The following is a 56,651-nucleotide window of genomic DNA, read 5'->3' on the forward strand; positions in this document are numbered from 1 at the left end:
TTGGGGGTTCGGGGGGGGCGGGGGGGGGCCCGCGGGGGGGGGGGGGGGGGCCCCCCCCCCCGCCCCCCCACCACCTGACCTCTTGCCGACCACCTGACCTCTTGCCGACCAGCTGACGTGCTACCGGCCAGCCACCACGTCCGCGGCGTGCGAGAACCAGGTCTCCCGGGCGCCGCCGTCGTACCCGACGGAGTTGAAGTACTCCCAGCCGAAGACGCCGCCGAAGTCCGCGTGCTGTGCCACGAGCGAGCCGACCGTCGCGTCGAAGGTGGGCCAGTCCACGTACCCGCTGCAGTTGCCCGGGTTGGTGACGGTGCCGGCGACCACGCGGTCCGGCGTGAAGCCGTTGGCGAGGATCTGGTCGTAGACCGTCGTGGTGCGCAGGTCGCCCCAGCCGCAGTAGAACTGCGTGTTGTACCAGTCGATCCGGTCGCCCGCCTGGCGCTCCAGCTCGGCGTAGGAGAAGCCGCCGGAGAAGCTCGTCCGTCCGGCCATGTCGGTCGCCACGGGCGTCAGGGTCACGATGAAGTCCGGGCCGAAGTCGGCGCGCAGCGCGTCGATCAGGTGCACCGTGTCCGCCAGGGAGAACGTCTCCTCGATGTCGAGGTCCACGCCGTCCAGGCCGTACGTGCGCAGGAAGTCGCGCAGCACCGGGTAGAACCGGTCGAAGTCCTCGCGCAGGTAACGGTAGGTGCCCGGCGCGGCCCCGCCGAGGAACGCGCTGACCGTGACGCCCTGGTCCTGCATCGTGGCCAGGTCGTCCCACATGACATCGAGCTCGGCGTGGTCGGCGGGGATGTCGTTGACCGTGAGCGACGCGTCGGAGTTGAGGTGGATCGCGCCGACGTTCACGTCGGTGACCGAGCCGAGCAGCGGCGTGGGGTCGACGTACCGGCGCACGCCGTCCGACCCGGTCTCGTAGATCGTCTGGTAGAACGCGAGCACCCGGTGGGAGGCGGCGGCCGGGGCCTGCTCCAGCTCCTCGGCGGGCGCCGGTGCGGGGCCGGGCGCCGGTGCGGAGGCGGCGGGGCCGGCCGCGGTGGTCAGGGCCAGCAGGCCGGCCGCGAGGGCGGCGCCGATTCGGGCGAGCGAGCGGTGCATCGTGGGCTCCCTTGATCTGCGTGCGGTGGGCATCTCGGACGGCGGCGAAGCGCTGTGGAGCACCTCGGGACGCTATCCGGGGCCGGCCCCCGGGACAAGCACCGGCCGTCACCCCGGTGGAAATCCCTCATACCGCGCGCTGAGCCGCATTCAGCAGGCCGCAGACGGCCGTAACGTGCCACGTTCTCGCGTCCGGCCTGCTGAACGCCGCTCAATGCCGCTCAATGCCGCTGCCGCCGGAGAACGGCCGAGGCCGGGCCTCCCCTCGCGGGGAGCCCGGCCTCGGTGTCGTGCGACCGCGACTGCGTCAGGCGGCGACGGCGGCGCGCAGCTTGGCGCCCAGCTCGGCGTCGACGTTCGTCCAGTACTGGAAGAAGCGCTCGCGGATCTCGTCGACCGTGATCGACTGGCCCTGGCCGGTCAGGGTCTCCAGCAGACGGGCCTTGGCGCCGTCGTCGTAGACCTCGCGGTAGAGCATGCCCGGCTGGACGAAGTCGCCGTCCTCGCTGTGCAGCGTGGCGGCGGTCCGGACCAGCTCGCCGTCCGACTCCCAGGCGCCGTCGTGCCCGCGGGCCGGGTCGGCGACGGGGCCGCCGAACGAGTTCGGCGCGTAGTTGGGCGTGCCCACCTCGTTGAAGTGGTGGCGCTGCGAGCCGTCCTGCGAGTAGTTGTACACAGGGGAGGCGTGCGGCTGGTTCACCGGCACCGACTGGTAGTTGGTGCCCACGCGGTAGCGCTGCGCGTCCGGGTAGGAGAACACACGGGCCATCAGCATCTTGTCGGGCGAGATGTCCGTGCCCGGGACCTGGTTGGCCGGGGACAGGGCGATCTGCTCGATCTCCGCGAAGTGGTTCTTCGGGTTCCGGTTGAGCGTGAAGTGGCCGAAGTGGATCAGCGGGTAGTCGGCGTGCGGCCAGACCTTGGTCAGGTCGAACGGGTTGAACCGGTACGTCTTCGCGTCCTCGTACGGCATGACCTGGACCTTGATGTCCCAGACCGGGTTGTCGCCGCGCTCGATGGCCTCGTACAGGTCGCGGCGGTAGTAGTCCGCGTCCGCGCCGGCGATCTTCTCCGCCTCCTCGTTGCTGAGGAACTTCACGCCCTGACGGGAGATGAAGTGGTACTTGACCCAGAACTTCTCGCCCGCGGCGTTGGTCCACAGGTAGGTGTGCGAGCCGTAGCCGTTCAGCTCGCGCCACGAGGCCGGCAGGCCACGGTCGCCCATGAGGTAGGTGACCTGGTGCGCCGACTCCGGCGACAGGGTCCAGAAGTCCCACTGCATGTCGGCGTCGCGCAGACCCGACCACGGCAGGCGCTTCTGCGAGTGGATGAAGTCCGGGAACTTGATCGCGTCGCGGATGAAGAACACCGGCGTGTTGTTGCCGACGATGTCGAGGTTGCCCTCGGTCGTGTAGAAGCGCAGGGCGAAACCGCGCACGTCGCGCCAGGTGTCGGGGGAGCCCATCTCGCCGGCCACGGACGAGAAGCGCAGCGCCACCTCGCCCTTCGCGCCGGGCTGGAAGGCGGCGGCGCGCGTGTACTGCGACACGTCACCCGTGATCTCCCACTCACCGAAGGCGCCGCCGCCCTTGGCGTGCACGATGCGCTCCGGGATGCGCTCGCGGTTGAACTGGGCGAGCTTCTCGACCAGGTAGCGGTCGTGCAGGACCGTCGCGCCGTCGGCGCCGACCGTCAGCGAGTGCGCGTCGCTGGCGACCGGGGTGCCGGTCTGCGTGGTGGTGTAGGGAGTAGTCATTCAGACGTGCCTTCCTGTGCTGCTTGCGGGGGTTCTTGCGGGGTCCGGCGGGTCATGACGTCTCAGCGGCAGTCGGGGCACAGGCCCCAGTAGGTGACCTCGGCGGTCTCGACCACGAACCCGTGGTCGTTGCTCGGGGCCAGGCACGGGGCGTGGCCGACCGAGCAGTCCACGTCGCCGATGGCGCCGCACGAGCGGCACACGACGTGGTGGTGGTTGTCCCCGGTGCGACGCTCGTAGCGCGCCGGGTGCCCGGCGGGCTCGATCCGGCGCAGGAGACCGGCGTCGGTCAGTGCGTGCAGCACGTCGTAGACCGCCTGGACGGACACGGTGCCGAGCTCGGAGCGGACGGAGCCGAGGACGTCGTCGGCCGTGGCGTGCTGCCGGTCGCCCACCGCGTGCAGCGCCGCCACGCGGGCAGCGGTGACGCGCAGGCCGGCACCGCGGAGGAGGTCCTCGGGCGTCGCTGCGGCGGGGGTGGTCGACGTCATGACCACGACCCTAGACCCTAAACTGGAATGATTCCAGTTGAGCCGTGGCGCCGGTTTCGCCCGGTGAAAACCGGAGCGGCCGACCTCACACCGGTCCGTCTGGCGATCGGTCTCGTGCTGCTGGTACCGTGTACCCACGACCGACCCGGTGCGAGCCGGGTGCGCAAAGTGGATCCCATCCCACCCGAGTCACGACAGAGCGCCGCAAGGTGCCGACAGAGGCCGGGTCCTTGGTCGGGTGCCGAGGCTTGGACGACAGGCCGACGCATCCTTTCCTCGTGATGGCCTCCACCTGTGTTCAGGGCGGGGGCCATTTCCCGTTCCTGGTGGTCAATCAACGACTTCTGAGGAGCATCACCATCACCGAGCCTCGCATCAACGACCGGATCCGTGTCCCCGAGGTCCGTCTCATCGGCCCTGGCGGGGAGCAGGTCGGCGTGGTTGCCACGGCGGTCGCCCTGAAGCTCGCCCAGGACGCTGACCTCGACCTCGTCGAGGTCGCGCCGGACGCCCGCCCGCCCGTCGCCAAGCTCATGGACTTCGGTAAGTTCAAGTACGAGTCCGACATGAAGGCGCGAGAGGCGCGGCGCAACCAGGCGAACACGGTTCTCAAGGAGATCCGGTTCCGCCTCAAGATCGACCCGCACGACTACGGCACCAAGAAGGGCCACGTCGAGCGCTTCCTCTCGGCCGGGGACAAGGTCAAGGTCATGATCATGTTCCGTGGTCGTGAGCAGTCACGCCCGGAGATGGGCCGTCGTCTGCTCGAGCGCCTCGCGGAGGACGTGTCGGAGCTCGGCTTCGTCGAGTCGATGCCGAAGCAGGACGGCCGCAACATGACCATGGTCCTCGGGCCGGTCAAGAAGAAGGCGGACGCCAAGGTCGAGCAGCGCAAGCGCGCTACGGAGATCAACGCGGGCCGCATGACCAAGTCCGAGGCCAAGGCCCAGGCCCGTGCGTCGGAGTCGTCCGAGGCCGAAGAGCTCGCCGAGGACCAGGTCGCGGAGACGGTCGAGGCCCCCGCCGAGGAGCCGGTCGCGGTCGCCGCACCGGAGCCCGTCGAGGAGCCCGCTGCGCCTGTCGCGCCGGAGCCCGTCGAGGAGCCGGCCGCGGACGAGGCGCCCGTCGCCGAGGAGGCCGCTCCGGTGGCACCCAAGCCGGCCGCCAAGGCAGCGCCCAAGCCGGCCGCGAAGCCTGCGGCCAAGGCGGCGCCCAAGCCTGCTCCGACCCCCAAGCCGGTGCCGAAGCCCGCGGCCCCCAAGCCGCGCGCCCCGCGCAAGGCCGGCTGAGGTCGCCCAGACCACAACGACACCGGGCCGGCTTACCGGCCTCGGTACACGTCGCCGCTCCAGCAGCGGTCGACCGACATGAGGAGAGACGGCAGTCATGCCGAAGAACAAGACGCACTCCGGCTCCAAGAAGCGGTTCCGGGTCACGGGTAGCGGCAAGGTCATGCGCGAGCAGACCAACGCCCGCCACTACCTCGAGCACAAGTCCAGCCGTCGTACGCGTCGTCTGGCCATGGACCAGGTCGTCGCCCCGGCCGACGTCAAGAAGATCAAGAAGCTGCTCGGTAAGTGACCTCGGCGCGCGCCTGACCGGCGCCGCCCGGAACCCTTCCAGCCCCGAAGTACAAGGAGTCTCACGTGGCACGCGTGAAGCGGGCAGTCAATGCCCAGAAGAAGCGCCGTACAACCCTTGAGCGCGCCGCCGGTTACCGCGGCCAGCGTTCGCGCCTCTACCGGAAGGCGAAGGAGCAGGTCACCCACTCGCTCGTCTACGCCTACCGGGACCGGAAGGCGCGCAAGGGCGACTTCCGCAAGCTGTGGATCCAGCGCATCAACGCTGCGTCCCGCGCGCAGGGTCTGACCTACAACCGCCTCATCCAGGGCCTCAAGGCCGCTGGTGTCGAGGTCGACCGTCGCATGCTCGCCGAGCTCGCGGTCAACGACGTGGCGGCGTTCAACGCCCTCGTCCAGGTCGCCAAGGACGCGCTGCCGGCGGATGTCAACGCGCCGGCCGCTGCCTGAGGTTGAGCAACATCCCGGACGCCCGGGCGGTGCCGGTGCCTGACGTGACGCTCGCGAACCCGCGAGCAGACCGGGTCAGGCAGGTGCGAGCACTGTCCGGGCGTTCGGCGCGCTCCCGGCACGGGCAGTTCCTCGTCGAGGGCCCCCAGGGGGTTCGCGAGGCGGTGCGCCACGTGCCCGGCTCGGTCCGTGACGTGTACCTGACGCCGGCGGCCGCGTCGCGGTACGCCGAGATCGTGGCCGACGTGCGCGCGGCGGGCCTGTTCCTGCACATCGGCACAGCCGAGGTGCTGGACGCGATGAGCCCCGACGCCCAGGGCGTCCTCGCCGTCGTGCGGCCGGCCGGCCTGACCGTGGACGAGGCGCTGGCCGCGCGGGATCCCGCGCGTGCCGGACGGCCGCTGCTCGTGGCCGTCCTGGCCGCGGTCCGTGACCCCGGGAACGCGGGCACCGTGATCCGCGCCGCCGACGCCGCGGGCGCGGACCTCGTGGTGCTCGCCGGCGAGAGCGTCGACGTGCACAACCCCAAGGTGGTCCGGTCCACGGCCGGGTCACTGTTCCACCTCCCCGTCGTCACCGGCGTCCCGCTGGAGGACGCGCTCGCCACGTTGCGCGCCGCGGGGTGCCACGTCCTGGCCGCGGACGGCGCCGGACCGCTCGACCTCGACGAGCTGCTCGACGACGCCGGGAGCGGCGCCGCGCCGGACCTTGCCGGGCCCACCGCCTGGGTGTTCGGCAACGAAGCCTGGGGCCTGCCCGAGGCGGACCGGGCGCTGGCGGACGCCGTCGTCCGGGTGCCCATCCGGGGCCGGGCCGAGTCGCTCAACCTGGCGACTGCCGCGACGGTCTGCCTGTACGCGAGCAGCCGCGCCCAGCGCTGACGTCCGGACGCCCACGCACCGGGTGAGGTTTGCGCGGCCCGTGTCGCGCCGGGCGGCCCTCGCCTACCGTGGTCGGATGAGGTACATCCCTGATCTGAGCCGCATCAGCGAGGCCGTGGCCGAGTCGTTCGGCGTACGCCAGGTGTACGGCGAGCCGGTCGAGCGGGACGGCGTGCTCGTCGTCCCGGCCGCTCGGGTGTCCTCCGGCGGTGGCGCCGGAGGAGGCGGCGGGAGCGAGCCCGGGGGCGACCCGGAGCGCCGCGAGGAGGGGGCCGAGGATCGAGCCGAGACCGAGACCGGTGCGACCGGGGACAGCGCCGCCGCGGCCGAGGGCGGCGGTGGCGGCCTCGGCTTCGGCCGGCACGCCGAGCCTGCGGGCGCCTTCGTCGTCGACGACCAGGGGGTGCGCTGGGTCCCGGCCGTGGACGTGAACCGGATCGTGCTCGGGGGTCAGGTGGCCCTCGTCCTCGTGGCCGCCGCGGTCGCCTGGGCGGTGTCCCGCCGCCGGAGGAGGTAGGGCCCGCGCGATATCCGGTACCGGGGGATCAGGACGGGCGCCTAGGATCGTCGTGTGCGGTTGTTCACGGCGGTGGTCCCGCCCCAGAGCGTCCTTGACCACCTCGGGCTCGCGCTCGACGGCGTGCCGGCCTCCCCGCGGTGGGTGCCCCGCGAGAACCTGCACATCACGCTCGCGTTCTACGCGGACCTGCCCGAGGGGACGGTGCCCGAGCTGCGCGAGGACCTGGCCGTCGTGGCCCGCAAGCACGCACCGATCGACCTCCGGCTCCGCGGCGCCGGCTCCTTCGGGGCACGGGTCCTGTGGATCGGCGTCGACGGCGCGACGGACTCACTGAAGGAGCTGGCCACCGACTGCCTGGCCGCCTCACCCCGCGAGGTGCCCGACGACGTCAAGCCGCACCGCGCGCACGTCACGGTCGCGCGGGCGCGTGCCGGTCAGGTCAGGCCGCCGCGAGGCCGGGACCGCTGGGGCAAGCGGGCCGGCGGCGAGCCGCGGTCGGTGCTGGAGCCCGCCGCCCAGGCCCTGTCGGTCTACGCGGGACCGGGGTGGACGGCGGACTCCTTCGCACTCGTCGAGTCGCACCCGGGAGAAGGCCCCCAGGGTGGTCCACGCTACGACGTCGTGGAGACCTGGTCGCTCGAGGGTTGAGCGCCGGTCCCCGGACGGCGCCGGGTCACCGGCCGGTCACTGTCCGTCGGCCGCCCCCGTGACCAGCACGATCTTTCCCCTGACGCCGCCGCGTTCCAGCCGCGACTGGGCGGCTGCCGCCTGCTCGAGAGGGAACGTCTCGTCGACGTACGGCCGGATGGCGCCCGACTCGGCGTACCGGGTCAGCTCCTCGATCTGTGCGCGGGTCGGGTCGTTGCTGAACGCCAGGACCTGACCCGGGTTCCGCTCCTGCGCGGCCAGCACCGCGGCGGCCGACGCCGCGGGATCGGTGCGCCCGAGCGCGAGCGGCAGGAACCGGCCACCGGGGCCGACCAGCGCGCCGTAGGTCTCGAGGTCCGTGCCCACCAGGTCCAGCACGACGTCGAACCGGCCCAGGTCGGCGGGGCGCGTGGCGCGGTAGTCGTGGGTCTCGTCGGCGCCCAGCCCGCCCACCCAGGCGAGGCTGGACGCCCCGGCGAGCGCGGTGACGTGTGCGCCGAGCGCTGCACCCAGCTGCACCGCCACGCTCCCTGCCCCGCCGCTGGCGCCCCGGACGAGCAGCCGCTCGCCGGGCCGCAGCGCGGCCTGGTCGACCAGCGCGGTGAGCACCGTGGTGCCGGACGACGGGAGCGCGGCCGCCTCGATCAGGCTCATCCCGGCGGGCGCCGGCGCGAGCCGGTCCTCGGGGACGGCCACGTAGTCGGCGGCGCTGCCGAACGTGAAGTGCGGCATCACGCCCCATACCGCCTGCCCCACCTGCGTCCGGGACACAGCGGTGCCGACGGCGGCCACCCGGCCCGTGAACTCGCCGCCGATACCCTGCGGGAGGGTGGTCGGGAGCAGGTCACCCATCGTGCCGGCCCGGATGGGCAGCTCCCCGCCGCCGAGGCCGGCCGCGTGGACGCGGACGAGCACCTCGCCGTCGCCGGGGACGGGCACGGGCACCCGGTCGAGCCGGAGCACGTCGGGGGAGCCGTACTCGTGGAACCGGACGGCACGCATCGAAGTCATCTGTCTCTTCCTCCTGTCGGTCGTGACGCCGCCGGGATGGGATCGAGCACCGTCGGGGTTGGTCCGGTCAGGTGGCTCGGGGCGGCGTCAGCTCCCGCGGCAACGTCGAGGTCCGGGGACGCGAGTCCGTGGCGGACCGGAAACGAGAGGCATTGACATGAGCTCCTATCGGATCGGCCCGGCGCCAGGCGTGGCGCCGGTGGCCGGAGCGGTCGGCGGCCCGGCCGGCGGACCGGCCGGTGGGCGCGGCGGCCGGCCGCGGCGCGACGCCGAGCGCAACCGCCGTCGCATCGTCGACGTGGCGCACTCGTCGTTCCGGGCGGGCGGGCTCGACGTGCCGATGGCTGTCGTCGCGCGCCGGTCGGGTGTGGGTACGGCCACGCTCTACCGGCACTTCCCGACCAAGCACGACCTGATCAAGACGCTCACGTCCGAGACGGCCGCCGAGTACGAGCGGGTCCTGGATGCGGCGCTCGGCGATCCGGACCCGTGGCACGGTCTGTCCGGCGGGCTGCGGCGGCTGGCCGCGCTCCGGGTGGCGAGCCGGAGCTGCGCCGCCCCCTTCGCGGAGGCGTACCCGGACGAGGTGGCGCGGCACGTCGCGACCACCGAGGCACGGCTCGGTGCGCTGTTGGACCGTGCACGGAGCGGCCCGCTCAGGGACGACGTGGGCATCGACGACGTGCGGATCCTGCTGGACGCGGTGGACGGCGTGGCGGCCACCCGCACGGACCCGTGGGTTCCCGCTCAGCGTGTGGTGGGACATTTTCTCCGCTCCTTCGCACGGGGGTAGCTCGGCGTGCCGTCGCCACGACCGGGACCAGGGCCGCCCCGGCCGTGGCGACATCGCAGACGCTACGCCGAGCCGCTGACACTCGAAAAAGTGTGCCAAGCGCTGCGCAACGGCACCACGGGAACCACGTTGCCGGCCGCCGAGGGGGCATGGAATGATGACGGCATGCAGCCGTTGACCCGCCGATTTACGCAGCCCGCCACGGGCTGCGCGGCCACCGCTGCGCGCGGGCACTGAGCTGCCCTGTGGACAACGCGTCCTGAGCCCTGGCGGGCACCTAGACTTCAGATGCCGGTACGGGTCCCCGGGCAGGGGGCGGCGCCGGCTCCCGAATCCGCCAGGAAGGCAAGCATGTCCACGCCCGAAGAGAAGGCACCCATCGATCCGCTGGACGAGGCGGCGCTCGACGCCGCGGTCAAGGCGGCCCTCGACGACATCGCCCAGGCGGGCGACCTCGACGCCCTGAAGTCCGTCCGCACCCAGCACACCGGGGACCGCAGCGCCCTGGCCCTCGCCAACCGGGCCATCGGCGCGCTGCCCGGCCCTGACAAGGCGAAGGCCGGCAAGCTGGTCGGCCCGCGGCGCGGCAGGATCAACCAGGCGATCGCGTCGCGGCAGGCGGAGCTCGAGGCCGAGCGTGACGCCCGCGTGCTCGTGGAGGAGACGGTCGACGTCACCCTCCCGGTCCGGCGTACGACGGCGGGCGCGCGGCACCCGATCGAGCTGGTCCAGGAGCGCATCGCGGACTTCTTCGTGGGCCTCGGCTGGGAGATCGCCGACGGGCCCGAGGTCGAGGCCGAGTGGTTCAACTTCGACGCGCTGAACTTCGGACCCGACCACCCGGCACGGCAGATGCAGGACACGTTCTACGTCGCCGGCCAGGACGGTGCCGAGTCGAACCTCGTGCTGCGCACCCACACGTCCCCTGTCCAGGCGCGTTCGCTCCTGGAGCGTGGCGTGCCCCTGTACGTCGCCTGCCCCGGGCGTACGTTCCGCACGGACGCGCTGGACCAGACCCACACCCCGGTGTTCCACCAGGTCGAGGGCCTCGCGGTGGACAAGGGGCTGACCATGGCGAACCTCGTGGGCACCCTGGACGCGTTCGCGCGGGCGATGTTCGGCCCGGAGGCCAGGACGCGCCTGCGCCCGGCGTTCTTCCCGTTCACCGAGCCGTCCGCCGAGATGGACCTGTGGTTCCCCCAGAAGAAGGGTGGCGCCGGCTGGATCGAGTGGGGTGGCTGCGGCATGGTCAACCCGAACGTGCTGCGAGCCGCGGGCGTGGACCCGGAGGAGTACACGGGGTTCGCGTTCGGCATGGGCATCGAGCGCACGCTCATGCTGCGCCACTCGATCGCGGACATGCACGACATCGTGGAGGGCGACGTGCGCTTCTCCACCCAGTTCGGGACGGAGATCTGAAGTGCCCCTCATCGTGAAGGACTGGCTCGCGGACCACGTCGAGCTGCCCGCTGACCTGACCGCCGAGCAGCTCGCCGCGGACCTCGTGAAGGTGGGTCTGGAGGAGGAGGCGATCCACGGGGCGGCCGTGACCGGCCCCCTCGTGGTGGGCCGAGTGCTCGAGATGACCCCCGAGCCGCAGAAGAACGGCAAGACGATCAACTGGTGCCGGGTCGACGTCGGGCCGGAGCACAACGACGAGCAGGGTGCGCGGGGCATCGTCTGCGGCGCGCACAACTTCGCCGTGGGCGACCACGTCGTGGTCGCACTGCCCGGGACGGTGCTGCCCGGCCCGTTCCCGATCGCCGCGCGCAAGACCTACGGGCACGTGTCCGACGGCATGATCTGCTCGGTGCGCGAGCTCGGCATCGGGGAGGACCACGACGGCATCCTCGTCCTGACCCGCAACGGCTTCGACGCCGCGGACCTCACCCCGGGGCAGGACGCGATCGCGCTCCTCGGCCTCGGCGACGAGGTCCTCGAGATCAACGTGACCCCCGACCGCGGCTACGCGTTCAGCTACCGCGGCGTGGCACGCGAGTACGCCCACTCCACGGGCGCGAAGTTCACCGACCGCGGTCTGCCCACGGGCACCGAGCCCGCCGCGACCCCGGACGGGTTCGAGGTGCGGGTGCAGGACGACGCGCCGATCAACGGCGTCGTGGGCTGCGACCGGTTCGTGACGCGCGTCGTGCGTGGCATCGACCCCGCCGCGCCCACGCCCGCGTGGATGAAGCACCGCCTCGAGGGCTCCGGCATGCGCTCCATCTCGCTGGCGGTCGACGTCACGAACTACGTGATGCTCGACCTCGGGCAGCCGCTGCACGCCTACGACCTGGCCAAGGTCGCGGCACCGATCCTGGTCCGCCGGGCCGCGCCGGGCGAGCACCTCACCACGCTGGACGACGTCGACCGCGCCCTGGACGCCGAGGACCTGCTGATCACCGACTCGCCCGACAGCGCGGGCAGCCGGGTGCTGGGCCTCGCCGGCGTGATGGGCGGGGCCTCCTCGGAGGTCAGCGACACCACGACGGACGTGCTCGTCGAGGCGGCCCACTTCGACCAGATCACGGTCGCCCGCACCTCACGCCGGCACAAGCTGTCCAGCGAGGCCGCCAAGCGGTTCGAGCGCGGCGTCGACCCGCTCCTGCCGCCGGTCGCGGCGCAGCGCGTGGTCGACCTCCTGGTCGAGCTGGGCGGGGGAACCGCCGACCCGGCCGTGAGCGACCTCGACGAGACCGCAGCGTCCCGGCCGCAGCCCATCGAGCTCAAGGTCTCCGAGCCCACGCGGCTCTCGGGCGTGTCGTACACGCCCGAGCAGGTACGCAGCACGCTCGAGGAGATCGGCGCGACGGTCGAGCCCGCCGGCGAGAGCGTGCTCACGGTCACCCCGCCCACGTGGCGGCCCGACCTGGCCGGCCCGGCCGACCTGGTCGAGGAGGTCGTGCGCATCCAGGGCTACGACCAGGTGCCGTCGGTGCTGCCGTCCGCACCGGGCGGCCGCGGGCTCACCGCCGAGCAGCGCATCCGCCGCTCGGTCGCCCGCTCGCTCGCCGAGGCGGGCTTCGTCGAGACGCTCAGCTACCCGTTCGTCGGCACGCCCGAGTACGACGCCCTGGGGCTGGCGGCCGACGACGAGCGGCGTGCCTCGCTCCGGCTCGTCAACCCGATGGCCGACGACAAGCCGCTCATGCGGACGAACCTGCTGGTCACGCTGCTCGACACGGTGCGCCGCAACGTGTCGCGCGGTCTGACCGACCTCGCCGTGTACGAGATCGGCCTGGTCACGCGTCCGACGCCCGGCGCCCCCGCGGCGCCGGCGCTGCCCGGGGGCGTCCGGCCCACCGACGAGCAGCTTGCGGCCCTCGCGGCCGCTGTCCCGGACCAGCCGCGGCAGGTCGCGGGCGTCCTGACCGGCCGGCGCGAGCTCGCGGGCTGGTGGGGCGCGGGTCGCGCCGCGGGCTGGGAGGACGCCCTCGCGGCCGCTCGCCTGGTGGCCGAGCGGGCCGGGGCCGAGGTCGTCGTGGTCCCGGACACGGACCGGATGCCGTGGCACCCGGGACGCTGCGCGCGGCTGGAGCTGACGGACGGCACGGTGGTCGGTCACGCCGGTGAGCTGCACCCCAAGGTCGTCGAGGTGCTCGGGCTGCCGGCGCGCGCGGCGGCGTTCGAGGTGGACCTGACCGTCCTGGTCGGCGCGGCGTCGGGGGAGCCCGTCGCGGCGACACCTGTCTCGGCGTTCCCGGCCGCCAAGGAGGACTTCGCGTTCGTGGTCGACGGTGACGTCCCGGCCGAGGCCGTGCGGGCGGCCATCGTGGCCGGTGCCGGCGACCTGCTGGAAGAGGTGGCGTTGTTCGACGTCTTCACGGGCGAGCAGGTGGGCGCGGGGCAGAAGTCCCTCGCCTACTCGCTCCGGCTGCGGGCCGCGGACCGGACCCTGTCCGCCCCGGAGGTCCGTGCGGTGCGCGACGCCGTCGTGGCGTCGGCCGCGGAGCGGGTCGGAGCGGTGCTGCGTGGCTGAGCCGAACCGCACTGCCGACACCCCGGTGCCGCCGGCGCGGACGGCGCTCGTCACCGGCGCCTCGCGCGGGATCGGCCGGGAGATCGCACTGGGTCTCGCGCGGGCAGGGCTGGACGTCGCCCTGCTCGCGCGGGACGCGGACCGGCTGCGGTCCGTCGCGGCCGAGGTGCGTGCGCTCGGCGTGACGGCGGTCGAGGCGACCGCCGACGTCGCTGACGCCGCGGCGGTGCGCGCCGCGGTCGACCGGGTGGAGGGCGCGCTCGGGTCGATCGACCTGCTGGTCAACAACGCGGGCGCGCTCGAGTCGGAGCACCCGCTGTGGGAGGCGGACCCGGACGAGTGGTGGTCGGTGTTCGAGACCAACGTCCGCGGGCCGTTCCTCTTCGACCGCTGCGTGGTGCCCGGCATGATCGCCCGCGGCGGCGGGCGCGTCGTCGACCTGGCCTCGGGTGCGAGCTCCCACGAGATGCGCGGCGGCAGCTCGGCGTACAACGCGAGCAAGACGGCCCTGCTCCGCCTGGGGGCGAACCTCCACGACGACGGGTTCCGGCACGGCCTGCGGGTCTTCGAGCTCGCTCCCGGCGTGGTGCGGACCGACATGTCGACGGGCATGACCCTGCACCAGGGGCGCACCGACTGGACCCCGGTCGAGCGCGTGACGGACGTCGTGAACGCCATCGCGGCCGGTGAGCTCGACGCGTGCTCCGGGTGGTTCCTGCGGGTGTCGGACGACACCCCGGCCTCGCTCAGGGAACGGGCCGCGCAGGTGGCGGCCGAGGGGACGGCGGCGACGGCGCGACGGCTCCGGGTGCTGCCGGCGGGCAGCGACGACCCGATGAGGCAGGCCCTCACGGGACGCTGACCGGCCGCACCGGACGTCGGTAGGTGGGGGCCGTCGCCCTTCCCAGCACGGGAAGGGTGACGGCCCCTCGGCCGTCAGCGGCCGGCGAGCACCGCGCGCCAGAGGCGACCGAGCGGCACCGACCGGGCGATCGCGGTCTGCCCGGCGATGTTCGCGTGGACCCCGTCGCCCGTGTCGTACGGCGGGTAGATGGAGTTCGGGTTCTGCGGGTCCCGCAGCACGGCGTCGAAGTCGAAGACCCCGTCGCACGTGCCCGAGCAGTTGCCGCCGGCCCGGACGAACTCGTTCACGACGGCGCGCCGCGCGTTCTGCTCGGCCGTGTAGCCGGGCCGCGGCGTGATCGGCGTGACGAACACCTTGATCCCGGCCGCGCGCAGACGGGCGAACGTGTCCCGGTAGGCCGCGAGGATCGTCTCGGCGCTGCAGTTGTTCGCGATGTCGTTGGTCCCGTAGTAGTAGATGACCGCCCGCACGTCGTGCAGCGCCAGCACGTCGCGGTCCAGGCGCGAGACACCGTCCAGCCCGCCGCTGCCGCACGCCGGGGCCGCCGTCGTCCCGGAGATGCCCTCGTTGACGACGGCCACCTGACGGTCGGGCGGGAGCTCGTCCACCACCCGCTGCGCGAGCGTGTCGGTCCAGCGTTGGAAGACGGGCGGCGGCGGGCAGCCGACGCCGCAGTTGTCCGCACCCACGCCGTCCACCACCGAGCTGCCGTAGGCGACCACCGTGCCGGCCACGTCGGGGCCGAGCACGTCCACGGCACTGACCAGGTAGGTCCAGCCGTGCGACTCGGGAAAGGCGCCGCCCGACGTGTCGGTGGTCGTGTTCCCGCCGCCCGGCGCCGAGAAGTAGTTGGTGCGCCCGGCCAGGTCGTGGAGCATCATCCGGGTCGGGTTCGCCAGGTAGAAGCTCACGGCCAGGTCGTCCATGGCCGACGTCGCCAGCTGCACCGGATCGCTCCAGACCTCACCGCCGGCCGGGATCGACACCGAGGCCGAACCGCCGAAGGTGACCGTCCGCATGCTCTCGGGCCGGACGGCGGCACCCCCGGCGCTCAGCCCTGCGGTCGTGGCGTCCACGACCAGGGGCTCGGTGCCGAACTGGTTCTGCAGCCGCACGCGCAGGGCCGTGCCGCCCTGCGTCAGCCGGGTCACGACCCGGACCGAACGGTTCTGGAACGTCTCCGGGCTCAGCCCCGAGGCGCGCTGCTGCGACTGCGTCCACGCAGTCGACCACTCGTCGGCGGCGCGCGCGGACGCACCCGCCGTGATGCTGCCGCCGACGGCGACCCCGGCCGCCGTCAGGAGCGTGATCAAGGTTCGTGCAAGGTCTCGGAACACCATCGGTCCACCCGCTTCGCTGCTCGAGTCGTCATTGATCGAGAACACGGCGTGGTAGCTGTACGCGCCCCCCGCCAGACGGAACCTAGGACCCGGGCAACCGACTGTCAACGCTGTCATCACCTCCCGGGTGACTTTTTGCTGGCCCACGGACATGTCCGCTTCATACGGTGTGCGGGCAACCGTCCCTTCGTGCAAGGAGACCAGCATGCGCCGTCACCGTCGATCCGCACTCATCGCCGCGAGCCTCGGGCTGGCCGTCGTGCTCGCCACCGCGGGCCAGGCCACCGCACGTCAGTCCGCCCCGCAGGCCGAGACCGCAACCGCGACCGCAGCCGAGGCTGCCGTCGCGGCCGCCGCGACACCGCTCACCGCGGGCAACTTCCGCTACACGCTGTCGCAGACGTCGTCGGCCCTGGTCGGCGCGCTCGACGCGGCGCTGCCCAACGTGACCATGGGTGCGGTGGCCGCCGACGCCAACCGCACGCCGAGCTGTGACAGCGCCCCGTCGGTGACGAACCGCACCGCCTACTACTGCTGGAACGCGGGCGACCAGGACACCAGCGACTGGTACCCGCAGGGCATCACCACCAGCTCCGACGCCTACGGCGAGGGCACGTACGACGGCAAGCGCCTCAACCTCGTGAGCTGGTACGACCACGCCGAGGACGGGATCGACAAGGGCGTCCGCATCAGCGTGTCGGACCTGTCGGCGAGCACGTCGGCGCCGCCCTACCGGCACGTCCTGCTGGTCGAGCCGAGCGGTACCACGAGCGCGCCGTCGTACAAGCCGGTGAACGTCCATGCGGGCGGCATCATGTGGTACGGCAACCTGCTCTACGTCGCGGACACGAGCGGTGGCTTCCGCGTGTTCGACCTCGACCACCTCTGGCAGGTCTCCACGGGGCGGTCGTCCGCGGTGGGCCGGCAGTCCGACGGCACCTACCATGCGTTCGACTACAAGTACGTGCTGCCGCAGACCGCGAAGTTCACCGACTCGACGGTGGGCGGGTACGCGCAGCTGCAGCACTCGTCCGTCTCGCTCGACCGGACCAGCTCGCCCGACTCGGTGGTCGTCAGCGAGTACCGCAGCGCGGACGACATCGCCGCAGGGGCCCGGGTGCGCACCATCCGGGTGCCGATCGACTACACGAACCGGTACCTCAAGCCCGCCTCGGACGGCATCATCAAGGCCACCGAGGCCTACCGGACGGACCTGGAGAGCGTGCAGGGCTCCACCGCGATCAACGGTGAGTTCTTCTTCTCGCAGAGCGACGGCTCGAACCACTCGGACCCGAACTCCGACGGTGACCTGCACACCTTCGTGGCGCCCTCGGGCGCGATCGTCCGGCACGGGAACGCCCTGACCGTGGGCGCCGAGGACCTGTCGTACGACCCGACGCGCGACTACCTCTGGTCGCTCGGCGAGTATCCCGGCTACCGGTGGGTGTACGCGATGGACGCCTCGTCGTTCTGACCCGCACCGGCCCGGCGTCCCGTGGTGGGGGCGCCGGGCCGAACCTAACCTGGTACCGATGACGCTCCGAATCGAAGATTACGGAATTGTCGGCGATCTCCAGACCGCGGCGCTGGTCGGCAGGGACGGGTCCATCGACTGGATGTGCCTGCCCCGGTTCGACTCGCCGGCGTGCTTCGCCGCGCTGCTCGGCGACGAGACCCACGGTTCGTGGCGGCTCGGCCCGGAGCAGGGCGGCGAGTGCACGCGCCGTGGTTACCGGGACGGCACCCTGGTGCTGGAGACCGAGTGGGACCTGCCGGAGGGCCGGGTCCGGGTGATCGACCTGATGCCGCCACGCGGCGAGCAGGCCGACCTCGTGCGCATCGTCGAGGGCGTCCACGGGACGGTCACGGTGACCACGGAGCTGCGCCTCCGCTTCGACTACGGGCACGTGGTGCCCTGGGTCACCGAGGAGGGCGCCGCGCTGCGCGCCGTGGCCGGACCGGACTCTGTCCGCCTCGACACCCCGGTCCGCATGGTGCACGACGGCGTCGCCGACGGCTCCGTCCTGCGGGCGCGGTTCACGGTGGGGCCGGGGGAGCGGGTGCCGTTCGTGCTGACGCACCACGCGTCGCACCTGCCCACCAAGGAACCGGTGGACGCCGACGAGGCGCTGACCGAGACGGAGGACTTCTGGCGGTCGTGGGTCGCCGGGTCCACGTACTCCGGACCGTGGGCCGAGGCCGTGCACCGGTCGCTGATCACCCTGAAGGCGCTCACCTACGCCCCGACGGGCGCCATCACGGCCGCGGTGACGACGTCGCTGCCCGAGGACATCGGCGGCAGCCGCAACTGGGACTACCGGTACTGCTGGCTGCGTGACGCCGCGTTCACCCTGCAGGCGCTGGTCGGGACCGGGTTCCTCGACGAGGCACGCGCGTGGCGCGCGTGGCTGCTGCGCGCGGTCGCGGGGGACCCCGCCGACCTGCAGATCATGTACGGGCTCGACGGCCGGCGGCGTCTGCCCGAGTACACGATCGGCTGGCTGCCCGGGTACGAGGGCTCGGCACCGGTCCGGATCGGCAACGACGCCGTGGGGCAGCTCCAGCTCGACGTGTGGGGCGAGACGCTGGAGGCTCTCCACCTCGCCCGCGAGGCCGGGTTGGAGACCGACCCGGAGGCCTGGCAGCTGCAGCGCGCGCTGCTCGACCACCTGGAGGAGCACTGGGGCGACCTGGACAACGGCCTCTGGGAGGTGCGCGGACCGCAGCGCGCGTTCGTGCACTCGCGGGTCCTGGCGTGGGTCGGGTTCGACCGCGCGGTACGCGCCGTCGAGGAGGGTGGTCTGACGGGCGAACCGGTCGAGCGGTGGCGGGCGGCGCGGGACCGGATCCATGCGGAGGTGTGCACCCACGGGTTCGACCCGGTGCGCAACACCTTCACGCAGTTCTACGGTTCCGACGGGCTCGACGCGGCGCTGCTGCTCATCGGGCAGGTCGGGTTCCTGCCGTGGGACGACCCGCGCGTGATCGGCACCGTCGAGGCGGTGCAGCGCGAGCTGGGTCAGGACGGGCTCCTGCGCCGGTACGACACGGACGCCGACGACCGGGTGGACGGGCTGCCCGGCGACGAGTCGACGTTTCTCGTGTGCAACTTCTGGCTGGTCGACGCGCTGCACGGGGTCGGACGACGTGACGAGGCCGTGGCGCTGTTCGAGCGCCTGCTCACGCTGCGCAACGACCTGGGCCTCCTCAGCGAGGAGTACGACGTGACCGCCGGACGTCAGCTCGGCAACGTACCGCAGGCGTTCAGCCATCTTGGCCTGGTCAACAGCGCCCTGCGGCTCAGCCAGGGCGTCACGGTGCGGGACGAGGAAGCGGGCGTGGCCGCCGGCGCGCCGCTGACCGGCGGTGCGGTGGCGGAGGCCGCGGCTCAGCCGCGGGTCGCGACGGCGAACACCCGGCGGAACGCGAGCGGCGTGCCGTAGGGTTGCTCGGGGTAGGCCGCGCGCAGCGCCGCTCCGAACTCCTCCTCGAACCGGGCGCGCAGCGCCGGGTCCGCGGCCTCCAGGGCATGGAGGGCGGGCTGCGCGCCCGTCGCCGAGATCCAGCGGAGCACCGGGTCCGGTCCCTGCAGCACGTGCGTGTACGTGGTCTCCCACGTGTCCACGGTCCAGCCCGGCCGGGCCAGGATCTCCAGGTACCCGGCCGGGTCGGCGGTGGCCCGCCGCTCGACCGGCCCGACGACGTCGGCGTACGGCGCACGGGCGGCGACCTCCCGCAGCAGCACGTGGCTCGGCGCGTCGTGGTTGCCCGGCACCTGGAAGGCGAACGTCTGCGCGGCCCGGTCGGCGAGCGCCGGCAGCAGCTCGCGGTGGCCGGGTACCCACTGGAGCGCGGCGTTGCTGATGACGAGGTCGGCGGTGTGCGTGTCCGTGCTCAGGTCGGCGAGCACGTACTCGGTGGCCGGGTCGGCGGCGCGTGCCCGCTCGATCATGGCCGGGGAGGCGTCCACGCCCGTCACCCGGGCTTGTGGCCAGCGTGCGCGCAGTACGGCGGTGAGGTGCCCGGGACCGCAGCCCAGGTCGACGACGGTGGCGGGGGAGCCGGGCACCCGGGCGACCAGTTCCGTGAACGGCCGGGACCGCTCGTCCGTGTACTGCAGGTAGGCGCCGGGGTTCCAGTCGGGCATCACAACTCCTCGTCGTCGAGTATCTTGACATCAAGATACCTCACGCCCGGCGCGGACGGCACGGGCCCCGGGGGCGTCCCCGGGGCCCGTGTCACGGTGTCATGTCAGGCGGGGCTAGGCCGCCTCGATGTAGTCGAGCTCCGTGAAGGCGGTGCCCTTGCCCAGGCGGATCGTGTTCCAGCCCGCCTGGAGCGTGATGTCCTTCGAGGCCTGGCGCCAGGTGTCCCAGCCGGTCACCGGGTAGCTGATCGACCCGGCCGCGGCGCCGTTCACGGTGACCGTGTGCGACGCCGTCACGGCCGACCCGTTCGCGTACCCGACGTGCAGCGTGTAGCTGCCGCTGGTGGGCACGTAGATCGCGCCGACGTCGACCCAGCTGTCGGCGTGGTCGATGTACGCCACGACCTTGCCGTCCGAGGCGCCCGCCGCGTTCTCGCGCACCGAGCAGTTGTTCAGGGTGCCGCGCTCGGCCTCGTAGCGCACCCGGCTGCCCCGCACCACCGGGTACTCGCCTGCCCATCCGAGGTCCGCGACGTACATGCCGCGTCCGCCCGCGTCCCGGTGCCCGTGGAAGATCAGCTTGTCGCCGCCGGCGTCGCGCAGCACGTCGGCCCCGCCGGGCCCGCTGACCGCGCCGTCGAGCGACTCGGTGGTCATGAGGAACCGGAACGCCTTGGTGTACGGGCCGGTGATCGAGCTCGCGACGGCGTAGTTCGTGCCGTAGCTGTTCGTCGAGTAGGGCCCGGCGGAGTAGAACAGCACGTACTTGCCGTTGACCTTCGTGATGACAGGCGCCTCGATGATGCCTGCCTCGTCCGCCCGGTCGTTGCGCAGCACCTGGGTGGCGCCGCCCTGGAAGGTGATGCCGTCCGCCGCGACGCGCTGCACATGGATCCAGGTGGTGGCGCCGATGGCGTTGCCGTCGTTCTTCCAGACCAGGTACCGGGTGCCGTCCGTGTCGGTGAAGCTGGACGCGTCGATGGCGCCGCCCGCGTCCAGCGGGCAGATCAGCGGCTCGGTGCCGACGGGTGCGAACGGACCGCCGGGGGAGTCGGCCAGCGCGGCGCCGATGCACTGCCGGCCGGACGCCGCGTGCCAGGCCGTGTAGTACAGCAGGTAGCGGCCGTCGGCGCGGCGGGAGACGTCCGGCGCCCAGGTGCGGCCCGTCTGGGCCCAGGCGCCGAGCGTCGGCAGGGCGTCCGTGGACTGGAAGGTCCACGGGCCGTCCGGGTCGGACGCCGTGGCCCAGGGCAGGTTCTTGCCCTGGTTGGTCGCGTAGGCGTAGTACGTGTCCCCGAACTTCGACACGTCGGGGTCGGGGAAGTCCCGGTCGAGCACGAGGCTCGGGCTCACGGTCGCCTGCGCGGAGACGTCGTCGGCCGGCGACGCGCCCGCCGGTGTGCTCGCCGGTCCGGCCGCGGGTGCTGCGGTGAGTTCTGTGGTGAGCGCTGTGGGAGGTACGGCGCCAGGTGTGACGGTGGGTGCTGCGGCGGCCGAGCCGGTCGTGAGGCCGGTGAGCGCCAGCGCGGCGACGGCGGCCCCGGCCGCGAGGGCACGGGAGAAGCGGGGAAGTACCACGTTGAACCTCCGGGCTGGAACAGATGGACGGGTGAATTGTCGCCATCGCGCGGATCTCTGTAAAGCCCTGCGTGTGTGTCAGGGGTCCTGAGGTCCAACGTTGGATCGGTTCGAGGCCTCTTTCGGCAGACCGGTGCCGGTCGCTTCCCGACGCCGTCCGGCGTCCGTCCGGCGTCCGTCCGGCGGCTGGGTGGCGGCTGGGTGGCGACCGCCCGGCGGCGGTCCGGCGGCGGCCCGGCGACTGCGCCGCGACCGTCCGGCAACCAGGTGGCGACCGGGTGGCGTGGCGACCGGGTGGCGTGGCGACCGGGTGGCGTGGCGACCGGGTGGCGTGGCGACCGGGTGGCGTGGCGACCGGGTGGCGTGGCGACTGGGTGGCGTGGCGACTGGGTGGCGATCTTGCCCCGCGGTCGGCAGTTTGCAGCGCGGAGTCGGCAGTTTGCCTCGAGGTCGGCACAGGCCTGTACCGACCTCGAGGCAAACTGCCGCCCTCGAGGCAAGCTGCCGACCTCGACGCGAGTCGCCGTCCTCGACCCGGCCGCCGGCCCGGCAGTGCTGCCGACGCCGATCACGCCGACGCAATCTGCCGACCTTGACCCGGCTGCCGCTCCGGCAATGCTGCCGACCTTGACCCGGCTGCCGCTCCGGCAATGCTGCCGTCCTCGACCCGGCTGCCGCTCCGGCAGTGCTGCCGACCTCGACGCGAGTCGCCGACCTCGACCCGGCCGCCGGCCCCGCACTGCCGCCGACGCCGACCACGCCGACGCAAGCTGCCGACCTCAACGCAAGCCATCGACCCCCGCACTACCGCCGACACCGACCCCCAACCCCCACCCCGCACCGCAGCCCGCATGCCCGCCCGCACGGTCCGGGCGCGCCCAGGCTCAGGGCACCAGCAGCACCTTGCCCGTCGTCGCCCGTCCCTCCAGTGCCGCGTGTGCCTCGGCCGCGTCGGACAGCGCGTAGGTCGCCCCCACGCGCACGTCCAGGTCACCCGACGCCGCCGCTCCCAGCACCTCGGACGTGCGCCACTCGAGCTCGGCGCGCGTGAGGGCGTAGTGCGCGATCGTCGGTCGCGTGAGGTAGAGGGAGCCGCCCTTGTTGAGGCGCTGCGGGTCGAACGGCGGCACCTGGCCGGACGAGCCGCCGAACAGCACGAGCATCCCGCGCGGGCGCAGGGACGCCAGGGACGCCTCGAAGGTGGAGGCGCCCACGCCGTCGTACACGACGTGCACGCCCTGGCCGTCGGTGAGCTCGCGCACCACTGTGGGCAGCTCTGCGGTGATGTCGGACATCGCGGCGTAGTCGATGGTGTGCGCGGCGCCGGCGGCCGACGACAGCGCCGCCTTCTCCGGGGTGGAGACCGTGGTCAGCACCCGCCCGCCGCGCCCGGCGGCGAGCTGGGTGGCCAGCAGGCCCACGCCGCCCGCGCCCGCGTGCAGCAGCACGTCGTGCCCGGGCTGCACCTCGAACGTGGACCGCACCAGGTAGTGCGCCGTGATGCCCTGCAGGGGCAGTGCGGCGGCGAGGGTCAGGTCGAGGCCCTCGGGCACGTGCACCACGCCCGCGGCGTCGACGGCGACGAGCTCCGCGTACGAGCCGGGGCCTTCGTGCCAGGCCACGCGGTCGCCGACGGCGAAGCCCGTGACGCCGTCGCCCAGCGCCTCCACGGTGCCCGCGCCCTCGGCCCCCACCACGTGCGGGTACTGCATCGGGTACACGCCGGCGCGGCGGTAGGTGTCGATGAAGTTCACCCCTGCGGCGGCGACGCGGACCAGGAGCTGTCCGGGGCCCGGCGTCGGGTCGGGGAGCTCGGTGTACGACAGGACCTCGGGGCCGCCCGCCTCACGGGCTACGACTGCGTGCATGCACCGAGCCTAACCAGCGCCCCGCCCGCGGGTAGGTTGTGCCGGGTGAGCCGAGACATCCGCCCCTTCGCCGAGTCCGACTGGCCTGCCGTGTGGCCGATCATCGAGGCCGTGTGCCGCGCGGGCGAGACCTACACCTACCCCGTCGACATCGACGAGCAGACCGCCCGTTCCTACTGGATCGAGCGCCCGCCCGGTGCCACCGTGGTGCTCGAGGAGGATGGCGAGGTGCTCGGCACGGCCAAGATGGGTCCCAACCGGCCGGGCAACGGCGCCCACATGGGCACGGCGTCGTTCATGGTGGCCGACGCCGCGCGCGGGCGCGGGGTGGGCCGCGCACTGGGCGAGCACGTGATCGCCTGGCATCGGCAGCAGGGTTTTCGCGGCATCCAGTTCAACGCCGTGGTCGAGTCGAACACGGCGGCGGTGCACCTGTGGCAGGACCTCGGGTTCGGCATCGTGGGCACGGTGCCCGGGGCGTTCCGCTCACCGGCGCACGGGTACACGGGGCTGCACGTGATGTACCTGCCCCTCGCGGAGGCATGACCTGGGGCATGAGAGCCAGGTTTCGCCCGGCTGCATAACTATGTATAGTTCCGAATATGTCCAGCAGCCAGCTCATCCGAGTCGCCGTCGCGGGCGCATCCGGCTACGCGGGCGGGGAGGCCTTGCGCCTCCTGGCGGCCCACCCCTTCGTCGAGGTCGGCACGCTCACGGCGCACGCGAGCGCCGGGTCGAGCCTCGGTGAGGTCCAGCCGCACCTGCGTGGCCTCGCGCACCGCATCCTGGAGCCCACCACGCCGGAGACGCTCGCCGGGCACGACGTGGTGGTGCTCGCGCTGCCGCACGGCGCGTCCGGCCAGGTGGCGGCGCAGCTGCCGGACGACGTCCTGGTCATCGACCTGGGCGCCGACCACCGGCTGGAGTCCGCGAGCGAGTGGGAGCAGTTCTACGGCTCCACGCACGCGGGGACCTGGCCGTACGGCATGCCGGAGCTGATCCGCGCCGAGGCCCCCGGTGCCGACCTGGCCACCGTGGCGCGGCAGCGGGACAAGCTGGCCGGTGCGCGCCGGATCGCCGTGCCGGGCTGCAACGTCACCGCGGTGACCCTGGGCCTGCAGCCGGGCGTCGCGGCGGGCGTGGTCGAGCCCACCGACATCGTCGCGGTGCTGGCCAACGGCTACTCGGGTGCGGGCAAGGCGCTCAAGCCGCACCTCCTGGCGAGCGAGGCGCTCGGCTCCGCGCAGCCGTACGCCGTGGGCGGCACGCACCGGCACATCCCGGAGATCCGGCAGAACCTGCTGGCCGCCGGCGCCCCCGAGGTGAGCATCAGCTTCACGCCCACCCTCGTGCCGATGTCGCGCGGCATCCTCGCCACCACCACCGCGCCGCTGGCGAAGGGCGCCGCCCCGGAGCAGGTCCGGGCCGCGTGGGAGACCGCGTACGCCGACGAGCCGTTCGTGCACCTGCTGCCCGAGGGGCAGTGGCCGTCCACCGCCATGACGCTGGGCGCCAACACGGCCTGCGTGCAGGTGGCCGTCGACGCGGCCGCCCGCCGGGTGGTCACGATCACGGCGATCGACAACCTGGTCAAGGGCACCGCGGGCGCCGCCGTGCAGTCCATGAACCTCGCCCTCGGCCTGCGGGAGACCGCCGGCCTCATCACCGAAGGAGTCGCGCCGTGACCGATGGAGCCGTGACCGATGAAGCGACCCCGGCCGGGGGAGTCACCGCGGCGCGCGGCTTCCGTGCCGCCGGCGTCACGGCGGGCCTCAAGGCCTCCGGCAACCCGGACCTTGCCCTCGTGGTCAACGACGGTCCCGAGTTCACGGCGGCCGCGGTGTTCACGAGCAACCGTGTGGTCGGCGCGCCGGTCATGTGGTCGCGTCAGGCGGTCAAGGACGGCGTCGCCCGCGCCGTCGTGCTCAACTCGGGCGGTGCCAACGTGTGCACCGGCCCGGGCGGGTTCCAGGACGCGCACGCCACCGCGGAGAAGGTCGCGAGCGAGCTCGGCATCGGGGCCATCGACGTGCTGGTCGGCTCGACCGGTCTGATCGGCGTGCGGCTCGCCGCGGACAAGCTGCTGGCCGGCATCCCGGTCGCCGTCGGTGCTCTCACGGCCGACGCGGCAGGCGCGCAGGCCGCCGCCACCGCCATCATGACCACCGACACCGTCGCCAAGACGGCGGTGCGCACCGTCGAGACGCCGGCGGGCACCTTCACCGTGGGCGGCATGGCCAAGGGCGCCGGCATGCTGGCCCCCGCCCTGGCGACCATGCTGTGCGTGGTGACCACGGACGCCGTCGTCCCGGCCGACGAGGCGGACGCCGCCCTGCGGGCCGCCACGCGCGTCACCTTCGACCGCGTCGACTCCGACGGTGCCATGTCCACCTCCGACACCGTGGTGCTCATGGCGTCGGGCGCCTCCGGCGTCGCACCGGATCTCGACGTGCTCACCGAGGCCGTCACGGCCGTCTGCGCGGACCTGGCCCGCCAGCTCGTCGCGGATGCCGAGGGCGCCTCCCACGACATCGCCATCACCGTCACGAACGCCACCACGGAGGACGCCGCGCTCGCCGTGGCCCGCGCCGTGAGCCGGTCCAACCTGGTCAAGGCCGCGATCTTCGGCAACGACCCGAACTGGGGCCGCATCCTGTCGCAGGTCGGCACCGTGCCCGAGGAGATCGCCCCCTACGACCCGGCCGAGCTCGACGTGAGCGTCAACGGCGTCATGGTCTGCAAGGCCGGCGGGGCGTACGAGCCGCGCGAGAAGGTGGACATGGCCGCCTCCCGGGACGTGACCATCACCGTGGACCTGCACGCCGGGGCCACCGAGGTCACGCTCTGGACCAACGACCTCACGCACGACTACGTCCACGAGAACAGCGCGTACAGCTCATGAGCAGCGACGTCGTCAACGGGCTGCGGCCCGACCAGAAGGCCGAGGTGCTCATCGAGGCCCTGCCGTGGCTGCAGGAGTTCTCCGGTGCGCTCGTCGTGGTCAAGTACGGCGGCAACGCCATGGTCGACGCCGAGCTCAAGGCCGCCTTCGCGCAGGACATGGTGTTCCTGCGGCAGGTGGGCCTGCGGCCCGTCGTGGTGCACGGCGGGGGACCGCAGATCAACGCCATGCTCGACCGGCTCGGCATCGCCTCGGAGTTCAAGGGCGGCCTGCGCGTCACCACGCCGGAGGCCATGGAGGTGGTCCGCATGGTCCTCACGGGCCAGGTCAGCCGGGAGCTCGTGGGCCTGATCAACGCCCACGGCCCCGTCGCCGTCGGCCTGTCCGGGGAGGACGGCGGCCTGCTCGGGGCCGAGCGCCGGCACGCGGTCGTGCAGGGCGAGCCCGTGGACGTGGGCCTCGTGGGCGACGTCGTCCAGGTGGACCCGCGCGCCGTGGAGGACCTGCTGGAGGCCGGGCGCATCCCCGTCGTCTCCACGATCGCCCCCGACAAGGACGACCCGACCCAGGTGCTCAACGTCAACGCGGACACCGCGGCCTCGGCGCTCGCGGTGGCCCTGGGCGCCAAGAAGCTCATCGTCCTGACCGACGTCGAGGGCCTCTACACGGCCTGGCCCGACAAGGGGTCGCTGGTGCAGCGCATCGCGGCGCCCGAGCTGTCGGCCCTGCTGCCGAGCCTGGAGGCCGGCATGGTGCCCAAGATGGAGGCGTGCCTGCGGGCGGTCGAGGGCGGCGTCCCGGCCGCGACGGTCATCGACGGACGGCAGCCGCACAGCGTGCTGCTGGAGGTCTTCACCACGCGGGGCAACGGCACGATGGTCGTGCCGGCCCCGGCCGCAGAGGAAGGTGTCACGGCATGAGCACGCTCGTCCCCACCGAGGGTTCGGCACTGGCGGCAGAGGGCTCCGTCGCCGCGTGGACCGAGCGCTACACCGGCGCCGTCATGGACACGTTCGGCCCGCCGCAGCGCGTCCTCGTGCGCGGCGAGGGCGCCTACGTGTGGGACGCCGACGGCAAGCGCTACCTCGACCTGCTCGCGGGCATCGCGGTCAACGCACTGGGCCACGCGCACCCGACGCTGACGGCGGCGATCAGCGCGCAGCTCGGCACGCTGGGCCACGTCTCCAACTTCTTCGGCACGCCCGCCCAGATCGCCCTGGCGGAGACCCTGCTGCGGATCGCCGAGGCGCCGGACGGCTCCCGCGTGTTCCTCACCAACTCCGGCACCGAGGCCGTCGAGGCGGCGTTCAAGATGACGCGGCGGGTGGCGGCGTCGTCCGGCGTGGGCACGCGCACGCGCGTGCTCGCCCTGGAGGGCGGCTTCCACGGCCGGTCCATGGGCGCCCTGGCGCTGACGGCCAAGGCCGCCTACCGCGAGCCGTTCGAGCCGCTGCCCGGCGGTGTCGAGCACCTGCCGTTCGGGGACCTGAGCGCCCTGGACGCGGCGTTCACGCCGCAGGCGATCGCCGAGCGCGGCGAGGTCGCGGCCCTGGTGGTCGAGCCCGTGCAGGGCGAGGCCGGCGTACGGCCGCTGCCGCCGGGCTACCTCGCGGCCGCACGCCGCCTGACCAGGACGCACGGCGCGCTGCTCGTGCTGGACGAGGTGCAGACCGGCGTGGGCCGGTGCGGCTCGTGGTTCGCCTACCAGCAGCCGGAGATCGGCGGGGGCATCGTGCCGGACGTCGTCACGGTCGCCAAGGGTCTCGGCGGCGGCTTCCCCGTGGGCGCCGTGATCGCCTACGGCGACGCCGCCCGCCTGCTCGGCCGCGGTCAGCACGGCAGCACCTTCGGCGGCAACCCCGTGGCCGCGGCCGCGGCGCTCGCGACGCTCGGCGTGATCGAGCGGGACGGCCTGCTGACCAACGTGCGCGAGGTCGGTGCGCTGCTGCGCCAGGAGATCGAGATGGCCGGCGGCCCGCTGGTCAAGGAGGTCCGCGGGCGTGGGCTGCTGCTCGCCGTCGTGCTCAACGAGCCGGTCGCGCCGCAGGTGGCCGCGGCCGCGCTGGAGGCCGGGCTCATCGTCAACGCGGTGGCACCCGACGCGATCCGCCTCGCCCCGCCGCTGATCCTCACCCCGGAGCAGGCCACGGAGGCCGCGCGCTTCTTCGCCTCGCTCGCGCCCGTCACGTCCACGGAGGACCTCGCATGACCCGCCACTTCCTGCGCGACGACGACCTGACGCCCGCCGAGCAGAAGGCCGTCCTGGAGCTGGGCCTCGCCCTGCGCGCCGACCGGTACGCCCGCCGGCCGCTGGAGGGCCCGCGCGCCGTCGCGTTCATCACCGACAAGCCCACGCTGCGCACCCAGGTGTCGTTCGCGGCGGGGATCGCCGAGCTCGGCGGCTTCCCGCTGGTGGTGGACGGCAACCTCGCGCAGATCGGGGTGCGCGAGTCGGTCGCCGACACCACCCGGGTGCTGGACCGGCAGGTCTCCGCGATCGCCTGGCGCACGTTCGGGCAGGACCGCATCGAGGAGATGGCGTCCGTCTCGCGCGTGCCGGTGGTCAATGCCCTCACCGACCAGTTCCACCCGTGCCAGATCCTCGCGGACCTGCTCACGATCGCGCAGCACCGCGGGCTGGACGCCCTGCCGGGCACCACGTTCGCCTACGTGGGTGACGCCGCCAACAACATGGGCAGCTCGTACCTGCTCGGCGGCGTCACGGCGGGCCTGCACGTGCGCATCGCGGGGCCCGAGGGCTACCTGCCCGACGCCGCGGTGGTCGCCCGGGCGCGCGAGATCGCCGCGACGACGGGCGGCTCGGTGACCGTGACGACGTCGGCCAAGGAGGCCGTGGCCGGGGCCGACGTCGTGGCCACCGACACCTGGGTGTCGATGGGCGACGAGGCGCAGGCGGAGGAGCGGGCCAAGCCGTTCTGGGACTACCAGGTGAACGCCGAGCTGCTCGCCCTGGCCGCCCCGGACGCGCTGGTGCTGCACTGCCTGCCGGCCTACCGCGGCAAGGAGATCACCGCCGAGGTGATCGACGGCCCGCAGTCCGTGGTCTTCGACGAGGCCGAGAACCGGCTGCACGCGCAGAAGGCGCTGCTGACCTGGCTGCTGGAGCAGGACTGATGGCCGTGCGGCAGACGGCGACGACCGCCACCACCAAGGCGGCCCGGCACGCCCGGATCAAGGAGGTGGTCAGCCGCAGCGCGATCCACTCCCAGGCTGAGCTCGCCGACGCCCTGGCGGCCGACGGCGTGAGCGTCACCCAGGGCACGCTGTCGCGCGACCTCATCGAGCTCCAGGCCGAGAAGGTCCGTGGCTCGGACGGTTCGCTCGTCTACGCCGTGCCGGGCGAGGGCGGCGACCGCAGCGCCCAGTCGGACGCGAGCGAGGAGTACCTGTCCGCCCGGCTGGCCCGGCTCGCCAAGGAGCTGCTGGTCTCGGCCGAGTCGTCGGGCAACCTCGTCGTGCTCCGCACGCCGCCGGGGGCCGCCAACCTGCTCGCCTCGGCCATCGACCACTCCGTGTTCCCCGGGATGCTCGGGACCATCGCGGGGGACGACACCATCCTCGTCATCGCGCGCGATGCCGACGGGTCCGCGCTGGCGGAGCGCTTTCTCGCGCTCAGCGCCTGACGACCACCACAATCGCACCTGAACACCACCACCGGAAAGAGAACGTCAATCATGACTGAACGCGTCGTGCTCGCCTACTCGGGCGGCCTGGACACCTCCGTCGCCATCGGCTGGATCGCCGAGGCCACCGGGGCCGAGGTGGTCGCCGTGGCCGTCGACGTCGGCCAGGGTGGCGAGGACATGAACGTCATCCGCAAGCGTGCCCTGGACTGCGGCGCCGTCGAGGCGTACGTCGCCGACGCGCGGGACGAGTTCGCGGCCGAGTACTGCATGCCCGCGCTGCGGGCCAACGGCATGTACCTCGACCGCTACCCGCTGGTCTCGGCCATCTCGCGGCCCGTGATCGTCAAGCACCTGGTGCGCGCGGCCCGCCAGTTCGGGGCCACCACCGTGGCGCACGGCTGCACCGGCAAGGGCAACGACCAGGTGCGGTTCGAGGTGGCCACCACCTCGCTGGCCCCGGACCTGAAGTCGATCGCGCCCGTGCGCGACCTGGCCCTGACCCGCGAGAAGGCCATCGACTACGCGGAGAAGCACGACCTGCCGATCGCGACCACGAAGAAGAACCCGTTCTCGATCGACCAGAACGTGTGGGGCCGCGCCGTGGAGACGGGCTTCCTCGAGGACATCTGGAACGAGCCCACCAAGGACGTCTACTCCTACACGGACGACCCGACGTTCCCGCCGGTGGCGGACGAGGTCATCATCACGTTCGAGCAGGGCGTCCCCGTGGCGATCGACGGCGTGGCCGTCACCCCGCTGCAGGCCATCCAGGAGATGAACCGCCGCGCCGGTGCGCAGGGCGTGGGCCGGATCGACATCGTCGAGGACCGCCTGGTGGGCATCAAGTCCCGCGAGATCTACGAGGCCCCCGGTGCCATCGCGCTGATCGCGGCGCACCAGGAGCTGGAGAACGTGACGATCGAGCGGGAGCAGGCCCGGTTCAAGCGCCAGGTCGAGCAGCGCTGGAGCGAGCTGGTCTACGACGGCATGTGGTTCTCGCCGCTGAAGAAGTCGCTCGACGTGTTCATCGACGACACCCAGAAGTACGTCTCGGGCGACATCCGCATGGTGCTGCACGGCGGCCGGGCGACGGTCACCGGCCGCCGGTCGGAGCAGTCGCTGTACGACTTCAACCTCGCCACCTACGACGAGGGCGACTCGTTCGACCAGTCGCAGGCCCGCGGCTTCATCGAGATCTACGGCCTGACGGCGAAGCTCGCCGCCGCCCGCGACGAGAAGTTCGGCAACGGCGTGGACCTGGGCGCCCCGGCGAACCTGAGCACGGGCGCGCTGTGAGCGACGACGGCAAGGACGTCGCCGCGCGCGGGTCCGGCACCGTGGGGGGCCGCAGCGGCGAGAAGGTGGCCCTCTGGGGCGGCCGGTTCGCCGGCGGCCCCTCGCCGGAGCTCGCGGCGCTGTCCCAGTCCACCCACTTCGACTGGCGGCTCGCGCCCTACGACATCGCCGGGTCGCGGGCGCACGCCCGCGTCCTGGCGGGCGCGGGCCTGCTCACCGAGCCGGAGCTCGCCCGGATGATCGACGCGCTGGACGTGCTGGAGCAGGACGTGGCCTCGGGCGCGTTCCTGCCGGTGCTGGACGACGAGGACGTGCACACCGCCCTGGAGCGCGGCCTGCTGGAGCGCGCCGGGGACGAGCTGGGCGGCAAGCTGCGCGCCGGACGGTCCCGCAACGACCAGATCGCCACGCTGGTGCGGCTCTACCTGCGCGACCAGGCCCGCACGATCGGGGCGCAGGTGCTCGACCTCGTGGACGAGCTCATCACGCAGGCCGTCGCCGCGGGCGACGCCCCCATGCCGGGGCGCACCCACCTGCAGCACGCCCAGCCCGTGCTGCTGGCGCACCACCTGCTGGCGCACGCCTGGCCGCTGCTGCGCGACGTCGACCGGTTCCTGGACTGGGACGTGCGTGCCTCGACGTCGCCCTACGGCTCGGGTGCGCTGGCGGGATCGTCGCTCGGCCTGGACCCGGCGGCCGTGGCCGCCGACCTGGGCCTGGAGGGCGGACCGGTCGAGAACTCGATCGACGGCACGGCCTCGCGGGACGTGGCGGCGGAGTTCGCGTTCGTGGCGGCGATGATCGCCGTGGACCTGTCGCGCATCGCGGAGGAGATCATCCTCTGGAACACCAAGGAGTTCGGGTTCGTCCGCCTGGACGACGCCTGGTCCACGGGCTCCTCGATCATGCCGCAGAAGAAGAACCCGGACATCGCCGAGCTCGCGCGCGGCAAGGCCGGACGCGTGATCGGCGACCTCACCGGTCTGCTCACCACGCTCAAGGGCCTCCCGCTCGCGTACAACCGCGACCTGCAGGAGGACAAGGAGCCGGTGTTCGACCAGGTGGCGACGCTGACGACGGTGCTCCCGGCGTTCTCGGGGATGGTGCGCACCATGGTGTTCGACACCGACCGCATGGCCGAGCTCGCGCCGCAGGGCTTCTCGCTCGCCACCGACATCGCCGAGTGGCTCGTGCGCCAGGGCGTGCCCTTCCGCGTGGCGCACGAGGTGGCCGGCGCCTGCGTGCAGGAGTGCGAGGCGCGTGGCATCGAGCTGTGGGACCTGTCCGACGAGGACCTCGCCAAGATCTCGGAGCACCTCACTCCCGAGGTGCGCACGGTGCTCTCGGTCGAGGGCTCGCTCGCCTCGCGCGACGGCGTCGGCGGTACCGCCCCGGTGCGGGTCGCGGAGCAGATCGAGGCGGCCAAGGAGCGCTCGACGGAGTTCCGCTTCTGGGCGGAGCCGAAGTAGCCCGTCCGCCGGCGGTTCGCGCCGGTGGTGCACCGACGTCAGGAGGGTGGATGACCGTATCGCCTGGTGTGCTGGGGGACCTGCTCGAGCAGGTGCGGGACGCTGACGCACGGCTCGTCGTCGTCGACGGGCCCGCCGGGTCCGGCAAGACGACCCTGGCCGCGCAGCTCGGCGACGCGCTGGAGGCCCCGGTGATCCACATGGACGACCTCTACGAGGGCTGGGCCGCCGGCCCCGACGGCGGCGCAGCGAACCTCCGCCGCTGGGTGCTGGACCCGCTGGCCGCGGGGGAGCGGGTCCGGTACCGGCGCTACGACTGGGTGGCGGGCGCCTGGGCCGAGTGGCACGACGTGCCGCCGTCGGCCCACCTCGTGGTGGAGGGCTGTGGCGCGGGCGCGCGCCAGGTGGACGCGCTCGGCGCGTTCCGCGTCTGGGTCGAGGCGGACGACGCCGAGCGGCTGCGCCGCGGGCTGGAGCGCGACGGCGCCGCCGCGCGCGAGCACTGGCTGCGCTGGATGGCGGACGAGGCGGAGCACTACGCGCGGGAGGGCACGCGGGAGCGGGCAGACCTGCGGCTGGACGGTTTCGGCCGGCCGGTGTGAGCAGGAGACGTCCGATCGTGCGGTGAGAGAAGGTGGCCCGCGGGGGTGGGTTGCTGACAGTAGACAATGTCTACCGCCAGCAACCCACCCCCGCGGGCCACCTTGATCCGACAGCCCAGGAGCCACCCGAGTGATCACCCCATGACCGTCCCGTCCCGCGAGTTCTTCGTCCGCCCCGTGGTCGACGTCGCCCGCGACCTGCTGGGCGCCACCCTGAGCCGGCGCACGGCCGAGGGCACGGTGACGCTGCGCATCACCGAGGTGGAGGCCTACGACGGCCCCACCGATCCCGGCTCGCACGCCTTCCGCGGCCTGACCAGGCGCAACGCCACGATGTTCGGCGAGCCCGGCCGCCTGTACGTGTACCGGCACCTGGGCCTGCACCACTGCGCCAACGTCGTCTGCGGGCCGGCGGGCACGGCGTCCGCGGTGCTGTTGCGCGCGGGGGAGGTCACGGGACCCGGGCCCGACGGCGTCGCGCTCGCCCGCACGCGCCGGCTCGCCGGCGGCGTGGCCCGGACCGATCGCGACCTGGCCCGCGGCCCCGCCCGCCTCGCGGTAGCACTGGCGCTCGACCTGGCCGACGACGGCGCCGACGTCACCGACCCGGAGGGCGCGGTCGTGCTCTCGGTACCGGTGCCGGGCGCCGAGGGCTCGGGCGTGGCGCCGACCCGCACGGTGCTGTCCGGGCCCCGGGTGGGGGTGAGCGGCGACGGCGGCCGTGCGGACCTGTACCCGTGGCGCTACTGGCTCGACGACGAGCCGACGGTGTCGCCCTACCGGGCCGCGGCGCCACGGCGCCGGGCGGCACCCCGGAGATAGGGCCTAGGACTCCTATGCCTAGTGCTGCTAGGGTAAGCATCCCTAGCAGCACTAGGCATAGGAGTGCAGGTGCACATCGACAAGGACTTGGTCGCGGCGTCGGCCACGCCGCTCGTCCTCGGCATCCTGGCCGACGGCGAGTCGTACGGCTACGCGATCCTCAAACGCGTCAACGAGCTCTCCGGCGGCCGCATGGAGTGGACCGACGGCATGCTCTACCCCCTGCTCCACCGGCTCGAGCGCCTGGAGTACGTCAGGGCGACGTGGGGCACCTCCGACGTCGGGCGGCGGCGCAAGCACTACGCGATCACCCCGTCCGGGCGCGAGGCGCTCGCGGAGCGGCGGCAGCAGTGGGCCGTCGTCTCCGACGCGCTCAAGCAGGTCTGGCAGGACGCCCAGCCCGGTCCCGCCGTCGCGGAGGGATGGGCCTGATGAGCGAGCAGAACCCGGCCGCCCCCGAACGCGCGGGACACGCCGCCCTGGAGGACCAGATCGACCAGTGGCGCGGCTACGTCCGGCGACGGCGCGCCATCTCGGCGGCCGACGTCGACGAGATGGAGGACCACCTGCGCGGCCAGGTCGCCGACCTCACCGCCGGCGGGCTCGACGACGACGAGGCGTTCCTCGTCGCGGTCAAGCGCATGGGCAACCTCGACGACGTTTCGCGGGAGTTCGCCCGCGAGCACTCCGACCGGCTCTGGAAGCAGCTCGTCCTGGTCCCCGAGGAGCCCGGCGACACGAGCCGCTGGCGTGAGCTCGGCGTGGTCCTGGCGCTCGCGGTCGCCTCGGGCATCTGGGTCAAGATCCTGCTCGACGCCGCCGTGGGCGACGACCTCGTGCTGGTCCGCAACGCCGTCTTCGCCGTCCTGCCGTTCCTCGCGGGCTACTTCGTGTGGAAGCGGCGCGTGCCGTGGCGCGTGAGCGCCACCCTGCTCGCCGCGACCGCCGCGCTCGCCCTGGTGGTCAACCTCTACCCGTTCGAGCCGGGCCCTCACGACGAGCCGGGCATGACGCTCTTCCTCGCGATCAGCCACACCCCCGTGGTGCTCTGGCTGCTCATGGGCGCGCTGTATGCCGGCGGTGCCTGGCGCTCGGGCGCCCGGCGCATGGACTACGTGCGGTTCACGGGCGAGCTGATCATCTACCTCGCGCTCATCCAGCTCGGTGGGGGCCTGCTCATCGGGCTCACGTTCGGCACCCTGAGCCTGGTCGGCGTGGACTTCGAACCGTTCCTCGCCGACTGGCTCCTGCCGTTCGCCGTACCGGGCGCCCTGCTGGTGGGGGCGTGGCTCGTCGAGGCCAAGAAGAACGTCGTCGAGAACATCGCGCCGGTGCTCACCCGGGTCTTCACGCCGCTGACGATCGTCATGCTGGTCGCACTGTTCGTCGCGCTGCTCGTCAACGGGCCGCTCACGGCGGTGGACCGCGAGCTGCTCATCCTGATGGACGCGATCCTCGTGCTGGTCCTGTTCCTGCTGCTGTACTCGATCTCGGCGCGCGACCCGCTGGCGCCGCCCGGGATCTTCGACTGGCTGCAGCTCGTGCTGGTCGGCGCGGCGCTCGCGGTGGACGCCGTGGCGCTGACCGCCATGCTCACCCGCATCGCCGAGTTCGGGTTCACCGCCAACAAGGTCGCGGCGCTGGGGCTCAACCTCGTGCTGCTGGTGCACCTGGGCTGGGCGGCCTGGCTCGCCCTCGGGTTCGTGCGCGGTCACCGCACGTTCGGCGCGATCGAGCGCTGGCAGACGGGATACCTCCCGGTCTACGGGATCTGGGCGGCGATCGTGGTGGTCGCCTTCGGCCCGCTCTTCGCCTTCGCCTGACCCCGGCGGCGCCCGTCCTGCCGCTCCGCCGAAGTGCGCTTCTACCCAGTCATTGCGCCCGAGAACACGCTGCTTTCGGCGCGCAATGACTGGGTAGAAGCGCACCGTCGGTCGCGCCCGCGCCGTCAGGCCGGGTACGTCTCCGTCAGCACCCGGGCCAGGTGGCGGACGATCTCGCGCGGGCCCGACTTCGCCGTGCCCCGCTCGACGTCGCTGTTGTAGTTCGTGTTGGTGTTCACGTCGTACGTCAGCACCCGGCCGTCGGCCGTGCGGATGTTCTCGATGCCGGCCACCTCGATGCCGTGCCGCTCCATGAACGCCAGGTACCGCTCCACGACCGGGTCGTCGTAGCCCTCGCGCTCGGAGAACAGGCCCCACTCGTCGTCGGGCGCCATCGAGACGGTGGCGCCGACCGGCGGGATGGGCCGGCCCGTGACCGGGTCGACGGCGCACGCGTCGGCCGGGCAGAGCTGGAACCCGCCACGCTCGGTGTCGCCGCGGACGGCGTAGACCAGCTCACCGCCGACGAGCTCCACGCGGGTGATGCCGCCGTCCGCCGCCACCACGTACTCCTGGATCAGCGTGATGCCGTCCACGGGCTCCTCGTAGTCGTCGGACGCGAGGTGCTCGGCGAGGTCCTCGAACGAGTCGAACTTGCGCACGCCCAGGCCCTTGCCGCCCTGGTTGTGCTTGGTGACGAACGGCGTGGGGAAGCCCTGGGCGGCCTTGAGCACCTGGTCCCGCCCGACGGCGGCCACCGTGCGCGGCGTGTCGATCCCCGCGGCCCGCAGCGCCGTGAGCTGGTCCACCTTGCTCATCTCGAGCTCCAGCACCCGGCGGCCGTTGACCGTGCGGCGGCCGTACGCCTCCAGCCAGGACAGCACGGCACGCGAGTAGTCCTTGGTCAGGCCGTGATCGCGCGTGTGGCTGCTGGCGGAGATGCGCGACCAGAAGACGCCCTCCGGCGGCGCCTCGTCCAGGTCCAGGACGCCGTCGGTCAGCACCCACTCCTCGTACTCGACACCCTCGGCCGCGAAGGCCTCGGCGAACGGCGGGAACCACTCGGGGTTCTCGTGCAGGGCATAGATCTTCGGAGCGCTCACAGGAACCTTCCGCACGGTCGGGTGACGGTCAGAGGACCCGTCCATCCTGTCACGGCATCAGTGCAGGTCCGCTGTGTCCTGGGGCACAGCGGCCGCCGCCTGGCTCTCGTCCCCGGCAGGTTCGGGCGCCCGGTCGATCTCGGCGAGCGACCGGCGCGCCGCCGGCACCGCGAGGATCGCGCCCAGCACCACGACCAGCAGCACGCCGGCCAGGACGAGCAGCGACTCGACGGAGAACTGGTCGGCCAGCGGCCCGAACACGACCATCGAGAGCGGCATGGCGACCGTGATCACGATCCCCACGAACCCGAACACCCGCCCCTGCATCTCCGGCTCCACGCGCTCCTGGATGATCGTGAACGCCGGTGTGTTCAGTGCGGCGAACATGATGCCGATCAGCAGGCCGAGCGCGAAGAACACCCACATGTTGGTGGACAGGCCCAGGCCGGCGACCAGCACGCCCGTGAGGATCACCGAGCCGACCATCAGCCGCACCCGGCGGGTGATCCGGGGCCCGACGGTCGCCATGATGATGCCGCCCAGCAGCATGCCGCCGCCCCAGAACAGCTCGTTGGCGGTCAGCTTCCACACCTCGTCGCCGAACGTGCGGGTGACCATCAGCGGCGTGAGGTAGCTCGGCGCACCGACCAGGAACATGACCAGCGCGAACAGCGCGACCAGCCATTTCACGGGGGCGTTGGCGCCGATGTAGCGCACGCCGGCCGCGAGGTCGCCGAAGTAGCTGACGGGCCCGTCCGCGCCGTCGGCCCGGACCAGGCGCGGCACGGTGACCAGGGCGAGCAGCCCGACGCCGATGAGCGCGGTGGCCGCGTCCACGAAGAACACCGCGACGATGTCGAAGGACGCGTAGATCGCGGCGGCCAGGGCCGGGGCGAGCAGCATCATGCCCGACTGGATCGACTGGAACATCCCGTTGACCCGCATGAGCTGGTCGGCCGGCACGATCTGGGGGATCATCGCGCTCACCGCGGGCGTCTGGATGCCCGCGAACACCGAGCGCACGGCCAGCGCCACGTAGATGACCCACAGGTCGTCCACGCCGCTGAGCATGAGCAGGGCCAGGCCCAGCGTGACCACGGCGATGGTGGTGTCCGCGCCGATGATCAGGAGCTTGCGGGAGTGCCGGTCGGCCCAGACGCCGCCGAAGATCGACATGAACGCCTGCGGCAGCATGCCGAACACGATGCTCAGCATGAGCACCGAACCGGACCGGGTCTCGATGGTCAGGTGCCACATGACGGCGAACTGGACCAGCATCGAACCGAGCAACGAGATGGTCTGACCGGTGAGGAACAGCCCGACGTTCCGCTTCCAGTGGGGCATGTCCGTGGCGCTCATGCTCCGATCCTTCCTGACGGTCCGGCGGGGCGCAGGGCTTTTTTCGTGTCCATGCCCGTTCGACGACGGCGCCGGCCGGAACTCATCGGGCCGGCCGGCGACCGGCTCAGAGGAACAGCTCGACCACCGGTACGGCGACGTCGGGCCGCGCCGTGGGCAGGTGCAGCGTCAGGGTGCCCGGCGGCTGCCCGCCGGGCGTCGTGTTCCACGCCTTCTGGCCGGGGTCGGTGCGGGTGGCCCGCAGCTCCGAACCGTCGTGCAGGAGCTGCGCGTACCGCACCCGGTCGCCGAGCCCGCGCAGGTGCACGTGCGCGAACGGCCACGCGAACAGGTGCAGGTACAGCCGGTCGGCGCGCTGCGTGAGCACCACGCCGGGCGGCAGGCCGGGCGCCAGTGCCTCGACCAGGGCGGGGTCGGCGGGCCCCGCCCCGTGCACCGCGCGCCCGTGCAGCCGGGTCCACGCGCCGAGCGCCGCGAGCGTGGTGGTGTCGCGCGCCGGGATCGCCCCGCGCCCGTCCGGGCCGATGTTCAGCAGCAGGTTGCCGCCCTTGGCCACGGTGTCCACCAGCATGCGCACCAGCAGGTCCGGGTCCTTGAACCGGGTGTTGTCCCGGTCGTAGCCCCAGCTGCCGTTCAGCGTCTGGCACGCCTCCCAGGTCAGCAGCGCGCCGTCGTCGTCCCGCATGGGCCCGTCCGGCTGGTACTGCTCCGGGGTGACCAGGTCGCCCGGGATGCCGAGGCGGTCGTTGACCACGGCCTGCGGCTGCAGCTCGCGGACCAGGGCGAGCAGTCCCTCCGCGTCCCAGTCGCCGGGGTACTTGCCGCGCCAGCCGTCCCGGTCGTGCGCGTAGGTGTAGTCGAAGAACACGTAGTCGACGGCGCCGTACCCGGTGAGCAGCTCGCGCACCTGGGCGTGGAGGTAGGTGCGGTAGCGCGCCATGTCGCGCCCCGCGTTGAGCGAGTGGGCGTCGGGGTCGTCCCGGCGCGGGTGCAGGTAGTCGACCGTGAAGTCCGGGTGGTGCCAGTCGATGAGCGAGTGGTACAGGCCCAGGCGCAGCCCCTCGGCCCGGACCGCCTCGGCTACCTCCGCGACCAGGTCGCGCCCGCGCGTGCGCGCGACGGAGTAGTCGCTGACGGCGGAGTCCCACAGGGCGAAGCCGTCGTGGTGCTTGGTGGTCAGCACCACGTACCGCATGCCGGCGTCCTTGGCGGCCCGCGCGATCGCACGGGCGTCGAACAGGTCGGGGTCGAACACCTCCGCGTACCGCTCGTACTCCTCGGTGGTCCGGCGTTCGTTGCTCATCACCCATTCGTGCCGGGCGGCGGCGGAGTAGAGCCCGAAGTGCACGAACAGGCCGAACCTGGCCTCCGTGAACCAGGTCCGGTCCGGGTGGGGCGGCGGCTGGGACATGTGCGGATCACTCCTCGTCGAGCGCGTTTCCCGGAGCCAGGGCAGAGGTATGACGTATCGCTCCGGGTGGGTCGAGCCTATCGGGTCCAGAAGGTGATCGAACCCTACGATCCGACCCAGATCGGTGCTATAGATTGGATGAATCGCCAACGTAGCCGTTTTCCAGAAGGAGTTCCCGTGACCACACCCCTTGAGTTCGACGGCGTCCGCGCCATCGTCACGGGAGGGGCGTCCGGCATCGGCGCCTCCGTCGTGACCGCACTGCTGGAGCGCGGCGCCCAGGTCGTCGCGATCGACCGCTCGTCCGACGGCGTGCCCGCGGGCGCGTCGGGCGAGGTCGCCGACGTGACCGACGACGTCGCCGTCCGCCGCGCGGTCGAGGCCGCCGCCCGGCGTCTGGGCGGCATCGACGTCGTGGTCAACAACGCCGGCATCGGCGCCCAGGGCACCGTCGCCGACAACGACGACGCCGAGTGGCTCCGCGTGCTCGACGTCAACGTGCTCGGCATCGTGCGTGTCACCCGCGCCGCCCTGCCGTACCTGCGCGAGTCCGCGCACGCCGCGGTGGTCAACACGGCGTCGATCGCCTCGTGGACGGGCCTGCCGCAGCGCGCCCTGTACTCCGCCAGCAAGGGCGCCGTGCAGGCGCTCACGCTCGCGATGGCCGCCGACCACGTGCGCGAGGGCATCCGCGTGACCTGCGTCAACCCCGGTACCGTCGACACGCCCTGGGTGGGCCGGCTCCTCGACGCCGCCGCCGACCCGGCCGCCGAGCGCGCCGCCCTGGAGGCTCGCCAGCCCACGGGCCGGCTGGTCAGCCCCGAGGCCGTCGCGCACGCCGTCTGCTACCTCGCCAGCCCGCTCGCCACCGCCACCACGGGCACGGCGCTCGCAGTCGACGGCGGCATGCACGAGCTGCGCGTGCGCCCGCCCGAGCAGTCCTGACCCCACCTGCCCACCCGTACCGAGAACGAGGACACGATGCATCTGCTCCGCCTGGGCCCCCTCGGCCAGGAGATCCCTGCCGTCACCTCCGACGGCGTCACCTACGACCTCCGTCCCCTCACGGCCGACGTCGACGGCGCGTTCCTCGCCGCCGACGGCGTGGCCCGCACCCGGGGCGCCCTGGCAGCGGGGGAGCTGCCCGTGCTCGACGGCGCCGGCGAGCTCCGCCGAGGGGCGCCGATCGCGCGCCCGGCCGCCGTCGTCTGCATCGGGCAGAACTACGCCGCGCACGCGCGCGAGTCCGGTGCCGAGCCGCCGCGCCTGCCGATCATCTTCTTCAAGCACCCCAACACCGTCGCCGGCCCGGACGACGCCGTGCCGCTGCCGCCCGGTGCCGAGAAGGTGGACTGGGAGGTGGAGCTGGCGGTCGTGATCGGCCGGCGCGCGAGCTACCTGCCGTCGCCCGAGGCGGCGCTGGAGCACATCGCCGGGTACACCGTGGTGGACGACGTCAGCGAGCGCGCGTGGCAGCTCGACGACTCGCTCGGGCAGTGGTCCAAGGGCAAGTGCGGGCCCGGCTTCCTGCCGACAGGCCCGGCGCTGGTGCCCGCCGACGAGGTGGACCCGGGCGGCCTGCGCCTGCGCTCCTTCGTCAACGGGGAGCCGCGGCAGGACTCGTCGACGGCGGACATGATCTTCGACGTCGCCGCGATCGTGCACCACCTGTCGCAGTACATGGTCCTGGATCCGGGCGACCTGATCTGCACGGGCACGCCCGAGGGCGTGGCCCTGTCGGGCCGCTTCCCGTACCTCGCCGACGGCGACGAGGTCACCCTGGAGATCGAGAACCTGGGCCGGCAGACCCACACCTTCACCGCCCTGTCTTGATGCGAGGTGTCAGACGCCCAGGTCACCGGAGTGACCTGGGCGTCTGACACGTGGGGGATCAGCTCGCCGGGGAGATGCTCATCTCGCCCGCCGGGCCCTGGCGGTAGACCGTGAAGTAGCCCGGCGCCGCCAGCGGGTTGTCCGGGGTGTCGTCGAGGTAGCTCCACACCGGCTCGCCGTCCACCCGCAGCACCACGCGGGTGCCGCCCTCGACGGCCACGGTGCCGAACGTGATCTCGTGCGTCGAGCTCGGCTCGATCACCGTGTTGGGGAACACGTCGATCATGAAGACGTCCGGCTTCCAGCGCTGCATCTCGATGACGTCCTCCTTGATGACCACGAGGTAGCCCGAGTTGCTGTTGGCCCACACCGGGAGGCCCGCGGTCTTCGACCGCACCGAGAAGCCGAACCAGCCGCCGTTGAAGTCACCGAACGACGAGTCGAAGCGCAGCAGCTCGTCCCCGAACGTCGTCGGGCTGAACCCGGAGGCGCTGCGGGGTGCCAGGTGCGCCGCGCCGTCCGTGACGGTCACCCCACCGGACGGCGCCCACGCCGCCGCGTCGAGGATCTCGGTGCCCAGATCGGTCACCGGGTGGTCGGCCGCCTGCACCGTCACCGTGGACGACGCCGACAGCCCGGGCACCGCCGTCGAGGTCGCCGTGATCGTGACGGTTCCGGCCGCGACGCCGCGGACGGTCCCGCCGGCGTCGACGGTGGCGACCGTGGTGTCGCTTGAGGCCCACTCCAGGCCGGTGCGGGTCGCGTCCGCCGGGGTGAACGTGACGCCCGGCTCCCACGTCTCGCCCGGCTCGATCGTGGCGGCCGACGGCGCGAGCGTCACGCTCGTGGGGTCCACCCCGACCAGCGAGAACGTGATGTCGTCGAAGTCCAGCGCCGTGAAGCCCTGGACGTAGAAGCCCACCTTGCCGGCCGCGGACGGCGCCGGGTTGGCCCCCGACACGACCTCCTCGCCGTCGAGCAGCACGCGCACGCCGCCCGCCGTGACGACCACGCGCACGCCGTACTGGGTGCTCGGCGCCAGCCCCTCGCCCGCGGGCAGGGTCACCTGCTTCACCGTGCCCCACGCCGCGTCGAAGATCGTCCACGTGGACCCGGCCGCCGCGTGCCGGTACCGGACGTACCCGCCCGGCGTCGCGCCGGTGCGGTCGTAGACGAGCATCTGCCCGCCCTCGGGCACCTCGGCCGGCGTCGTGACGGTGAAGTCCAGCGCGTACTGCGAGAACTGCCGGTCGAGTTGGGTGTTGGCGCCGTTCTTGATGCGCAGGACGTGGTCGCCCGTGCCGTCGTCGACGATGGCACGGTTGGCGTCGGTGGGCCAGCCGTTGGCACCCGACTCGAAGTCGGTCGAGTGCAGCACGCCGTCGCCGGCCGCCACGGTGACCGTCATCTCGTCGCGGATGCCCGGGTCGGCCGTCGACTCGACGGTCACGACCAGCTCGCCCGGCCCGATCGCGGTGAGCACGCCGGTGGCGCTCACCGTCGCGACCTCCGGGTCGCTGGAGGTGTAGGTGACGGCCTGGTTGGTCGCGTTCCACGGCACGGCCTGGGCCGCCACCGAGAGCTCGTCGCCCAGGGTGACCGTGAGCTGGTCGGCGGGCAGCGCCAGCGACTCCAGCGCCACCTCGTCCGGCGTCTGGGAGTGGCCCACGTGCCCCTCGGTGCCGATCTCGTCGAACGGGATGGCCTCGAAGCCGGGGATCTGGTCGAACACGGCGGCGTCGGGCCGGAAGGAGTAGTCACCGCCCGCCGCGTCCACGAACCCGGGGTCGGTGTCGGCCACCCAGTTGTCGCCGTAGTTGAGCAGGTTGTTGGTGTCGAGCGCGCCCTCGGTGTTGACGTCGGGGTTGCGCGCGCGGTTCGGGTTCCAGATCACGTTGCGGCCGAACGAGCTCTTGTTCGGGTAGTAGTGGTTGTCCTCGAAGAAGTGGCCGAGCTCCGGGTACTTCGTCAGGTACGGCGTGCCCACGAAGTCGTTGTTGTCCGCGAAGACCTTCTGCCACTTGGGCATGTACACGCGGTCGACGGTGTTGCCCTCGCCGTCGCCCATCCACTGCGTGTAGTTGTCGTACGGCACGGTGGTGTCCACGAACACGTTGTTCACGGCGTCGATGTAGTCGGCCGAGCCGGACTTGATCGCGTCGTTGCCCATGTTCACGAACACGTTCTGCTCGATGTTCAGGTCCCACGTGAAGTTGTCCGCGTAGATGCCCTCCACGCCGTGCTTCGTCAGGCCCACGTCGTGGAAGTAGTTCTGCCGGAACACGTGGCCGCGCTGCTGCGGCGTCTCGCCCGAGTTCATGTAGATCGCGCCGAGGTCCTGGAACGTCTTGCAGACGTCGTAGACCTCGTTCTGCTCGAACAGGTGGTCGTTGCCGTGCACGATGATGCCGGGGTGCGGGGCGTCGTTGATCTCGTTCCCGCGCGCCACGTTGCCCACGCCGTCGAACATGACGCCCGGGTTGTAGGCCTTGTGGTAGTAGGCGAAGTCGTGGATGTGGGAGTCCTCGACCCGGTTGTTGCCCGGCGTCAGGGTGGTCTTGTTCCCGCCCTGCAGCACCACGCCGACGCCGCCCACGTGGCGGATGTCGCTGGACACCACCGCGTGGTCGGTGCCGCCGCGGTTCACGGGGATGCCGTCGTAGGTGTACCGGCCGGGGGAGTTGAACAGCACGCCGCCGTCGGTGAAGTTCTGGATGTCGCTGTTCGAGATCGTCACGTGGCTGCCGCCGAGGATGACGGCGGCGTTGGCCCGCCCGTAGTCGAGCACCAGGTCGTCGAACGTGACGTACGAGGTGCCGTCCGTGCGGATCATCGGCTCGTCGAGCGTGGTGACCACGGGCGCGCCCCGCTCCGCCAGGAACGACGCGTTCGGCACCAGGTACAGGACGCCGGTGGCGCGGTCGATGAAGTACTCGCCGGGGGCGTCGAGCTCCTCCAGCAGGTTCTGCGCGAAGTGGAAGTCGGGGTACCAGGTCTTCATCAGGCCCGACATCTCGCCGTAGCGCAGCGTGATGGTGCGCGCGTCGGTGTCGATCGACTCGATCTTGTTGTACGACCACTCCCAGCTCTGGCCGAAGATTCCGTCCAGCCAGATGTCGTCGGCCTGGCCCCAGTGCTGCGGCCGGTCGTAGGAGTAGCTGAACGTGCCGCCCCGGTCCTGCAGGTCGGCATCGTCCTTGGTGGGGCCCGGGTCGATGATCTTGTTCATCTGCACGGTGTCGTGCACCGCGCCGGCGTTGGGCCAGCGGGCGAGCGTCATGTCCTCGCCGTCCACGTACAGCTCCATGGGCGGGGTGGTGCTGACGTCGTTGGCCTTCCAGTACCCGTGCCGGCTGAGCTGGCCGTAGTCGTCGATCCCGAGCTCGCCCAGGTCGATCTGGAGGATGTCGTCGCGCGCCGACGTCTCGATGACCCGGTCCAGCACGGCCTGGTCGGTGACGGGGGAGAAGCCGTCGTACGGGAGCTCCGTGCCGCCGGAGATCGTGGCGGTCTCGCCCGGGTAGGAGCGGTAGGTGATCGGTGCGTCGGCGGTTCCCGAGTCCTCGGCGCCGAGCGTGAACGACGCCGAACGCTCGTACGTGCCCTCCCGGAGGTAGACGGTCACCCCGTCGTCGGGGAGGTTGCCCGCCGTGCGGAGCGCCCTGATGGCGTCGCGGGCGGCCTCCAGCGTGGCGAGCGGCGCGGCCTCGGTCCCGGCGGCGGCGTCGTCGCCGTCCGGGGCGAGGTAGATCGTGCCCTGCGCGCCAGGGGCGTGCGGGCCCTTGCCGGGTTTGCCCGGCTTCCCGGGCCGGTTGGCCGGCCCGGCGTCGAGGGTGGCGCCCGCGGCGCTCGCCGCGGGCGTGGTGACGGACGTGTGCTGTGCCCCGGTCCGCGGGGCCGCCGTGGCGGCCGCGCTGGTGGCCGTCGCGCCGACGACGCACGTGGCGACGGCGGCGGCGAGCAGGGCTGACAGATGTCGCTTCATTGCGAGTGCTCCGACCTCTTCGGTGATGGTCATGACTGCGGGTCGGCATCGACCCACGACTGGCAGCGGGAGCGATGCTACATTAATCGATAATCGGTGACAATGGTGCGGAGGGGGCGTGCACCGCTACCGTCGGACCCGTCCGTCACCTCGAAGGAGAGCCATATGACCAGCACCGCCAGCGCCGAACGCCTCGTCTTCGTCGGGGACTCGATCACCGACGCCGGCCGCGACCGGGGCGACGACACGTCGCTCGGCGACGGCTATGTCAGCCTCGTCGCCCGTGACCTGCCCGCGGCCCGGGTGATCAACCGCGGCATCGGCGGCGACCGTGCCGTGGACCTGGAGTCCCGCTGGGAGCGGGACGTCGCACCGACCGCCCCCGACGTGCTCACCCTGTACGTCGGGGTCAACGACATGTGGCGCCGCTTCGACAGTGCCGACCCCACGAGCGCCCAGGCCTTCGAGGCCACCTACCGCCGGCTCCTGGACCGGGTGCCCGGCAGCCCGCGTCTGGTGCTCGTCGAGCCGTTCCTGCTGCCCGTCCGCGAGGAGCAGCACGGCTGGCTCGACGACCTCGCCGGCAAGCGTGCGGTCGTCACCCGCCTCGCTGCCGAGCGGGGCGCCGCGCTGATCCCGCTGCACGGCCTGCTCACGGCTGCCGCTGCGACGCACGCCGGGGGAGCGGCCGCCCTCGCGCCCGACGGCGTGCACCCGGCGCCCGAGGCCTCGCGCGCGATCGCGGACGCCTGGCTCGCGGCCTACCGGTCCGGTGCACAAACGATTGTCGATAATGGGGCTAGGCTGCGAGGATGACTGATGCGCTGAGCGGTATCCCGGGTCTCGAACGCGGGCTGCTGTCCGACCAGATCTACGACCTCGTCAAGTCGATGATCAAGTCGTCGCAGCTCGCCCCGGGCGAGCAGCTCGTCGAGTCCCAGCTCGCCCGCCGGCTGCGGGTGAGCCAGGCCCCGGTACGGGACGCTCTCAAGCGGCTCGCCCACGAAGGTCTGGTCACGCACGTGCGCCACCAGGGCAACTTCGTGACCAAGCACTCCGACGAGGAGGCGCAGCAGGCCAAGGAGGCCCGCGTGGCGCTGGAGGCGCTCGCGGGCCGGCTCGCCTGCGGGCGCCTCACGCCGGAGACCCGGTCGAGCCTGGAGCAGGTCATCGCCGCCATGCACGACACGGTCGACGCCGAGGACCTGCCCGCGTTCCGCGAGCTCGACTTCGGGTTCCACCGCGCGGTCATCGAGGCGAGCGGCAACACCTACCTGCCGCGCATGTGGGACATCATCGAGCCGAGCCTGCGTTCCATGCACCTGCTCGGTGACCCCGAGTTCACCGGCGACTGGCACGAGGTCGCCGACTGGCACCGCAGCCTGCTGGACGTGCTCGACGGCGGCGACGCCGACGCCGCCTCGGCGCTCTTCGAGGCCCACGCGGCAGGCACCCTGCTGGACGACGAGCAGGCCTGAGCGGCGCCGCGCCGGACACGGTTCAACCCACCTGGCACCTGCTCGCCGCGGGTTCGTCGACGCGGTAGAGACGGGCCGCGGTGCCCGACCACAGGGCCGCCGCGGCGGCGTCGTCGAGCCGCGGCAGCGCCCGGGCGGTGAGCTCCAGCACGTCGGCGTAGGGCGCCACCCGCGCGGACATGGGCCAGTCGCTGCCGAACATCAGGCGCTCGGCGCCCAGCAGGTCCACGGCGGCGCGGCCGATCGCCGCGACCCGGCCGGCGTCGTCCGGTCCCCTCGTGTGGAGGCCGGAGACCTTGGCGTGCACGCGCGGGCGTGCGGCGAGCGCCGCGAGCGCCTCGTGCCACGCGCGGTCGGGGGCGGCCGCCCCGAGGCCGAGGTGGCAGACGACGACGTCGAGCGCCGGGTGGCGGCCGGCCAGCGCAGCGACGGCGGGGAGCTGTGCGGGGCGTACGAGCGTCTCCAGGACGCGGCCCGTCGCGGCCAGCCCGGCGCACAGGGCATCGAGGCCGGCAACGTCGGACAGGTCCGCGGCGCCGCCGGGGACGGCGAGGCGGAGGCCCGCGACGGGCGCGCCCTCGTCGAGCACCGGCTGTGCCATGCCGGCCCAGGCGGACCGGTCGCCGGGCCGGGCGTCGTACTGCAGCACGACCGGACCGGGCAGCGGTCGGTGCGCCGCCGCCTGGGCGGTGAGCCAGCGGGCCTCGCGCGCGGTGTCCGCGGCCTGGACGGCGACGGCGGCCCGCACGGGCCGGGGAGCCGCCGCGACGGCGGAGGCCAGGTCGTCTGGGGCGACCCGGTGCGGCAGCCCCAGGTCCTGGGTGAACCAGGAGATCCGCATCGCGCTCGTGTCCCAGAGGTGCACGTGCGCGTCCACGATCCCGTCCCCGGCCGCCGCGCCGGTCGCACGGTCCGCCCCTCCCGCGCCGTCCGTCCCGTCCGCGCGGCCCGGCCCGACGACCTCAGTCATGCGGCCCCGGTGCGATCCCCGCGGCCGCCGACGCCCTCGCGGCGTGGTCGAGCGCGGCCCAGAGGCTCTCGGGGACGTCCGCGTCGGCGGCGTCGGCGAAGGCGTCGACCTCGGCCGGCGTCCGCGCCCCCACGACCACGGCCTCCACGCCCGCGACGCGCAGCGGGTACCGCACGGCGGCGGTCGGCAGCGCGACGCCCGCGGCGGTGCAGGCCGCCGCCATGCGCAGAGCACGGTCCACCTGGTCGGGGGTCGCGGGGCGGTAGTCGAAGTACGGGGCACCCACCGGGTCGGCGAGCACCCCGGAGTTGTACACGCCCGCCCCGATCACGCCCACGCCCCGGGCGCGCGCGGCGGGGAGCAGGTCGTCCTCGGCGGTGCGGTCCAGCAGGGTGAGCCGGCCCGCGGGCATGACCACGTCGAGGGCGGCCCCGGCCTCCCGCACCAGGCGGGCGACCGGCACGGTGCGCCCCATGCCGACGCCCACGGCCCGCACCACGCCCTGGTCGCGCAGCTCCAGGAGCGCGGGCAGGGCACCCCGCAGCGCGGCGTCGACGTCGGCGGGGTCGTGCAGGTAGAGCAGGTCCACGCGGTCGGTGCGCAGACGGGCGAGGCTGCCCTCCAGCGACCGCAGCACGCCGTCGCGGCTGAGGTCGCCGACGGTGCTCGTGCCGGTGCCGCCCACCGGGACGGGGTCGCCCGCGGCGTCCACGATCGTGCGCCCCACCTTGGTGGCGATCACCACGGTGTCGCGGTCGACGCCCGCCAGGGCGGCGCCGAGCCGCTGCTCGCTGATGCCCTCGCCGTAGTGGGGTGCGGTGTCGAAGAACCGCACCCCACGCTCCAGGGCACGGCCGACGGTCGCCTCGGCGGCGGTCGCCGCCACGGGTGTGAACAGGTTGCCGATGGGCGCGCAGCCCAGCCCGTACGCGGCCGCGACGTCGGGTCGCGCCGCCGGGGCGGGGCTCAGCGGCCGGAGCTCTGCGCGGAACGCCATGCCTCGAACTCCCCTCGGGTGTCAGGGGTCAGGGGGTAGTAGTCGCTCAGCCGGGCACCCTCGTCGAGCCGCTGCCGGCTGAACACCTCCCACTCCTCGTGGTCCCGGGCGGACTCGATCACCTGGTCGGCCATCGCGCGCGGCACGATGACGGGGCCGTCGTCGTCGGCGACCACGAGGTCGCCGGGCATGCACAGCACACCGCCCACGGCGACGGGCACGTCGAAGGCCCAGGGGAAGAGCTCCGACTGGGAGGCGTAGTGCGGCGTGACGCCCGTGGACCACACCGGCAGCCCGAGGTCGCGGATCTTGCCCGAGTCACGGATGCGGCCGTCGACGACCATGCCCGCGCCGCCCTTGCGCTGGAAGTAGCGGGCCAGGATGTCGCCCACGCAGCCGGAGAACCGGCTGCCGAACGCCTGGACCACGAGCACGTCGCCGGGCCGCACCGTCTCCAGGACGTGCCACAGGGCGGTGTGCCGCTCGACGTACTCCTGCTCGTCACCCGCGGCCAGGTCCTCGCGCTGCGGCATGAACTGCAGCGTGAGGGCCGAGCCGACCACCCGGTACCCGGGCGAGAGGGGGCGCGGGCCCTCGACGAACGAGCGGCGGATGCCCAGCCCGTGCAGCTTGGCGCAGGCGGTGGCGGCGGAGACGTCGCCGAGCCGGGCGACGGTGCCGGTGTCGGCCCGCTCGAACGCGCCGCCCCGCACGGGCAGCGTGACGTCCGGGCGGACGAGCCCGGCGGCGGGATCGTCCGCCGGCAGGCCGGCCGCGCCGGGACGCGTGAGGGCTTCGGTCATGGTGAGGCTCCTTCTCGGAACGGGTGGAGTGCTGGGGTGGGTGTGAACGGCGGATCAGGACCGGGGGCGGCCCGCCGCGGCATGGTGCGGCGGGGTCAGGGCGGGCCCGGTGAGCAGCACGAGGTCCGCGCGGTGCGACGGCGGCAGCTCGACCAGCAGGTCGGCGGCATCCAGCGGGACGGTCACCGACGTGGGGCTGCCGGGCCGCCCGGCGGACGCCGTCGACGGCCCCGGGTAGACGCCGCCCGTCTCGCCCCGGGTCACGACGCCGGTCAGGCGCTGCTCCCCGAACCGGCCGGGCCGCACGCGCACCCGCCGCGTGCGGGTCGCCGACAGGTTGACGAGGGACAGCTCGACGCGCCCCTCCTGCGGGTCGCCGTCCAGCCGCGTGACCAGGGCGGCGACGTCGGGTGGCAGACCGGGGCGGCCCCGGTCGGCGTCGGTGTAGGCGACCGCGGCGAACGGCAGGCCGCCGTTGTAGAGCGTCTGCGGCGTGCCCGTGACGAGCTGCCCGAGCACCTCGGTGACCACGGGGTTGACCCGCTGCCAGAAGTGCAGGTGCACCGTCGCGGGGTCCACGGGCTCGGCCTCCATCACCGCGACCCGGCGGGCGAGCTGCCCCAGCGCCATCGACAGCGCCCGCTCCGGGTACTCCGGGAACGTACCGTCGAGGAACGTGAGCCACGGGCCCTCGTGCCCCGCCTCGACCTTGTCGCGGAACGGCCGCACCTCGCGCGATCCCGGGGTGCCGTCCAGCACGCGGTCCAGGCGCTGGCGGTCGCGGGGGTCGCGGGTCCACCACCACAGCCAGGTGGGCAGGTCGAGCTCCAGGGGCCCGAAGTCGAACCAGCCCTCGGCGCCGTACCGGTAGGGCACCAGGAGGGCGGGCTCGGCGGCGTGCGGGCCGAGTCGTTCGAGCCAGCTCCCGCGCAGGCTGAACGGGGTCTCGGTGACGGGCGCGGTGATCGCGTGGTCCAGCACCGTGTCGAGCATGGTGCGCACCAGGTCGAGCGGGTCGTCGTCGCGCACCTCGGCCCCGGGGTCCGCCGCACCCGAGACGGCACCCGAGACGAAGGACGCGTTGATCGCGCCGATCAGCGTGCTCATGCCCACCGAGTGCAGGCCGTGGGGCCAGGTCCAGCCGTAGTGGCCGCCGTACCAGGCGCCGTCGTGCAACCCGCCGACGGCACCGTCGGGCGCCACGTTGTCCGGCATGAGGCCGCCGGCGGCCTCGGCTCGTGACCGCCAGCCGTCGACGTACCGGGCCACCCACGCGGCCGAGGCGGCGTCGCCGTCGTACAGCCAGCGGTTGGTGACCAGGGAGGTGGCCGCGAGGTTGACCGCGGTGTCGCCCGCGGCGCGGCGCTGCAGCTCGTCGCCCATGAGCTGGGCCTTGGCCGGGTCCGCCAGGTCGGACCAGCGCGTGATGCCCGGCAGGCCGTGCAGCGGCAGGCCGTAGGGCTCCATGTAGTCCAGGGACGCCGGGTAGGTGAGCCACTCGGTGCCCAGCCCGGGCAGCGGGCCGAGCGCCCCGTTGTGCGGGGCCGTGACGATGTTGCGCGCCGGGTCGTAGTTGCCGTGGGCCGGGTCGGTGTACAGCCGCGCGAACCGCCGGGCGCGCTCGGCGAACCGTTCGTCGCCCGGGTCGGCGGCGCACAGGCCGTAGAAGAACAGCAGCGACTCGCCCTGGTGGAACCAGTCGTACCCGTTCTCGTACTCGCCGCTCAGCATGCCGGCCTCGGTGAGCTGCGCCGTCACGCCCTCGAAGTGGTGCTTGGCGGCGTCCAGCACGGCGTCGCTGCCGCCCAGGGCGTAGAAGGCGGGCCAGTTGAAGAACGGCTCGTAGAGGTCGTCCACGCCGTCGCGGTGCTCGAACCCGCCCGCGTGCAGGATGCGGCCGTCGGGCCCGCAGTACCGCTCGGCGAAGAGCCGCCAGGCCTCCTCGGTCGCGTCGAACAGGCGGCGTTCGAGCACGGCCCAGGCGGGCACCTCGTGCAGGGGGGTGGTAGGGATCCGCATCGCCTCAGCCCTTCGTCGCCCCGGCGACCAGGCCGCCGATGATGTGCCGCTGCATGACGACGAAGAACACGATCGCGGGCGTCACCGCGAGCAGCAGCGTGGGGAAGACGGTCGTGTAGTCCGTCGAGAACTCGCCGACGGCCGCGTACACGCCCGTGGTCACGGTGTAGATGCCGGAGCTGGGGCCCAGGATGATCTGCGGGCTGACGAAGTCGTTCCAGACGCTGATCGAGTTCAGCACCACGATGGTGGCCACGACGGGCCGCATGATCGGGAAGATGCAGGACCAGAACGCCCGGATCTTGCCCGCGCCGTCCAGCGCCGCGGCCTCGTCGATGTCGCGTGGCACGGTGCGCAGGTACGCGGCGAACAGGAAGATCGTGACCGGCAGCGTGGCCGCCGTCTCGAAGAGGACGAAGCCGGGGATCGTGTTGATCAGCCCCAGCACCCGCAGCACGAACACGACGGGGATGAGCGTCACCTGGCCCGGGATGAACAGCCCGGACACGAACAGCAGCAGCAGCCCCAGGTGCCACTTCGAGCGACCACGTGCGATCACGTACGCCACGGGCGCGGCCAGCGCGATGCCGAACACGTTGACCAGCGCCACGAACAGCAGCGTGACGCCGTAGGCGCGCACCACGTTGAACTTCTCGCTGGTCAGCGCCGCCTGCAGGTACTCCAGGCTGAACGTGTCCGGGCCGATCGCCAGCGGGGAGGCGATGATCGCCTCCTGCGGCTTGAAGGCGTTGATCACCATGATGTACAGCGGCACCAGCATGACCAGGGCGCCGGCGCCGAGCAGCGCCCACTTGAGCACGGTGCCCACGCCGGGTGCACGCAGCGTCCGTCGGGGGGTCGGGTACCTGCTCATCAGTCCGCCACCTTCTTCTCCGCGCCGCGCCGGGCGAATGTCACACCGAGGCCGAGCACGGCCGTGGCGAGCAGCAGGATCACCGACTGTGCGGCGCCGAACCCGAGCTCGGACTGCGCGAACGAGTCCCGCAGCACCTGGTAGACGATCGTCTGGGTGGACCCGGCGGGACCGCCGTCGGTCAGCGCCAGGACGATGTCGTAGACCTTGAGCAGCCCCACGAGCGTGAGCACCAGGTTCACGGTGAACACGGGGGCGATCAGCGGCAGCGTCACGTTGCGGAACTGCTGCCACCTCGAGGCGCCGTCCACGGTGGCGGCCTCGTAGTACTCGGGTGGCACCGACTTGATGCCGGCCAGGAACAGGATCATGTTGAAGCCGAAGTGCGACCACACGATCGTCAGGATCACGCTCGCCTTGGCGAACCCCACCTCCGTGAGGAACGGGACCGGCGGCACGCCGAGGTGCCCGAGCAGGCCGTTGACGGCGCCCTCCGGCGCCAGCATGGCCGACCACAGGAACCCGATGATCAGCGCGCTGATGATGTACGGGTAGAAGAAGATCGTGCGCATCAGCGTGTTCGCCCGGCCCGAGCCGGAGATGAGTGCCGCGATCGCGAGCCCGACGCCGTTGCACAGCACCGTGCCGAAGAACGCCACGACCGCGGTGAAGATCGCGGCGTCGACCGTGCGGGGGTTGCGGAACGCCTCGGCGTAGTTGTCGAGCCCGATGAACGTGAAGTTCAGGCTGTAGCCGTTCCAGTCGGTCAGGCTCAGCACGAACGCGAGGATCATCGGGACGATGAACATCGCCAGGAACACCAGGACGGCGGGGCCGCCCATGACGATCCCGGGGAGGCGGTCGCGCCAGACCCGCGCCGCCGGGCGGCGGCGCGGGCGGGGCACGACGGTGAGCGTGTCTGCCATGTCGGTCACCTGTCTGCTGGCGGGGTTCAGCCGATGGTCGAGGCGAACCAGTCGTCCATGGCCGACTCGACGTCGGCGGCCGCGGTGCCGCCGATCAGGGCCTGGGTCTGGGCGTTGATCTCGTCGGAGTAGCCCACGGGCAGGGTGCGCTCGCCATAGCCCTGGCCGGTCGGGGTGTAGGCCTCGGCGGGCGTCTCGGCCACGATCTGCTGCAGCTCCTGGCCCAGCTCGTCCATGTCGTACTCGTAGCCGTCGCGGAAGTTGCCGTCCACCTCGAGCTGGTCGGCCACGGCCGTCTGGTCGGTCACCAGGAACTCGACGAGCTCGGCGGCCGCGTCCTGGTCCTCGCTGGTCTTGAGGATGGAGTAGGGGCTGGCGATGTTGGCGCCCATCGCCGGCGTGCCGACGCCCTGTGCGGCGGGGGCCGCGAAGACGCCGATCTCGGCCTTCTCCTCGGCCTTGGCCTCGGTGCCGGCGAACCAGCTGCCCATGGGGTAGATCGCGCTCTTGCCGGACAGGAACGCCTGCTCCGCGTCGGGGTACTTGATGCCCAGGGCGTCCTTGGGCACGTAGCCCTTCGCCACCCACTCGGCGTACGTCTCGACGGTCGCGCCGTAGGTGCCGGCGAACGTGACCTCGCCCGAGCTCATCCGGGCGAACCACTCCGGGTCCTGACCCACGATGGTCGGCAGTCCCAGCGTCTGCAGCGAGTGGCTGGTCATCCAGTCGCCACCGGTCTGGATCGGGGTCCAGCCGGCGTCCTTGAGCTTGCCGAGCGCCGTGGTGAGCTCCTCGACGGTGGTGGGCGTCCCGGTGATGCCCGCCTCCTCGAAGGCCGTCTTGTTGTAGAACCACAGGCTCTGCAGCTGGAAGCCGATGCCGGCCATGTAGTACTTGCCGTCGATCGAGTACTGGTCGGCCAGCGGCCCGCCGGAGGCCCACTCGTACTGCGACAGGTCCACGAGCTCGGGCGCCAGGTCGACCGTCGGCGGCAGCGACTGCACCACGTCGGGAGCGTCACCGGCGGTCAGGAGCCGGGGGAGGGCGGCGGCGACGCCCTCGGCTCCCGGGTTCTGCACGACGACGTCGATGTCCGGGTGCGCCTCCTCGAACGGGGCGACGAGCTCGTTCCAGAACTCCTCGGTCAGGTTGGGGGTCACGTTGACGAGCAGGCTCAGCTCGGTGGTGCCGCCGGCCGCGGAGTCGCCGTCGGAACCGGCACAGCCGGTGAGGGCGAGGGCGGACACCGTGAGCGTGCCCACGCTCACGAGGGTGCGGTGCTTGATCATCGTTGATCCTTTCGGGGGATGCCGCGGCACGCTGCTGTGCGTGGCCCGCGACGTGGCGCGAACGACTCTGAGTGACGTCTCAGGGAGAGTAATCGATAATCGTTGGATTGGGAAGAACGCCGCCGTCGGGCCCGCGTAGGCTCGCCGGGTGAACCGGACCGACCGCCTGTACGCCATCGTCGAGGAGCTGCGGGCCGTGACCCCGCGCCCGCGGAGCGCGTCCTGGCTGGCCGACCGGTTCGAGGTCAGCCGCCGGACCATCGAGCGCGACATCGGCGCGCTGCAGCAGGCCGGGGTGCCCGTCTGGGCCGAGCCGGGCCGTACCGGTGGTTACTGTCTCGACCGGTCCAGGACCCTCCCGCCGGTCAACTTCAGCCCCGACGAGGCGGTCGCCGTCGCCGTCGCACTGGGCGGCCTGGCCGGGACGCCGTTCGCCCCCGCGGGCTCGACGGCGCTCCGCAAGATCCTCGCGGCCATGCGGGACGACGACGCGACCGCCGCCCACGATCTCGCCGCCCGCGTGCACCTCCTCGGGGCACCCCCGGCGGTGCCGCCGGTGCCCGCGCTGCTCGCGGACGCGATCTCGGCCCGCCGCGTCCTGCGCCTGCGGTACACGGACCGCGCCGGCGCCGCCACCACGCGCGACGTCGAGCCGCTCGGCTTCGTCGGCTCGTCCACGGTGTGGTACCTGCTGGCCTGGTGCCGCCTGCGCGACGGTGTCCGGGCCTTCCGTCTCGACCGCGTCGACCGGGTCACGGCGACCAGCGAGCGCGCACCGCGGCGGGTGGTCCGGCCGGAGGACGTCCAGGTGCCCGAGGGCGACCTGCGCACCCTGACCCTCCTGGGCTGACCGGGCGACCCGCGCTCGCCGCGGAAACACCGACACCGGGGTGTCGCCGAGCGGGCCGAGGCTGGGGGCACGAGCCACGGACGGACCGTGGCAGTGACCAGGAGGACCATCCCATGCGCCCTGCGACCCTCGCCTCCGTGCGCCTCATCACCGACGACGTCGACCGCCTGGCGGCCTTCTACGAGCGCGTCACCGGTGCCACCGCGGACCGGCCGTCCCCCGAGTTCGCCGAGCTGCGCACGGAGAGGGGCACCCTCGCCATCGGCAGCACCCGGACCGTCCAGCTCTTCGGCCCCGGCTCCGCGGGCCCGGCGGACAACCGGACGGCCATCGTGGAGTTCCTCGTCGACGACGTCGACGCGCTGTTCGCCGGCCTCGACGACACCGTGCCGACCGTGACCCCGCCGACCACCATGCCCTGGGGCAACCGGTCGCTGCTCGTGCGCGACCCCGACGGCACCCTGGTGAACCTGTTCACGCCCGTGAGCGCCGAGGCGCGTGAGCGGGCCGGTGTCGAACAGCGCGGTTCCGAACAGGCCGGGACGGAATGAGGGCGAGTCCCGCGCCGCCGTCGGGCAGACTATGACGTGCAGGCCGGCAGGCCCGCCGAGCGACACCTGACCGACAACGACCGGTCGACCCCATCAGAAGGAGCATCCACGGTGACCCACATCTTCGACGAGCTGCAATGGCGAGGCCTGGTGGCACAGTCCACCGACGAGGCCGCGCTGCGTTCTGCACTGTCGGAGGGCACCGTGGACTATTACGTGGGCTTCGACCCCACGGCGCCGTCGCTGCACATCGGCAACCTCGTCCAGATCCTCACCGCCCGCCGCCTGCAGGACGCCGGCCACCGGCCCTACCTGCTGGTCGGCGGCGCGACGGGTCTGATCGGGGACCCGCGCGACTCGGGGGAGCGCACCCTCAACTCGCCCGAGACCGTCGCCGGATGGGTGGAGCGCATCCGGGCCCAGATCCAGCCGCACCTCTCCTTCGAGGGCGACAACGCCGCGCGCATGGTGAACAACCTGGACTGGACCGGCCCCCTGTCGGCGATCGAGTTCCTGCGCGACATCGGCAAGCACTTCCGGCTGGGCACCATGCTGTCCAAGGACATCGTGGCCCGGCGGCTCGCCTCGGAGGAGGGCATCAGCTTCACCGAGTTCAGCTACCAGGTGCTGCAGG

The 56,651-nt window shown here is 72.7% G+C and carries 51 protein-coding genes (1 of these 51 running past the window's edge); 32 read left to right on the forward strand and 19 right to left on the reverse strand.

Annotated elements, in window-relative coordinates:
• Positions 1-120: 120 nt before the first annotated feature.
• The 3 genes from ACIBBF_RS24150 to ACIBBF_RS24160 form a co-directional block, all read right to left on the reverse strand.
• Positions 121-1,164, reverse strand: a complete 1,044-nt coding sequence (locus ACIBBF_RS24150) for a glycosyl hydrolase family 18 protein (RefSeq protein WP_397418550.1) — start codon at positions 1,162-1,164, stop codon at positions 121-123.
• 244 nt (positions 1,165-1,408) lie between these two features.
• Complete coding sequence (locus tag ACIBBF_RS24155) at positions 1,409-2,857, reverse strand: catalase (RefSeq protein WP_397418552.1); 1,449 nt, start codon at positions 2,855-2,857, stop codon at positions 1,409-1,411.
• A gap of 62 nt (positions 2,858-2,919) precedes the next feature.
• Positions 2,920-3,348, reverse strand: coding sequence for a Fur family transcriptional regulator (locus ACIBBF_RS24160; RefSeq protein ID WP_397418554.1), 429 nt, complete (start codon positions 3,346-3,348; stop codon positions 2,920-2,922).
• 281 nt (positions 3,349-3,629) lie between these two features.
• Here ACIBBF_RS24160 and infC point away from each other — a divergent pair, with 281 nt between their 5' ends.
• The 6 genes from infC (at position 3,630) to thpR (ending at position 7,427) form a co-directional block, all read left to right on the forward strand.
• Positions 3,630-4,637, forward strand: coding sequence for a translation initiation factor IF-3 (gene infC, locus ACIBBF_RS24165; protein WP_397418648.1), 1,008 nt, complete (start codon positions 3,630-3,632; stop codon positions 4,635-4,637).
• A 97-nt stretch (positions 4,638-4,734) separates the two neighbouring features.
• Positions 4,735-4,929 (forward strand): 50S ribosomal protein L35, encoded by a 195-nt coding sequence (gene rpmI, locus ACIBBF_RS24170; protein WP_119137562.1) that lies wholly within the window; start codon positions 4,735-4,737, stop codon positions 4,927-4,929.
• A 65-nt stretch (positions 4,930-4,994) separates the two neighbouring features.
• On the forward strand, positions 4,995-5,378 hold the full coding sequence (gene rplT, locus ACIBBF_RS24175) for a 50S ribosomal protein L20 (protein WP_108490904.1): 384 nt from the start codon (positions 4,995-4,997) through the stop codon (positions 5,376-5,378).
• A 35-nt stretch (positions 5,379-5,413) separates the two neighbouring features.
• Positions 5,414-6,259: a TrmH family RNA methyltransferase gene (locus ACIBBF_RS24180; RefSeq protein ID WP_397418556.1), complete on the forward strand. Its 846-nt coding sequence runs from the start codon at positions 5,414-5,416 to the stop codon at positions 6,257-6,259.
• 76 nt (positions 6,260-6,335) lie between these two features.
• A complete protein-coding gene (locus ACIBBF_RS24185; RefSeq protein WP_397418558.1) occupies positions 6,336-6,776 on the forward strand; it encodes a spore germination protein GerW family protein in 441 nt (146 codons plus the stop codon).
• Positions 6,777-6,830: 54 nt separating this feature from the next.
• Positions 6,831-7,427, forward strand: a complete 597-nt coding sequence (gene thpR, locus ACIBBF_RS24190) for an RNA 2',3'-cyclic phosphodiesterase (RefSeq protein WP_397418560.1) — start codon at positions 6,831-6,833, stop codon at positions 7,425-7,427.
• 36 nt (positions 7,428-7,463) lie between these two features.
• On the opposite strand, the gene ACIBBF_RS24195 is transcribed toward thpR, so the two are convergent.
• Entirely contained in the window at positions 7,464-8,438 is a 975-nt protein-coding gene (locus ACIBBF_RS24195; RefSeq protein ID WP_397418562.1) for an NADP-dependent oxidoreductase, read from the reverse strand.
• A 157-nt stretch (positions 8,439-8,595) separates the two neighbouring features.
• Here ACIBBF_RS24195 and ACIBBF_RS24200 point away from each other — a divergent pair, with 157 nt between their 5' ends.
• The 4 genes from ACIBBF_RS24200 to ACIBBF_RS24215 all read left to right on the forward strand — a co-directional run bounded on the left by ACIBBF_RS24200 (position 8,596) and on the right by ACIBBF_RS24215 (position 14,072).
• Complete coding sequence (locus ACIBBF_RS24200; protein ID WP_397418564.1) at positions 8,596-9,231, forward strand: TetR/AcrR family transcriptional regulator; 636 nt, start codon at positions 8,596-8,598, stop codon at positions 9,229-9,231.
• A 351-nt stretch (positions 9,232-9,582) separates the two neighbouring features.
• A complete protein-coding gene (gene pheS / locus ACIBBF_RS24205) occupies positions 9,583-10,650 on the forward strand; it encodes a phenylalanine--tRNA ligase subunit alpha (protein WP_397418566.1) in 1,068 nt (355 codons plus the stop codon).
• A gap of 1 nt (position 10,651) precedes the next feature.
• Entirely contained in the window at positions 10,652-13,210 is a 2,559-nt protein-coding gene (gene pheT, locus ACIBBF_RS24210; protein WP_397418568.1) for a phenylalanine--tRNA ligase subunit beta, read from the forward strand.
• On the forward strand, positions 13,203-14,072 hold the full coding sequence (locus ACIBBF_RS24215) for an SDR family NAD(P)-dependent oxidoreductase (RefSeq protein ID WP_397418570.1): 870 nt from the start codon (positions 13,203-13,205) through the stop codon (positions 14,070-14,072). Before pheT ends, ACIBBF_RS24215 begins: the two co-directional genes overlap by 8 nt.
• A 74-nt stretch (positions 14,073-14,146) precedes the next feature.
• On the opposite strand, the gene ACIBBF_RS24220 is transcribed toward ACIBBF_RS24215, so the two are convergent.
• Positions 14,147-15,388 carry a GDSL-type esterase/lipase family protein gene (locus ACIBBF_RS24220; RefSeq protein WP_397418572.1) on the reverse strand — a complete coding sequence of 414 codons (1,242 nt, stop codon included), beginning with the start codon at positions 15,386-15,388 and terminating at the stop codon, positions 14,147-14,149.
• 232 nt (positions 15,389-15,620) lie between these two features.
• Here ACIBBF_RS24220 and ACIBBF_RS24225 point away from each other — a divergent pair, with 232 nt between their 5' ends.
• A complete protein-coding gene (locus ACIBBF_RS24225) occupies positions 15,621-16,889 on the forward strand; it encodes a hypothetical protein (protein ID WP_397418574.1) in 1,269 nt (422 codons plus the stop codon).
• Between the two features lie 58 nt (positions 16,890-16,947).
• Positions 16,948-18,858, forward strand: a complete 1,911-nt coding sequence (locus ACIBBF_RS24230; RefSeq protein ID WP_397418576.1) for a glycoside hydrolase family 15 protein — start codon at positions 16,948-16,950, stop codon at positions 18,856-18,858.
• On the opposite strand, the gene ACIBBF_RS24235 is transcribed toward ACIBBF_RS24230, so the two are convergent.
• The 3 genes from ACIBBF_RS24235 to ACIBBF_RS24245 all read right to left on the reverse strand — a co-directional run bounded on the left by ACIBBF_RS24235 (position 18,804) and on the right by ACIBBF_RS24245 (position 23,008).
• Positions 18,804-19,562 carry a methyltransferase domain-containing protein gene (locus tag ACIBBF_RS24235; RefSeq protein ID WP_397418578.1) on the reverse strand — a complete coding sequence of 253 codons (759 nt, stop codon included), beginning with the start codon at positions 19,560-19,562 and terminating at the stop codon, positions 18,804-18,806. The genes ACIBBF_RS24230 and ACIBBF_RS24235 overlap by 55 nt on opposite strands.
• A gap of 114 nt (positions 19,563-19,676) precedes the next feature.
• Complete coding sequence (locus ACIBBF_RS24240; RefSeq protein WP_397418580.1) at positions 19,677-21,140, reverse strand: family 43 glycosylhydrolase; 1,464 nt, start codon at positions 21,138-21,140, stop codon at positions 19,677-19,679.
• A gap of 884 nt (positions 21,141-22,024) precedes the next feature.
• A complete protein-coding gene (locus ACIBBF_RS24245; RefSeq protein WP_397418582.1) occupies positions 22,025-23,008 on the reverse strand; it encodes a quinone oxidoreductase family protein in 984 nt (327 codons plus the stop codon).
• 45 nt (positions 23,009-23,053) lie between these two features.
• Between ACIBBF_RS24245 and ACIBBF_RS24250 the strand changes: the two genes are divergently transcribed.
• The 13 genes from ACIBBF_RS24250 to ACIBBF_RS24310 all read left to right on the forward strand — a co-directional run bounded on the left by ACIBBF_RS24250 (position 23,054) and on the right by ACIBBF_RS24310 (position 35,569).
• A complete protein-coding gene (locus ACIBBF_RS24250; RefSeq protein ID WP_397418584.1) occupies positions 23,054-23,554 on the forward strand; it encodes a GNAT family N-acetyltransferase in 501 nt (166 codons plus the stop codon).
• Between the two features lie 56 nt (positions 23,555-23,610).
• On the forward strand, positions 23,611-24,693 hold the full coding sequence (gene argC, locus ACIBBF_RS24255) for an N-acetyl-gamma-glutamyl-phosphate reductase (protein WP_397418586.1): 1,083 nt from the start codon (positions 23,611-23,613) through the stop codon (positions 24,691-24,693).
• Positions 24,690-25,910: a bifunctional glutamate N-acetyltransferase/amino-acid acetyltransferase ArgJ gene (argJ, locus tag ACIBBF_RS24260; protein ID WP_397418588.1), complete on the forward strand. Its 1,221-nt coding sequence runs from the start codon at positions 24,690-24,692 to the stop codon at positions 25,908-25,910. Before argC ends, argJ begins: the two co-directional genes overlap by 4 nt.
• Entirely contained in the window at positions 25,907-26,830 is a 924-nt protein-coding gene (gene argB, locus ACIBBF_RS24265) for an acetylglutamate kinase (RefSeq protein WP_397418590.1), read from the forward strand. The genes argJ and argB overlap by 4 nt, the downstream gene beginning before the upstream one ends.
• On the forward strand, positions 26,827-28,119 hold the full coding sequence (locus tag ACIBBF_RS24270) for an acetylornithine transaminase (RefSeq protein ID WP_397418592.1): 1,293 nt from the start codon (positions 26,827-26,829) through the stop codon (positions 28,117-28,119). Before argB ends, ACIBBF_RS24270 begins: the two co-directional genes overlap by 4 nt.
• Positions 28,116-29,045 carry an ornithine carbamoyltransferase gene (gene argF, locus ACIBBF_RS24275; RefSeq protein ID WP_397418594.1) on the forward strand — a complete coding sequence of 310 codons (930 nt, stop codon included), beginning with the start codon at positions 28,116-28,118 and terminating at the stop codon, positions 29,043-29,045. Before ACIBBF_RS24270 ends, argF begins: the two co-directional genes overlap by 4 nt.
• Positions 29,045-29,554, forward strand: a complete 510-nt coding sequence (locus ACIBBF_RS24280; protein ID WP_397418596.1) for an arginine repressor — start codon at positions 29,045-29,047, stop codon at positions 29,552-29,554. The genes argF and ACIBBF_RS24280 overlap by 1 nt, the downstream gene beginning before the upstream one ends.
• A 51-nt stretch (positions 29,555-29,605) precedes the next feature.
• A complete protein-coding gene (locus ACIBBF_RS24285; RefSeq protein ID WP_397418598.1) occupies positions 29,606-30,853 on the forward strand; it encodes an argininosuccinate synthase in 1,248 nt (415 codons plus the stop codon).
• Between the two features lie 41 nt (positions 30,854-30,894).
• Positions 30,895-32,322 carry an argininosuccinate lyase gene (gene argH / locus ACIBBF_RS24290; RefSeq protein ID WP_397418650.1) on the forward strand — a complete coding sequence of 476 codons (1,428 nt, stop codon included), beginning with the start codon at positions 30,895-30,897 and terminating at the stop codon, positions 32,320-32,322.
• A 50-nt stretch (positions 32,323-32,372) separates the two neighbouring features.
• Positions 32,373-32,924 carry a uridine kinase gene (locus ACIBBF_RS24295; protein WP_397418600.1) on the forward strand — a complete coding sequence of 184 codons (552 nt, stop codon included), beginning with the start codon at positions 32,373-32,375 and terminating at the stop codon, positions 32,922-32,924.
• A gap of 141 nt (positions 32,925-33,065) precedes the next feature.
• Entirely contained in the window at positions 33,066-33,746 is a 681-nt protein-coding gene (locus ACIBBF_RS24300; RefSeq protein WP_397418602.1) for a DNA-3-methyladenine glycosylase, read from the forward strand.
• Between the two features lie 69 nt (positions 33,747-33,815).
• A complete protein-coding gene (locus tag ACIBBF_RS24305) occupies positions 33,816-34,178 on the forward strand; it encodes a PadR family transcriptional regulator (protein ID WP_397418604.1) in 363 nt (120 codons plus the stop codon).
• Positions 34,178-35,569 carry a permease prefix domain 1-containing protein gene (locus ACIBBF_RS24310; protein WP_397418606.1) on the forward strand — a complete coding sequence of 464 codons (1,392 nt, stop codon included), beginning with the start codon at positions 34,178-34,180 and terminating at the stop codon, positions 35,567-35,569. Before ACIBBF_RS24305 ends, ACIBBF_RS24310 begins: the two co-directional genes overlap by 1 nt.
• Before the next feature lie 125 nt (positions 35,570-35,694).
• On the opposite strand, the gene ACIBBF_RS24315 is transcribed toward ACIBBF_RS24310, so the two are convergent.
• From ACIBBF_RS24315 to ACIBBF_RS24325, 3 genes are all read right to left on the reverse strand, one after another.
• The gene (locus ACIBBF_RS24315; RefSeq protein ID WP_397418608.1) at positions 35,695-36,672 is read right to left on the reverse strand and encodes a RimK family alpha-L-glutamate ligase; all 978 of its coding nucleotides are present in this window, start codon (positions 36,670-36,672) and stop codon (positions 35,695-35,697) included.
• A gap of 57 nt (positions 36,673-36,729) precedes the next feature.
• Positions 36,730-38,031, reverse strand: a complete 1,302-nt coding sequence (locus tag ACIBBF_RS24320; protein ID WP_397418610.1) for an MFS transporter — start codon at positions 38,029-38,031, stop codon at positions 36,730-36,732.
• A 106-nt stretch (positions 38,032-38,137) separates the two neighbouring features.
• Complete coding sequence (locus ACIBBF_RS24325) at positions 38,138-39,442, reverse strand: alpha-L-fucosidase (protein ID WP_397418612.1); 1,305 nt, start codon at positions 39,440-39,442, stop codon at positions 38,138-38,140.
• Between the two features lie 138 nt (positions 39,443-39,580).
• Here ACIBBF_RS24325 and ACIBBF_RS24330 point away from each other — a divergent pair, with 138 nt between their 5' ends.
• Positions 39,581-40,387 carry an SDR family NAD(P)-dependent oxidoreductase gene (locus tag ACIBBF_RS24330; RefSeq protein ID WP_397418614.1) on the forward strand — a complete coding sequence of 269 codons (807 nt, stop codon included), beginning with the start codon at positions 39,581-39,583 and terminating at the stop codon, positions 40,385-40,387.
• Positions 40,388-40,423: 36 nt separating this feature from the next.
• A complete protein-coding gene (locus ACIBBF_RS24335; protein ID WP_397418616.1) occupies positions 40,424-41,275 on the forward strand; it encodes a fumarylacetoacetate hydrolase family protein in 852 nt (283 codons plus the stop codon).
• A 58-nt stretch (positions 41,276-41,333) separates the two neighbouring features.
• Here ACIBBF_RS24335 and ACIBBF_RS24340 read toward each other — a convergent pair whose 3' ends face one another.
• The gene (locus ACIBBF_RS24340) at positions 41,334-45,260 is read right to left on the reverse strand and encodes an Ig-like domain-containing protein (RefSeq protein WP_397418618.1); all 3,927 of its coding nucleotides are present in this window, start codon (positions 45,258-45,260) and stop codon (positions 41,334-41,336) included.
• A 165-nt stretch (positions 45,261-45,425) separates the two neighbouring features.
• Between ACIBBF_RS24340 and ACIBBF_RS24345 the strand changes: the two genes are divergently transcribed.
• Together ACIBBF_RS24345 and ACIBBF_RS24350 are read left to right on the forward strand one after the other, a co-directional pair.
• On the forward strand, positions 45,426-46,076 hold the full coding sequence (locus ACIBBF_RS24345; RefSeq protein WP_397418620.1) for an SGNH/GDSL hydrolase family protein: 651 nt from the start codon (positions 45,426-45,428) through the stop codon (positions 46,074-46,076).
• On the forward strand, positions 46,073-46,738 hold the full coding sequence (locus ACIBBF_RS24350; RefSeq protein ID WP_397418622.1) for a GntR family transcriptional regulator: 666 nt from the start codon (positions 46,073-46,075) through the stop codon (positions 46,736-46,738). Before ACIBBF_RS24345 ends, ACIBBF_RS24350 begins: the two co-directional genes overlap by 4 nt.
• A gap of 22 nt (positions 46,739-46,760) precedes the next feature.
• On the opposite strand, the gene ACIBBF_RS24355 is transcribed toward ACIBBF_RS24350, so the two are convergent.
• The 7 genes from ACIBBF_RS24355 to ACIBBF_RS24385 are packed head-to-tail and all read right to left on the reverse strand — an operon-like array spanning position 46,761 to position 54,616.
• Entirely contained in the window at positions 46,761-47,708 is a 948-nt protein-coding gene (locus ACIBBF_RS24355) for an amidohydrolase family protein (RefSeq protein ID WP_397418624.1), read from the reverse strand.
• Entirely contained in the window at positions 47,701-48,705 is a 1,005-nt protein-coding gene (locus tag ACIBBF_RS24360) for an aldo/keto reductase (RefSeq protein WP_397418626.1), read from the reverse strand. The genes ACIBBF_RS24355 and ACIBBF_RS24360 overlap by 8 nt, the downstream gene beginning before the upstream one ends.
• Positions 48,675-49,508, reverse strand: coding sequence for a ribonuclease activity regulator RraA (locus ACIBBF_RS24365; protein WP_397418628.1), 834 nt, complete (start codon positions 49,506-49,508; stop codon positions 48,675-48,677). The genes ACIBBF_RS24360 and ACIBBF_RS24365 overlap by 31 nt, the downstream gene beginning before the upstream one ends.
• 54 nt (positions 49,509-49,562) lie before the next feature.
• Positions 49,563-51,527, reverse strand: coding sequence for a hypothetical protein (locus tag ACIBBF_RS24370; protein WP_397418630.1), 1,965 nt, complete (start codon positions 51,525-51,527; stop codon positions 49,563-49,565).
• Positions 51,528-51,531: 4 nt separating this feature from the next.
• A complete protein-coding gene (locus tag ACIBBF_RS24375) occupies positions 51,532-52,401 on the reverse strand; it encodes a carbohydrate ABC transporter permease (protein WP_397418632.1) in 870 nt (289 codons plus the stop codon).
• A complete protein-coding gene (locus ACIBBF_RS24380) occupies positions 52,401-53,327 on the reverse strand; it encodes a carbohydrate ABC transporter permease (RefSeq protein WP_397418634.1) in 927 nt (308 codons plus the stop codon). The genes ACIBBF_RS24375 and ACIBBF_RS24380 overlap by 1 nt, the downstream gene beginning before the upstream one ends.
• Positions 53,328-53,353: 26 nt before the next feature.
• On the reverse strand, positions 53,354-54,616 hold the full coding sequence (locus tag ACIBBF_RS24385) for an ABC transporter substrate-binding protein (RefSeq protein ID WP_397418636.1): 1,263 nt from the start codon (positions 54,614-54,616) through the stop codon (positions 53,354-53,356).
• 148 nt (positions 54,617-54,764) lie between these two features.
• Here ACIBBF_RS24385 and ACIBBF_RS24390 point away from each other — a divergent pair, with 148 nt between their 5' ends.
• The 3 genes from ACIBBF_RS24390 to tyrS all read left to right on the forward strand — a co-directional run.
• Positions 54,765-55,466, forward strand: a complete 702-nt coding sequence (locus tag ACIBBF_RS24390) for a helix-turn-helix transcriptional regulator (protein WP_397418638.1) — start codon at positions 54,765-54,767, stop codon at positions 55,464-55,466.
• Between the two features lie 113 nt (positions 55,467-55,579).
• Positions 55,580-56,017: a VOC family protein gene (locus ACIBBF_RS24395; protein ID WP_397418640.1), complete on the forward strand. Its 438-nt coding sequence runs from the start codon at positions 55,580-55,582 to the stop codon at positions 56,015-56,017.
• Between the two features lie 111 nt (positions 56,018-56,128).
• Positions 56,129-56,651, forward strand: the beginning of a protein-coding gene (tyrS, locus tag ACIBBF_RS24400; protein WP_397418642.1) for a tyrosine--tRNA ligase. The gene runs 737 nt beyond the window's last position; the window shows 523 of its 1,260 coding nt (coding positions 1-523); it begins with the start codon at positions 56,129-56,131; its stop codon lies off the right edge, out of view.

The organism is Promicromonospora sp. NPDC050880 (assembly GCF_044456525.1).
Classification (GTDB): Bacteria; Actinomycetota; Actinomycetes; order Actinomycetales; family Cellulomonadaceae; genus Promicromonospora.

Excerpts from the sequence above, each read along its gene's own strand:
- ACIBBF_RS24340 (WP_397418618.1), bottom strand. The coding sequence starts at position 45,260 with ATGAAGCGACATCTGTCAGCCCTGCTCGCCGCCGCCGTCGCCACGTGC.
- ACIBBF_RS24365 (WP_397418628.1), bottom strand. The coding sequence starts at position 49,508 with ATGACCGAAGCCCTCACGCGTCCCGGCGCGGCCGGCCTGCCGGCGGAC.
- ACIBBF_RS24335 (WP_397418616.1), top strand. The coding sequence starts at position 40,424 with ATGCATCTGCTCCGCCTGGGCCCCCTCGGCCAGGAGATCCCTGCCGTC.
- ACIBBF_RS24185 (WP_397418558.1), top strand. The coding sequence starts at position 6,336 with ATGAGGTACATCCCTGATCTGAGCCGCATCAGCGAGGCCGTGGCCGAG.
- ACIBBF_RS24295 (WP_397418600.1), top strand. The coding sequence starts at position 32,373 with ATGACCGTATCGCCTGGTGTGCTGGGGGACCTGCTCGAGCAGGTGCGG.
- ACIBBF_RS24310 (WP_397418606.1), top strand. The coding sequence starts at position 34,178 with ATGAGCGAGCAGAACCCGGCCGCCCCCGAACGCGCGGGACACGCCGCC.
- ACIBBF_RS24350 (WP_397418622.1), top strand. The coding sequence starts at position 46,073 with ATGACTGATGCGCTGAGCGGTATCCCGGGTCTCGAACGCGGGCTGCTG.
- ACIBBF_RS24235 (WP_397418578.1), bottom strand. The coding sequence starts at position 19,562 with ATGCCCGACTGGAACCCCGGCGCCTACCTGCAGTACACGGACGAGCGG.
- ACIBBF_RS24280 (WP_397418596.1), top strand. The coding sequence starts at position 29,045 with ATGGCCGTGCGGCAGACGGCGACGACCGCCACCACCAAGGCGGCCCGG.
- ACIBBF_RS24380 (WP_397418634.1), bottom strand. The coding sequence starts at position 53,327 with ATGGCAGACACGCTCACCGTCGTGCCCCGCCCGCGCCGCCGCCCGGCG.
- ACIBBF_RS24160 (WP_397418554.1), bottom strand. The coding sequence starts at position 3,348 with ATGACGTCGACCACCCCCGCCGCAGCGACGCCCGAGGACCTCCTCCGC.
- ACIBBF_RS24355 (WP_397418624.1), bottom strand. The coding sequence starts at position 47,708 with ATGACTGAGGTCGTCGGGCCGGGCCGCGCGGACGGGACGGACGGCGCG.
- ACIBBF_RS24360 (WP_397418626.1), bottom strand. The coding sequence starts at position 48,705 with ATGGCGTTCCGCGCAGAGCTCCGGCCGCTGAGCCCCGCCCCGGCGGCG.
- argB (WP_397418590.1), top strand. The coding sequence starts at position 25,907 with ATGAGCAGCGACGTCGTCAACGGGCTGCGGCCCGACCAGAAGGCCGAG.
- ACIBBF_RS24325 (WP_397418612.1), bottom strand. The coding sequence starts at position 39,442 with ATGTCCCAGCCGCCGCCCCACCCGGACCGGACCTGGTTCACGGAGGCC.
- ACIBBF_RS24385 (WP_397418636.1), bottom strand. The coding sequence starts at position 54,616 with ATGATCAAGCACCGCACCCTCGTGAGCGTGGGCACGCTCACGGTGTCC.
- ACIBBF_RS24320 (WP_397418610.1), bottom strand. The coding sequence starts at position 38,031 with ATGAGCGCCACGGACATGCCCCACTGGAAGCGGAACGTCGGGCTGTTC.
- ACIBBF_RS24245 (WP_397418582.1), bottom strand. The coding sequence starts at position 23,008 with ATGCACGCAGTCGTAGCCCGTGAGGCGGGCGGCCCCGAGGTCCTGTCG.
- rpmI (WP_119137562.1), top strand. The coding sequence starts at position 4,735 with ATGCCGAAGAACAAGACGCACTCCGGCTCCAAGAAGCGGTTCCGGGTC.
- ACIBBF_RS24395 (WP_397418640.1), top strand. The coding sequence starts at position 55,580 with ATGCGCCCTGCGACCCTCGCCTCCGTGCGCCTCATCACCGACGACGTC.
- ACIBBF_RS24375 (WP_397418632.1), bottom strand. The coding sequence starts at position 52,401 with ATGAGCAGGTACCCGACCCCCCGACGGACGCTGCGTGCACCCGGCGTG.
- ACIBBF_RS24230 (WP_397418576.1), top strand. The coding sequence starts at position 16,948 with ATGACGCTCCGAATCGAAGATTACGGAATTGTCGGCGATCTCCAGACC.
- ACIBBF_RS24270 (WP_397418592.1), top strand. The coding sequence starts at position 26,827 with ATGAGCACGCTCGTCCCCACCGAGGGTTCGGCACTGGCGGCAGAGGGC.
- argC (WP_397418586.1), top strand. The coding sequence starts at position 23,611 with ATGTCCAGCAGCCAGCTCATCCGAGTCGCCGTCGCGGGCGCATCCGGC.
- pheS (WP_397418566.1), top strand. The coding sequence starts at position 9,583 with ATGTCCACGCCCGAAGAGAAGGCACCCATCGATCCGCTGGACGAGGCG.
- ACIBBF_RS24330 (WP_397418614.1), top strand. The coding sequence starts at position 39,581 with ATGAATCGCCAACGTAGCCGTTTTCCAGAAGGAGTTCCCGTGACCACA.
- infC (WP_397418648.1), top strand. The coding sequence starts at position 3,630 with ATGGCCTCCACCTGTGTTCAGGGCGGGGGCCATTTCCCGTTCCTGGTG.
- ACIBBF_RS24200 (WP_397418564.1), top strand. The coding sequence starts at position 8,596 with ATGAGCTCCTATCGGATCGGCCCGGCGCCAGGCGTGGCGCCGGTGGCC.
- argF (WP_397418594.1), top strand. The coding sequence starts at position 28,116 with ATGACCCGCCACTTCCTGCGCGACGACGACCTGACGCCCGCCGAGCAG.
- ACIBBF_RS24300 (WP_397418602.1), top strand. The coding sequence starts at position 33,066 with ATGACCGTCCCGTCCCGCGAGTTCTTCGTCCGCCCCGTGGTCGACGTC.
- ACIBBF_RS24285 (WP_397418598.1), top strand. The coding sequence starts at position 29,606 with ATGACTGAACGCGTCGTGCTCGCCTACTCGGGCGGCCTGGACACCTCC.
- ACIBBF_RS24195 (WP_397418562.1), bottom strand. The coding sequence starts at position 8,438 with ATGACTTCGATGCGTGCCGTCCGGTTCCACGAGTACGGCTCCCCCGAC.
- ACIBBF_RS24370 (WP_397418630.1), bottom strand. The coding sequence starts at position 51,527 with ATGCGGATCCCTACCACCCCCCTGCACGAGGTGCCCGCCTGGGCCGTG.
- ACIBBF_RS24345 (WP_397418620.1), top strand. The coding sequence starts at position 45,426 with ATGACCAGCACCGCCAGCGCCGAACGCCTCGTCTTCGTCGGGGACTCG.
- ACIBBF_RS24155 (WP_397418552.1), bottom strand. The coding sequence starts at position 2,857 with ATGACTACTCCCTACACCACCACGCAGACCGGCACCCCGGTCGCCAGC.
- ACIBBF_RS24225 (WP_397418574.1), top strand. The coding sequence starts at position 15,621 with ATGCGCCGTCACCGTCGATCCGCACTCATCGCCGCGAGCCTCGGGCTG.